This window comes from Nocardioides sp. Leaf374 (genome assembly GCF_916862475.1).
Lineage (GTDB): Bacteria > Actinomycetota > Actinomycetes > Propionibacteriales > Nocardioidaceae > Nocardioides > Nocardioides kribbensis.
Genome location: NZ_CAKASO010000001.1, coordinates 1 through 53396, shown reverse-complemented (window position 1 = coordinate 53396; position 53396 = coordinate 1). Strand labels below are relative to the sequence as shown.

Annotated in this window: 62 protein-coding genes, 1 tRNA gene and 1 other RNA gene (1 of these 64 running past the window's edge); 20 read left to right on the top strand and 44 right to left on the bottom strand. The window is 73.9% G+C overall.

All coding sequences use genetic code 11. The features are described 5' to 3' along the window. The 6 genes in view from LPA27_RS00320 to LPA27_RS00295 are tightly spaced (at most 50 nt apart) and all read right to left on the bottom strand, a layout consistent with a single transcriptional unit that may run on beyond the window. Positions 1–9 carry the beginning of a GroES family chaperonin gene (locus LPA27_RS00320; protein WP_228941186.1) on the bottom strand. The gene continues 291 nt to the left of window position 1, outside the view, so the window shows 9 of its 300 coding nt (coding positions 1–9); the start codon lies at positions 7–9; its stop codon lies beyond the left edge, outside the window. A 50-nt stretch (positions 10–59) separates the two neighbouring features. Next, positions 60–317, bottom strand: coding sequence for a DUF3618 domain-containing protein (locus tag LPA27_RS00315; RefSeq protein ID WP_056863675.1), 258 nt, complete (start codon positions 315–317; stop codon positions 60–62). 9 nt (positions 318–326) lie between these two features. Next, positions 327–1085: an energy-coupling factor ABC transporter ATP-binding protein gene (locus LPA27_RS00310; RefSeq protein WP_056863674.1), complete on the bottom strand. Its 759-nt coding sequence runs from the start codon at positions 1083–1085 to the stop codon at positions 327–329. 28 nt (positions 1086–1113) lie between these two features. After that, on the bottom strand, positions 1114–1782 hold the full coding sequence (cbiQ, locus tag LPA27_RS00305; protein WP_228941085.1) for a cobalt ECF transporter T component CbiQ: 669 nt from the start codon (positions 1780–1782) through the stop codon (positions 1114–1116). A gap of 1 nt (position 1783) precedes the next feature. Further along, complete coding sequence (locus LPA27_RS00300; RefSeq protein ID WP_228941084.1) at positions 1784–2176, bottom strand: PDGLE domain-containing protein; 393 nt, start codon at positions 2174–2176, stop codon at positions 1784–1786. Next, a complete protein-coding gene (locus LPA27_RS00295) occupies positions 2173–2871 on the bottom strand; it encodes an energy-coupling factor ABC transporter permease (RefSeq protein WP_056863672.1) in 699 nt (232 codons plus the stop codon). Before LPA27_RS00295 ends, LPA27_RS00300 begins: the two co-directional genes overlap by 4 nt. Before the next feature lie 151 nt (positions 2872–3022). Here LPA27_RS00295 and bcp point away from each other — a divergent pair, with 151 nt between their 5' ends. Continuing rightward, positions 3023–3511 carry a thioredoxin-dependent thiol peroxidase gene (gene bcp, locus LPA27_RS00290; protein ID WP_056863671.1) on the top strand — a complete coding sequence of 163 codons (489 nt, stop codon included), beginning with the start codon at positions 3023–3025 and terminating at the stop codon, positions 3509–3511. Between the two features lie 31 nt (positions 3512–3542). Next, a tRNA-Leu gene (locus tag LPA27_RS00285) sits at positions 3543–3615 on the top strand. A gap of 24 nt (positions 3616–3639) precedes the next feature. Here LPA27_RS00285 and LPA27_RS00280 read toward each other — a convergent pair. From LPA27_RS00280 to LPA27_RS00260, 5 genes are read right to left on the bottom strand one after another with little or no spacing between them, the layout of a single operon-like run. Continuing rightward, a complete protein-coding gene (locus tag LPA27_RS00280; RefSeq protein WP_056863670.1) occupies positions 3640–4215 on the bottom strand; it encodes a 1-acyl-sn-glycerol-3-phosphate acyltransferase in 576 nt (191 codons plus the stop codon). Beyond that, complete coding sequence (locus LPA27_RS00275) at positions 4212–4850, bottom strand: non-canonical purine NTP pyrophosphatase (protein WP_056863669.1); 639 nt, start codon at positions 4848–4850, stop codon at positions 4212–4214. The genes LPA27_RS00280 and LPA27_RS00275 overlap by 4 nt, the downstream gene beginning before the upstream one ends. Beyond that, entirely contained in the window at positions 4847–5569 is a 723-nt protein-coding gene (gene rph / locus LPA27_RS00270; protein WP_056863668.1) for a ribonuclease PH, read from the bottom strand. The genes LPA27_RS00275 and rph overlap by 4 nt, the downstream gene beginning before the upstream one ends. 21 nt (positions 5570–5590) lie before the next feature. Continuing rightward, positions 5591–6391, bottom strand: a complete 801-nt coding sequence (locus LPA27_RS00265) for an ABC transporter permease (protein WP_228941083.1) — start codon at positions 6389–6391, stop codon at positions 5591–5593. Beyond that, positions 6388–7314: an ABC transporter ATP-binding protein gene (locus LPA27_RS00260; RefSeq protein WP_228941082.1), complete on the bottom strand. Its 927-nt coding sequence runs from the start codon at positions 7312–7314 to the stop codon at positions 6388–6390. The genes LPA27_RS00265 and LPA27_RS00260 overlap by 4 nt, the downstream gene beginning before the upstream one ends. Before the next feature lie 127 nt (positions 7315–7441). Here LPA27_RS00260 and LPA27_RS00255 point away from each other — a divergent pair, with 127 nt between their 5' ends. Beyond that, positions 7442–8614 (top strand): sensor histidine kinase, encoded by a 1173-nt coding sequence (locus LPA27_RS00255; RefSeq protein ID WP_056863665.1) that lies wholly within the window; start codon positions 7442–7444, stop codon positions 8612–8614. Next, entirely contained in the window at positions 8602–9279 is a 678-nt protein-coding gene (locus LPA27_RS00250) for a response regulator (RefSeq protein ID WP_267477167.1), read from the top strand. Before LPA27_RS00255 ends, LPA27_RS00250 begins: the two co-directional genes overlap by 13 nt. A gap of 18 nt (positions 9280–9297) precedes the next feature. Here LPA27_RS00250 and LPA27_RS00245 read toward each other — a convergent pair whose 3' ends face one another. Genes LPA27_RS00245 through clpS form a run of 9 tightly spaced genes read right to left on the bottom strand, consistent with a single transcriptional unit; the run spans position 9298 to position 15416 of the window. Then, entirely contained in the window at positions 9298–10065 is a 768-nt protein-coding gene (locus LPA27_RS00245; RefSeq protein ID WP_056864536.1) for an MBL fold metallo-hydrolase, read from the bottom strand. A 5-nt stretch (positions 10066–10070) separates the two neighbouring features. Further along, positions 10071–10889, bottom strand: a complete 819-nt coding sequence (gene murI / locus LPA27_RS00240; RefSeq protein WP_156697833.1) for a glutamate racemase — start codon at positions 10887–10889, stop codon at positions 10071–10073. A 49-nt stretch (positions 10890–10938) separates the two neighbouring features. Further along, positions 10939–11886 carry a PLP-dependent cysteine synthase family protein gene (locus tag LPA27_RS00235; RefSeq protein WP_056863662.1) on the bottom strand — a complete coding sequence of 316 codons (948 nt, stop codon included), beginning with the start codon at positions 11884–11886 and terminating at the stop codon, positions 10939–10941. A 22-nt stretch (positions 11887–11908) separates the two neighbouring features. Further along, positions 11909–12463: an NYN domain-containing protein gene (locus tag LPA27_RS00230; RefSeq protein WP_056863661.1), complete on the bottom strand. Its 555-nt coding sequence runs from the start codon at positions 12461–12463 to the stop codon at positions 11909–11911. 19 nt (positions 12464–12482) lie between these two features. Continuing rightward, positions 12483–12755, bottom strand: coding sequence for a MoaD/ThiS family protein (locus tag LPA27_RS00225; protein WP_056863660.1), 273 nt, complete (start codon positions 12753–12755; stop codon positions 12483–12485). 44 nt (positions 12756–12799) lie between these two features. Beyond that, the gene (locus LPA27_RS00220) at positions 12800–13249 is read right to left on the bottom strand and encodes a Mov34/MPN/PAD-1 family protein (protein ID WP_228941081.1); all 450 of its coding nucleotides are present in this window, start codon (positions 13247–13249) and stop codon (positions 12800–12802) included. A gap of 22 nt (positions 13250–13271) precedes the next feature. Beyond that, the gene (locus LPA27_RS00215) at positions 13272–14531 is read right to left on the bottom strand and encodes a hypothetical protein (RefSeq protein ID WP_228941080.1); all 1260 of its coding nucleotides are present in this window, start codon (positions 14529–14531) and stop codon (positions 13272–13274) included. A gap of 7 nt (positions 14532–14538) precedes the next feature. After that, the gene (locus tag LPA27_RS00210) at positions 14539–15123 is read right to left on the bottom strand and encodes a DUF2017 domain-containing protein (protein WP_056863657.1); all 585 of its coding nucleotides are present in this window, start codon (positions 15121–15123) and stop codon (positions 14539–14541) included. Next, complete coding sequence (gene clpS / locus LPA27_RS00205) at positions 15120–15416, bottom strand: ATP-dependent Clp protease adapter ClpS (RefSeq protein ID WP_082502739.1); 297 nt, start codon at positions 15414–15416, stop codon at positions 15120–15122. The genes LPA27_RS00210 and clpS overlap by 4 nt, the downstream gene beginning before the upstream one ends. A 34-nt stretch (positions 15417–15450) precedes the next feature. Between clpS and LPA27_RS00200 the strand changes: the two genes are divergently transcribed. The 3 genes from LPA27_RS00200 to LPA27_RS00190 are packed head-to-tail and all read left to right on the top strand — an operon-like array spanning position 15451 to position 18100. After that, positions 15451–16755 carry a nicotinate phosphoribosyltransferase gene (locus LPA27_RS00200; RefSeq protein WP_267477166.1) on the top strand — a complete coding sequence of 435 codons (1305 nt, stop codon included), beginning with the start codon at positions 15451–15453 and terminating at the stop codon, positions 16753–16755. 9 nt (positions 16756–16764) lie between these two features. Further along, positions 16765–17319, top strand: a complete 555-nt coding sequence (locus tag LPA27_RS00195) for an isochorismatase family protein (RefSeq protein WP_228941079.1) — start codon at positions 16765–16767, stop codon at positions 17317–17319. After that, complete coding sequence (locus LPA27_RS00190) at positions 17312–18100, top strand: enoyl-CoA hydratase-related protein (RefSeq protein WP_228941078.1); 789 nt, start codon at positions 17312–17314, stop codon at positions 18098–18100. Before LPA27_RS00195 ends, LPA27_RS00190 begins: the two co-directional genes overlap by 8 nt. 39 nt (positions 18101–18139) lie before the next feature. Here the strand turns inward: LPA27_RS00190 and LPA27_RS00185 are convergent, their stop codons facing one another. Continuing rightward, positions 18140–19999 carry a bifunctional metallophosphatase/5'-nucleotidase gene (locus tag LPA27_RS00185; RefSeq protein ID WP_228941077.1) on the bottom strand — a complete coding sequence of 620 codons (1860 nt, stop codon included), beginning with the start codon at positions 19997–19999 and terminating at the stop codon, positions 18140–18142. A gap of 129 nt (positions 20000–20128) precedes the next feature. After that, positions 20129–20662 carry a DUF1697 domain-containing protein gene (locus tag LPA27_RS00180; RefSeq protein WP_416383220.1) on the bottom strand — a complete coding sequence of 178 codons (534 nt, stop codon included), beginning with the start codon at positions 20660–20662 and terminating at the stop codon, positions 20129–20131. Between the two features lie 72 nt (positions 20663–20734). Here LPA27_RS00180 and LPA27_RS00175 point away from each other — a divergent pair, with 72 nt between their 5' ends. The 5 genes from LPA27_RS00175 to LPA27_RS00155 all read left to right on the top strand — a co-directional run bounded on the left by LPA27_RS00175 (position 20735) and on the right by LPA27_RS00155 (position 24981). Beyond that, complete coding sequence (locus LPA27_RS00175) at positions 20735–21538, top strand: basic amino acid ABC transporter substrate-binding protein (RefSeq protein ID WP_056863652.1); 804 nt, start codon at positions 20735–20737, stop codon at positions 21536–21538. A 41-nt stretch (positions 21539–21579) separates the two neighbouring features. Then, the gene (locus LPA27_RS00170; protein ID WP_056903547.1) at positions 21580–22374 is read left to right on the top strand and encodes an amino acid ABC transporter permease; all 795 of its coding nucleotides are present in this window, start codon (positions 21580–21582) and stop codon (positions 22372–22374) included. Next, positions 22374–23126 carry an amino acid ABC transporter ATP-binding protein gene (locus LPA27_RS00165; RefSeq protein WP_056903546.1) on the top strand — a complete coding sequence of 251 codons (753 nt, stop codon included), beginning with the start codon at positions 22374–22376 and terminating at the stop codon, positions 23124–23126. The genes LPA27_RS00170 and LPA27_RS00165 overlap by 1 nt, the downstream gene beginning before the upstream one ends. Before the next feature lie 134 nt (positions 23127–23260). Beyond that, a complete protein-coding gene (locus LPA27_RS00160) occupies positions 23261–23734 on the top strand; it encodes a MarR family winged helix-turn-helix transcriptional regulator (protein WP_056864533.1) in 474 nt (157 codons plus the stop codon). 38 nt (positions 23735–23772) lie between these two features. Beyond that, the gene (locus LPA27_RS00155) at positions 23773–24981 is read left to right on the top strand and encodes an MFS transporter (RefSeq protein ID WP_082502737.1); all 1209 of its coding nucleotides are present in this window, start codon (positions 23773–23775) and stop codon (positions 24979–24981) included. Positions 24982–25087: 106 nt separating this feature from the next. On the opposite strand, the gene LPA27_RS00150 is transcribed toward LPA27_RS00155, so the two are convergent. Next, positions 25088–25756, bottom strand: coding sequence for a hypothetical protein (locus LPA27_RS00150; protein WP_228941075.1), 669 nt, complete (start codon positions 25754–25756; stop codon positions 25088–25090). A 130-nt stretch (positions 25757–25886) separates the two neighbouring features. Beyond that, entirely contained in the window at positions 25887–27116 is a 1230-nt protein-coding gene (hppD, locus tag LPA27_RS00145) for a 4-hydroxyphenylpyruvate dioxygenase (RefSeq protein ID WP_056863647.1), read from the bottom strand. An 82-nt stretch (positions 27117–27198) separates the two neighbouring features. Between hppD and LPA27_RS00140 the strand changes: the two genes are divergently transcribed. Then, complete coding sequence (locus LPA27_RS00140) at positions 27199–27687, top strand: Lrp/AsnC family transcriptional regulator (protein ID WP_228941074.1); 489 nt, start codon at positions 27199–27201, stop codon at positions 27685–27687. Here LPA27_RS00140 and LPA27_RS00135 read toward each other — a convergent pair. The 5 genes from LPA27_RS00135 to LPA27_RS00115 all read right to left on the bottom strand — a co-directional run bounded on the left by LPA27_RS00135 (position 27684) and on the right by LPA27_RS00115 (position 31611). Next, positions 27684–28346: an IclR family transcriptional regulator gene (locus tag LPA27_RS00135; RefSeq protein ID WP_228941073.1), complete on the bottom strand. Its 663-nt coding sequence runs from the start codon at positions 28344–28346 to the stop codon at positions 27684–27686. The two genes, LPA27_RS00140 and LPA27_RS00135, sit on opposite strands and share 4 nt — an antisense overlap. 37 nt (positions 28347–28383) lie before the next feature. Further along, on the bottom strand, positions 28384–30081 hold the full coding sequence (locus LPA27_RS00130) for a DEAD/DEAH box helicase (RefSeq protein WP_228941183.1): 1698 nt from the start codon (positions 30079–30081) through the stop codon (positions 28384–28386). Between the two features lie 110 nt (positions 30082–30191). Continuing rightward, positions 30192–30461 carry a DUF3039 domain-containing protein gene (locus LPA27_RS00125; protein WP_056863643.1) on the bottom strand — a complete coding sequence of 90 codons (270 nt, stop codon included), beginning with the start codon at positions 30459–30461 and terminating at the stop codon, positions 30192–30194. 25 nt (positions 30462–30486) lie between these two features. Continuing rightward, positions 30487–31041, bottom strand: a complete 555-nt coding sequence (locus LPA27_RS00120) for a YqgE/AlgH family protein (protein ID WP_056903540.1) — start codon at positions 31039–31041, stop codon at positions 30487–30489. 33 nt (positions 31042–31074) lie between these two features. Beyond that, entirely contained in the window at positions 31075–31611 is a 537-nt protein-coding gene (locus LPA27_RS00115) for a hypothetical protein (protein WP_228941072.1), read from the bottom strand. A 166-nt stretch (positions 31612–31777) separates the two neighbouring features. On the opposite strand from LPA27_RS00115, the gene LPA27_RS00110 reads away from it, so the two are divergent. Then, positions 31778–32482: a TetR/AcrR family transcriptional regulator gene (locus LPA27_RS00110; protein WP_056863640.1), complete on the top strand. Its 705-nt coding sequence runs from the start codon at positions 31778–31780 to the stop codon at positions 32480–32482. 30 nt (positions 32483–32512) lie between these two features. On the opposite strand, the gene LPA27_RS00105 is transcribed toward LPA27_RS00110, so the two are convergent. From LPA27_RS00105 to LPA27_RS00080, 6 genes are all read right to left on the bottom strand, one after another. Then, positions 32513–33553, bottom strand: coding sequence for a DUF3048 domain-containing protein (locus tag LPA27_RS00105; RefSeq protein ID WP_056903539.1), 1041 nt, complete (start codon positions 33551–33553; stop codon positions 32513–32515). A gap of 164 nt (positions 33554–33717) precedes the next feature. Continuing rightward, positions 33718–34479, bottom strand: a complete 762-nt coding sequence (locus LPA27_RS00100; protein WP_056863638.1) for an SDR family NAD(P)-dependent oxidoreductase — start codon at positions 34477–34479, stop codon at positions 33718–33720. Positions 34480–34569: 90 nt separating this feature from the next. Next, positions 34570–34986, bottom strand: coding sequence for an HIT family protein (locus LPA27_RS00095; RefSeq protein WP_056863637.1), 417 nt, complete (start codon positions 34984–34986; stop codon positions 34570–34572). Beyond that, positions 34983–36386: a M15 family metallopeptidase gene (locus LPA27_RS00090; RefSeq protein WP_228941071.1), complete on the bottom strand. Its 1404-nt coding sequence runs from the start codon at positions 36384–36386 to the stop codon at positions 34983–34985. Before LPA27_RS00090 ends, LPA27_RS00095 begins: the two co-directional genes overlap by 4 nt. An 88-nt stretch (positions 36387–36474) precedes the next feature. Then, positions 36475–37665, bottom strand: coding sequence for a glycerophosphodiester phosphodiesterase (locus tag LPA27_RS00085; RefSeq protein ID WP_228941070.1), 1191 nt, complete (start codon positions 37663–37665; stop codon positions 36475–36477). 85 nt (positions 37666–37750) lie between these two features. Then, entirely contained in the window at positions 37751–38284 is a 534-nt protein-coding gene (locus LPA27_RS00080; protein ID WP_056863634.1) for a hypothetical protein, read from the bottom strand. A gap of 166 nt (positions 38285–38450) precedes the next feature. Between LPA27_RS00080 and LPA27_RS00075 the strand changes: the two genes are divergently transcribed. Genes LPA27_RS00075 through LPA27_RS00065 form a run of 3 tightly spaced genes read left to right on the top strand, consistent with a single transcriptional unit; the run spans position 38451 to position 40080 of the window. Further along, a complete protein-coding gene (locus tag LPA27_RS00075) occupies positions 38451–38873 on the top strand; it encodes a YbaB/EbfC family nucleoid-associated protein (protein ID WP_082502733.1) in 423 nt (140 codons plus the stop codon). After that, on the top strand, positions 38870–39175 hold the full coding sequence (locus LPA27_RS00070) for a type VII secretion target (RefSeq protein ID WP_228941069.1): 306 nt from the start codon (positions 38870–38872) through the stop codon (positions 39173–39175). The genes LPA27_RS00075 and LPA27_RS00070 overlap by 4 nt, the downstream gene beginning before the upstream one ends. Then, a complete protein-coding gene (locus LPA27_RS00065; protein WP_228941068.1) occupies positions 39175–40080 on the top strand; it encodes a WXG100 family type VII secretion target in 906 nt (301 codons plus the stop codon). Before LPA27_RS00070 ends, LPA27_RS00065 begins: the two co-directional genes overlap by 1 nt. Here the strand turns inward: LPA27_RS00065 and LPA27_RS00060 are convergent. The 4 genes from LPA27_RS00060 to LPA27_RS00045 are packed head-to-tail and all read right to left on the bottom strand — an operon-like array spanning position 40067 to position 44851. After that, positions 40067–41791, bottom strand: coding sequence for an ABC transporter permease subunit (locus LPA27_RS00060; protein WP_228941067.1), 1725 nt, complete (start codon positions 41789–41791; stop codon positions 40067–40069). The two genes, LPA27_RS00065 and LPA27_RS00060, sit on opposite strands and share 14 nt — an antisense overlap. After that, on the bottom strand, positions 41788–43308 hold the full coding sequence (locus LPA27_RS00055; RefSeq protein WP_228941066.1) for an ABC transporter substrate-binding protein: 1521 nt from the start codon (positions 43306–43308) through the stop codon (positions 41788–41790). Before LPA27_RS00055 ends, LPA27_RS00060 begins: the two co-directional genes overlap by 4 nt. Next, on the bottom strand, positions 43305–44123 hold the full coding sequence (locus LPA27_RS00050; RefSeq protein WP_228941065.1) for an ABC transporter ATP-binding protein: 819 nt from the start codon (positions 44121–44123) through the stop codon (positions 43305–43307). Before LPA27_RS00050 ends, LPA27_RS00055 begins: the two co-directional genes overlap by 4 nt. After that, the gene (locus LPA27_RS00045; RefSeq protein WP_228941064.1) at positions 44120–44851 is read right to left on the bottom strand and encodes an ATP-binding cassette domain-containing protein; all 732 of its coding nucleotides are present in this window, start codon (positions 44849–44851) and stop codon (positions 44120–44122) included. The genes LPA27_RS00050 and LPA27_RS00045 overlap by 4 nt, the downstream gene beginning before the upstream one ends. A 112-nt stretch (positions 44852–44963) precedes the next feature. On the opposite strand from LPA27_RS00045, the gene LPA27_RS00040 reads away from it, so the two are divergent. Continuing rightward, on the top strand, positions 44964–46211 hold the full coding sequence (locus LPA27_RS00040; RefSeq protein WP_228941063.1) for an acyl-CoA dehydrogenase family protein: 1248 nt from the start codon (positions 44964–44966) through the stop codon (positions 46209–46211). 39 nt (positions 46212–46250) lie between these two features. Here the strand turns inward: LPA27_RS00040 and LPA27_RS00035 are convergent, their stop codons facing one another. Continuing rightward, positions 46251–47897 carry an AMP-binding protein gene (locus LPA27_RS00035; protein WP_228941062.1) on the bottom strand — a complete coding sequence of 549 codons (1647 nt, stop codon included), beginning with the start codon at positions 47895–47897 and terminating at the stop codon, positions 46251–46253. A 16-nt stretch (positions 47898–47913) separates the two neighbouring features. Further along, entirely contained in the window at positions 47914–48873 is a 960-nt protein-coding gene (locus LPA27_RS00030) for a cyclase family protein (protein WP_056863625.1), read from the bottom strand. A gap of 145 nt (positions 48874–49018) precedes the next feature. Here LPA27_RS00030 and LPA27_RS00025 point away from each other — a divergent pair, with 145 nt between their 5' ends. After that, entirely contained in the window at positions 49019–49975 is a 957-nt protein-coding gene (locus tag LPA27_RS00025) for a TetR family transcriptional regulator (protein WP_228941061.1), read from the top strand. Here the strand turns inward: LPA27_RS00025 and LPA27_RS00020 are convergent. After that, positions 49966–51066: a DNA glycosylase AlkZ-like family protein gene (locus tag LPA27_RS00020; protein ID WP_228941060.1), complete on the bottom strand. Its 1101-nt coding sequence runs from the start codon at positions 51064–51066 to the stop codon at positions 49966–49968. The two genes, LPA27_RS00025 and LPA27_RS00020, sit on opposite strands and share 10 nt — an antisense overlap. A 120-nt stretch (positions 51067–51186) precedes the next feature. Between LPA27_RS00020 and LPA27_RS00015 the strand changes: the two genes are divergently transcribed. Next, the gene (locus tag LPA27_RS00015) at positions 51187–52062 is read left to right on the top strand and encodes an AraC family transcriptional regulator (RefSeq protein ID WP_228941059.1); all 876 of its coding nucleotides are present in this window, start codon (positions 51187–51189) and stop codon (positions 52060–52062) included. A 105-nt stretch (positions 52063–52167) separates the two neighbouring features. Here LPA27_RS00015 and ssrA read toward each other — a convergent pair. Further along, positions 52168–52538: a transfer-messenger RNA gene (ssrA, locus tag LPA27_RS00010) on the bottom strand. 77 nt (positions 52539–52615) lie between these two features. Beyond that, the gene (locus LPA27_RS00005; RefSeq protein ID WP_056863623.1) at positions 52616–53164 is read right to left on the bottom strand and encodes a hypothetical protein; all 549 of its coding nucleotides are present in this window, start codon (positions 53162–53164) and stop codon (positions 52616–52618) included. Positions 53165–53396: the final 232 nt, after the last annotated feature.

The window sequence follows — 53396 nt, the reverse complement described above, 5'->3', positions numbered from 1 at the left end:
GTGCAGCATCTTGATCGGCAGCTTGTCCGACACGGGCTCGGCCTGTCCGGGGGGCGGCGTCAGCGCACGACGCGGCGCACGACGACGAGCGTCACCACGACGCCGACGACCACACCGACGGTCTTGAGGATGTTGTCGGTGCGCGGCTCACCGGAGTCGACGTCGACGTAGTGGGCCTTCAGCGAGTAGGCCTGGCGCCCCGCGATGGTCTTGGGGCTGGCCCGGTGCAGCAGCTGGTCGATGGTGCCGGCCAGACGCTCGCGGGTCTCCTCGATCTCACGCTCGAGGGCGCTGGGCTGCTTGGGCTCGTTGGTCACCCGCCCACGCTACCAACCCGCGCCGCGGCCGAGGCTGCGCGGGTCGAAGCCGAAGGGCAGCTCGAGGCGGTGGCGGCGCATCAGGTCGTCGTCGGTCAGCACGTCGTAGGTCGCGCCGTCGGCCACGACCGTGCCGTCGTGGAGCACCACCGACCGCGGGCAGAGCTCCAGGGCGTAGGGCAGGTCGTGGGTCACCATGAGCACGGTGACGTCGAGCGAGCGCAGGATGTCGGCGAGCTCGCGTCGCGAGGCGGGGTCGAGGTTGGAGGAGGGCTCGTCGAGCACGAGCACCTCCGGCTCCATGACCAGCACGGTCGCGACCGCGACGCGGCGACGCTGGCCGAAGGACAGGTGGTGCGGCGGCCGGTCGGCGTAGTCGGCCATGCCGACCTGCTCGAGCGCGGCCATGACGCGACGGTCGAGCTCGGCGCCCCTGACCCCGAGGTTGGCGGGCCCGAAGCCGACGTCGGCACGCACCGAGCCCATGAAGAGCTGGTCGTCGGGGTCCTGGAACACGATGCCCACGCGTCGCCTGACCTCGGCGAGGTTCTCCTTGGTCACCGGCAGCCCGCTGACGCTCACGCTGCCGGCCCCGGCGGTGTGGATGCCGTTGAGGTGGAGCACGAGGGTGGTCTTGCCGGCGCCGTTGGGGCCCAGCAGCGCGACGCGCTCGCCGCGGTGCACGTGCAGGTCGACGCCGTAGAGGGCCTGGTGGCCGTCGGGGTAGGCGTAGGCGAGGCCGCGGACGTCGAGCACGGGCGTGGTCATGGGCACATCATCGCGCCGGCGCCCGCGCTCATCGCGACATGGTGCCGGTGTAGCCCCGCGAGAGCATCGCGAGGTGCACCCGCTCGCCGCGCTCGTAGGAGCGGATGAAGAGCGACCCCATGGAGCGCGCGAGCACCGGCCAGTGCCGCGGGTTGCGCGCGGAGAAGCCCCGCGACTCCCGGGCGACCTTCATCCGCTGCAGCTCGGTGGTGACGACCTCGAGGTAGCGGATCATGAAGCCCATGATCTGCACCAGCAGGCTGGGCAGGCGCAGGCGCTCCAGGCCGCGCAGCAGGGCCTGCGGCTCGGTGGTGGCGGCCAGCGTCAGGCTGGCCAGCACCCCGAGGGTGCCCTTGGCCAGCAGCGCCCAGGCGGCCAGCAGCCCCGGGCCGCTGACCGAGACCCCGAGCACCTCGATCCGCTCGCCGTGGGCCACGAAGGGCAGCAGCAGCGCGAAGAGCACGAAGGGCACCTCGACCACCATGCGCTTGAGCAGGTACGTCGGGGGCACCCGCGAGAGCGCGACGACCCCGAGCAGCACGACCAGGAAGCCGGCGTAGGCCGCGAACCACTCGCGCGGCGTGGCCACCACGACCACCATGAACGCCACGAGCGCGACGATCTTCAGGTGGGCCGGGGCCCGGTGGACCGCGGAGTGGCCGTGGAAGTGCAGCGTGTGGCCGTGACCGGCGCCCACGTCAGTGGTCCTGGTCGACGGGCTGGTCGACGGGCTGGTCGACGGGCTGGTCGACGGGCTGGTCGACGGGCTGGTCGACCGGCTGGTCGGCGGGCTCGCCCCTGCGGCGCACCAGCAGGGTCAGCCCCCCGGCCAGCGCGAGCACCACGAGCACGCCCACGACGCCGGCCACTCCTCCGGAGAGCCGCTCGTCGGAGATGAAGCTGCTGCCGTAGCCGGCGAAGGGTCCCTCGCCGGCCGCGTGGTCGGTCTCGGTGTCGGCGAAGCCCTGGTCCTGGGAGACCTTGGTCAGCCCGTCGGGCGCGCTGGCGGCGTAGAAGCTCACGACGCCCGCGAGCAGCAGCGAGACGACGAGCACCCCGAGGAGCACCATGCGGGTGCCGGGGCGCCTCATGCCGCGCTCGCCGTCGGGGAGGTGCGGACCTCGAGGGTGCGCTGGGCCAGGACCCGGCGTGCGCCGTGGACGAGGTCGGGGCGCACGGCGATGATCGAGCCGACCGCGAGGAAGGTGATGACCCCCTCGCCGACGCCGATGAGCAGGTGCACCCCCAGCATCGCGGTGGTGAGGTTGTCGAGCGGGAGCGGCGCGACCCCGCCCACGGCGTAGAGGCCGACGAAGACCAGCGCCGCGACCGGCACCGACACGAAGGCCCCGATCCCGGCGGCCAGCGGCACCATCGACACCCGCTTGGGCAGCACCGTCTGGAGCAGCCGGAAGACGCCCCAGCCGACGGCGCAGGTCACGACGCCCATCAGCACGATGTTGGTGCCCAGAGCCGTGATGCCGCCGTCGGCGAAGAGCAGGGCCTGCACGACGAAGACCACGCTGGTGCAGAGCACCCCGGTCCACGGCCCCACGAGCACCGCGGCGATCGCACCGCCCATGAGGTGGCCGGTCGTGCCCGCCGCGACGGGGAAGTTGAGCATCTGGGTGGCGAAGACGAACGCCGCGACGAGGCCGGCCAGCGGCGCCGTGCGGTCGTCGAGCTCGCGGCGCGCACCGCGCAGGGCCAGGCCGACGGCGGCGGCGGCCACCACGCCGGTGCCGACCGACGTCGGTGCGTCGAGGAATCCGTCGGGCACGTGCATGCGGGTCTCCTGCGGTCGGGCGTGGCGAGGGGCGGCCGGGCGTGGTCGGTTACGGTTCGACACCGACGAGTGCCACGGATGGGTCGTTGCCCTCGTGACGTTATTGCACACCGTGTGCGACAACACTACCCGACCGGACAGGACCAGCCCGATGAGCGAGACCGCAGCCCCCACCCGCCTCTCCCCCGGCGACCCGGCCCCCGACCTGACCCTGGGCGACGACACCGGCGCCACGGTCTCGCTGGCCGACCTGCGCGGACGCAAGGTCATCGTGTACTTCTACCCCGCGGCGATGACCCCGGGCTGCACCAAGCAGGCCTGCGACTTCACCGACTCGCTGGAGTCGCTGCGCGCCTCCGGCTACGAGGTGCTCGGCGTCTCCCCCGACAAGCCGGCCAAGCTGGCCAGCTTCCGCGAGCGCGACGGCCTGGGCATCACCCTGCTCTCCGACCCCGACAAGAGCGCTATGGCGGCGTGGGGCACCTTCGGGGAGAAGAAGATGTACGGCAAGGTCGTCCAGGGCGTCATCCGCTCCACGTTCGTCGTCGACGAGCAGGGCACGATCGAGCTCGCGCAGTACAACGTCAAGGCCACCGGCCACGTCGCCAAGCTGCGCCGCGACCTGGGCCTCGACGCCTGAGCCCGGGTCGGGCACGGGATACTGGGGCCCGGCGCCCGTAGCCCAACGGCAGAGGCAACAGGTTTAGGTCCTGTCCAGTGAGAGTTCGAATCTCTCCGGGCGCACTCCCGGTCCGGGGACCGGGCGGCTCAGCCCTCCTCGCGCAGCCGGGGCGGGGTGAACTGGTCGGGGTGGAATCCGCGCTTGTCGGCGTAGAACTCCCGCACCCGGTCCATGTCGGCCACCACGTCGCCGGTCGTGGGGAAGGTCGGACCCCAGCCGACGGTGCGGCTCGGGGCGTCGAGGAAGGCCAGGGTGATCGGCAGCCCGGTCTGCTGGGAGATCCGGTAGAAGCCCGACTTCCACAGCTCGCCGCGGCTGCGCGTGCCCTCGGCGGCGATCCCCAGCAGGAAGGTCTCGTCGACGGCGGCGTCGGCGACCAGGGCCCGGATGGTGCCGCCGGGGTCGCGCCGGTCGAGGGCCACCGCGCCGGTCGCCCGCAGCAGCGGGGCCAGCGGGCCCTTGAAGAACTCCTTCTTCACCAGCAGCCGGATCTGCACGTCGCTGTCCCACGCCAGCAGCATGGTCAGCACCCAGTCCCAGTTGGAGGTGTGGGGGGCGCCGACCAGCACCCCCTTGGTCGGCACGGTGCCGACGGTGCGCCAGCGCGCGAGGCGCAGGAGCAGTCGGGCGAGGTTCCTGCGGACGAAGAAGTGCCGGCTCATCGCACGACCGTAGCGGCGAGGACCGGTCCGAGCGCGCGCAGCGCGTGGCCGCGGTGGGAGATGGCGTCCTTCTCCTCGCGGCTCAGCTCGGCGGTGCTGCGGCCGGGCTGATCGTCGGCCTCGAAGAGGCCGTCGTAGCCGAAGCCGCCCTCGCCCCTGACCTCGCGCAGCACACGGCCGGTCATCTCGCCGTGCACGACCTCCTCTCCGCCGGGGTGGCACAGCGCCACGGCGCAGGCGAAGCGGGCCGCGCGACGCTCGTCGGGCACGTCGCAGAGCTGGGCGAGCAGCAGCGCGTTGTTGCGCGCGTCGACCTCCTCGCGGGCGACGCCGTCGCGCGGGCCCGACCACCGGGCGCTGAGGACACCCGGCATGCCGTTGAGCGCGTCGACGCAGAGCCCGGAGTCGTCGGCGACCGACGGCAGGCCCGTGGCGGCCAGGCCGGCGCGCGCCTTGAGCAGGGCGTTGCCCTGGAAGGTGGGCTGGTCCTCGACCGGCTCGTCGTAGTCGACCCCGAGGGCGGGCAGGTCGTCGAGCCCGACCACCTCCACGCCGGGCACGTGCTCGCGCAGGATGCGCTCCATCTCCTCGATCTTCTTGCGGTTGCGCGAGGCGAGGAAGATCCGGGTGCTCACGAGCCGAGCGCCTCCTGCTGCAGGCGGGTCAGGTCGGCGCAGCCCTTCTCGGCCAGGCCCAGCAGCGCGTCGAGCTCACGGCGGTCGAAGGGCGCACCCTCCGCGGTGCCCTGCACCTCCACGAAGCTGCCCGTGCCGGTCATCACGACGTTCATGTCGGTCTCGGCGCGCACGTCCTCGACGTAGGGCAGGTCGAGGCGGGGCACGCCGTCGATGATCCCGACGCTGACCGCCGCGACCGAGCCGGTGAGCGGGGCGCCCTTGAGCGCCCCGGTCTGGCGCAGGTGGGCGACCGCGTCGACCAGGGCGACGTAGGCACCCGTGATGGCGGCCGTGCGGGTGCCGCCGTCGGCCTGCAGCACGTCGCAGTCGAGCTGGATGGTGTTCTCGCCGAGTGCGTCGTAGTCGATGACGGCGCGCAGCGAGCGGCCGATGAGCCGGCTGATCTCGTGGGTGCGCCCGCCGATGCGGCCCTTGACCGACTCGCGGTCGGAGCGGGTGTTGGTGGCCGCGGGGAGCATGGCGTACTCCGCGGTGACCCAGCCCTTGCCCGAGCCCTTGCGCCAGCGCGGCACCCCCTCGGAGGCCGACGCGGCGCAGAGCACCTTCGTGCGGCCGAACTCCACCAGCACCGACCCGGCGGCGTGGTCGAGCCAGTGGCGGGTGATCGTGATCGGGCGGAGCTCGTCGTCGGCGCGGCCGTCCTCGCGTGCAGTCATGACCGCGACCCTAACGGCGCCTCACTTCATCTCGGCGCGCAGCAGGCGCAGGATGCCGAAGGCCAGCGGCACGACCAGCCAGATGATGCTGGCCGTGGCCAGCTGCGCCCACTCCTCGCCCGAGGGCCGGAAGTCGCCGGTGAAGAGCGGGGTCTGGGCGGTGTTGAGCTCGATCCAGGGCGTGAGGTCCTGGAACCAGCCGACGAAGGCGCCGATGATGCCCACGACCGTGGGGATGATGAGGGAGTAGACGAAGTAGCCGACGATCGCCGCCGGGGTGTTCATCAGCAGCATCGCCAGCGCGAAGCCGATCAGCACGCCGATGAGGTTGGCGAGCACGAAGTTCTGCACCTGGCTGTACTCCAGCGACCAGGACACCTCGAAGCCTCGCAGCGAGGCCAGCACCGCCCCGACCGCGGCGATCACGGCGGCGAGCACCAGCACGCCCAGGGAGATGATCAGCCCGGCGCTCAGCTTGGCCGCGACGATCCGGGGCCGTCGGGGCTCGAGGGTGAAGGTCACCAGGCCGGTGCGCTGGCCGAACTCACCGGTGACCAGCAGGATCGGGATGATCGGCAGGAAGAACCCCAGCGTGCCGCCCATGGCGAGCAGGAAGTCGCTGAAGTCCTGGAAGCCCTCGTCGAAGAGCAGGGCGATGACCAGCATGACCACGACGCACAGCCCGACGACGCTGAGGCTGTAGGCGCGACCGGCGCGGGTGTCGAAGCTCTTGCGCAGCTCCACCGAGACCAGGCGCCCGAAGGGCACCGCGGGGGTCTGCGAGACGTCGAGGGTGGGGAGCGGGGCGGAGGTGGCGCTCATGCCAGGTGTCCTTCCGTGGCGGGGGCGGGCGCGACGGCGTCACGCTGGGTGTCGGAGGTGAGCTGGAGGAAGAGGTCCTCCAGGCCGGCGGAGCCGGTGCGCAGGTCGGTGAGCACGACGCCGGCCTCCAGGGCGGCGCGGCCGACCTCGACGGCCTCGCACTCCGCGCGCAGGCCGTCGCCGGCGGGCGTGACCTCGACCCGGCGCGCGACGAGGGCGTCGGCCAGGGCCCGGTTGTCGAGCGAGGTGACGAGGGTGGAGGCGTGCTCGCCGGCCAGCAGGGTCTTCTTGTCGCCCTGGGCCACGATCCTGCCGCGCCCGATGAGGATCATCTCGTCGGCGATGATCTCGACCTCGTGCAGCAGGTGGCTGGAGAGCAGCACGGTGCCGCCGCGCTCGGCGTAGCCCTTGAGCAGGCCGCGCATCCAGCGGATGCCGGCGGGGTCGAGGCCGTTGGCGGGCTCGTCGAGGATCAGCACCGACGGGTCGCCGAGCAGCGCGTGGGCGATGCCGAGGCGCTGCTTCATGCCGAGGGAGTAGTTGCGCAGCCGGCGACCGGCCTCCTTGTCGTCGAGGGAGACCAGGGCGAGCATCTCGTCGACGCGCGAGGCGGGCAGGCCCATGGTGCGCGCGCCGAGGGTGAGGATCTCGCGCCCGGTGCGGCCCGCGTGCTGGGCCGAGGCGTCGAGCAGCACCCCGACGTGGCGGCCGGGGTTGGGGATGTCGCGGTAGAGGTGGCCGCCGATGGTGACGCGCCCGTGGGTGGGCGGGGTGAGGCCGACCATGACCCGCATGGTGGTGGTCTTGCCCGCGCCGTTGGGCCCGAGGAAGCCGGTGACCCGGCCGGGCTGGCAGGTGAAGCTGACGTCGTCGACGGCGGTGAACGCGCCGTACGTCCTGGTGAGTCCTTCGACTGAGATCATGCGACCACCCTGCCCGCTCCCCCGCGGGCGCACACCGGACCCCGGGCTGCGGCGGGGTGACCAAAGTAGGGGGTCGGCACGACCCGGGGCGCTGCCCGGCGGGGCCGGGACGCCCTAGCCTGGGGTCGTGCAGCGACCGACCCCGGAGGACTACCAGCCGCCGTTGTCGTGGTGGCGCCACGGGTGGCGGCTGCTGCTGTGCGCGGTCATCAGCGCGGTCGTGTGGCCCCAGTTCGCCCCCGAGCAGCTCGACGTGATGCCAGTGCTGTTCTGGCTCGACCTGGGCGTCGGCCTGGCGTCCTACGTCGTGGTCCTGGGGCGCCGGCGGTGGCCGGTGACGGTCGCGGTGGCGACCAACGCGATGACGCTGGTCTCCGGCGTGGCCGCCGGACCGGCCACCCTCGCCGCGGTCTCGATGGCCACCCGTCGGCGGCTGCTGCCGATCGTCGCGACCTCGCTGGTCGCCGTGGTGGCCTCGATGCTCTACACCGAGCTCGAGCCCTCGGTGGTCGACGACCCGTTCTGGATCTCGCTGACCGCCACGGTCATCGCCGTCGCGGCCAGCATGGGCTGGGGCATGTACATCGGCTCGCGCCGCGAGCTGCTGTGGACCCTGCGCCACCGCGCCGAGCGCGCCGAGGCCGAGCAGGAGCTGCGCGTGGGCCAGGCCCGCGGCCAGGAGCGCTCGCGCATCGCCCGCGAGATGCACGACGTGCTGGCCCACCGGATCTCGCAGATCTCGCTGCACGCCGGCGCCCTGACCTACCGCGACGACCTCACCGCCGCCGACATGCGCGCCAGCGCCGAGGTCATCCAGACCACGGCCCACCAGGCCCTCACCGACCTGCGGACCGTGCTGGGCGTGCTGCGCGACGACGAGGGCAACGCCCTCGACGCCCCCCAGCCCACCTACGCCGACCTGCGCGCCCTGGTGGCCGACGCCGAGGCGGCCGGCCTGCGCGTGGAGTACGCCGACGACGTGCGCGCCGCCGACGGGGCCGGCGGGGTGCCCGACGCGCTCGGCCGGGCGCTCTACCGCATCGTGCAGGAGGGCATCACCAACGCCCGCAAGCACGCCCCCGGCGCGACGCTGCTGATCAGCCTCAGCGGCTCGCCCGACGACGGGATCGCCGTGGAGCTGCGCAACCGCCTCGGCTTCGCCGCCGCGGCCGCGCCGCCCGGGGCGGGCCTGGGCCTGGTCGGGCTCTCGGAGCGGGCCGCGCTGCGCGGTGGGCGCCTGGAGCACCGCCGCGACGCCGACGCCTTCGTGCTGCGGGGGTGGCTGCCGTGGGCGGCCTGACCCGCGACGCCGCCGTGGTGCGGGTGCTGGTGGTCGACGACGACCCCCTGGTGCGCTCGGCGCTGGTGCTGATGCTGGGCGGCCAGGACGACCTCGAGGTCGTCGGCGAGGCCGTCGACGGCCGCGAGGCGCTGGCCCGCGTGGCCGACCTCTCCCCCGACGTCGTGCTCATGGACATCCGCATGCCGCGCCTCAACGGCCTCGACGCCACGCGCGAGCTGCACCGCGCCCCCCACCCGCCGCGGGTCATCGTGCTCACCACCTTCGACGCCGACGAGCACGTCGTGGGGGCGCTGGGCGCCGGCGCCGACGGCTTCCTGCTCAAGGACACCCCGCCGGCGCAGATCGTCGCCGCCGTACGCCGCGTCGCGGCCGGCGACCCGATGCTCTCCCCGTCGGTGACCCGCACGCTCATCGACCGGCTGCGCGAGCAGGCGCCCGACGACCGGGCGGCCGCGGCCTCGCGCCGCCTGGGCGCCCTCACCGAGCGCGAGCTCGAGGTGGCGCTGTGCGTGGGCCGGGGTCACAGCAACGCCGAGATCGCGGCGGCCCTCCACCTGTCGGTGCCGACGGTCAAGGCCCACGTCTCGCGGCTCTTCGACAAGCTCGGCGCCACCAACCGGGTGCAGATCGCCATCTGCGTGCACGACGCCGGCCTGCTCTAGGACCGGCGCGGTCCCGCCTCAGATCTCGTACGTCGTGCCCGCGGCCGCCAGCTCCACGGGCCCCTCGTAGACCGCGACGGCCTCGGCGAGCATGTCGGCGGGGTCGAACCACGGCGGCACGTGGGTGAGCACGAGGCGGCGGGCGCGGCTGCGCGTGGCCACCTCGCCGCAGTCGGTGCCGGTGAGGTGCAGCGAGGCGGGGTTGTCGTCGCAGGAGCGGAATGACGCCTCGGCCAGCAGCAGGTCGGCGTCGACACTGATCTCGTCGAGCCCCGCGCAGGGGCCGGTGTCGCCGCTGTAGGCCAGGGTGGCGCCGGGCACGCTGACCCGCAGGCCGAAGGCCTCGACCGGGTGGTCCACCGGCACCGCGCGCACCGTGAAGGGGCCCACCTGCACGACCGGCTCCCAGGTGCGGAAGTCGAACTCCTCGTGCATGCCGGGGTCGACGGGCAGGTCGTAGGCCCGGGCCATCCGGTCGGCGGTGTCGGAGGGACCCCACACGGGGATCCGCGGCTGGGGGCCGGTGGGGTGGTACTTGCGCATCACGTAGTAGCCCGACAGGTCCAGGCAGTGGTCGGCGTGCAGGTGGCTGAGCAGCACCGCGTCGACGGCGAGCGGGTCGGCGTAGCGGTGCAGGGCCCCGAGCGCACCGCTGCCGAGGTCCAGCAGCACGCGCCAGGTGCGCGCGCCGGTGCCGTCGTCGTGCTCGGCCTCGAGCAGGTAGCAGCTGGCCGGCGAGTCGGGGCCGGGGTAGGAGCCCGAGCACCCCACGACGGTGAGCCGCATCGCGCTCACGCCAGCCCTCCGGCGAACTGGCTGGCGGCGTGCATCTCCGGGCCCAGGAAGCGCCGCCCGATCGTCTCGAACTCCGTGGGCGAGCCGGTGGTGAGGAATCGGTGGGAGGGCTCCCCGCCGGCGCGGGCCAGGCCGGTGCGCAGCAGCATCTTGTAGACGTCCTTGCCGCACTCCTCGGCGCTGCTGACGAGGGTGACCTGGTCGCCCATGACGTAGGAGATGACGCCGGTGAGCAGGGGGTAGTGGGTGCAGCCGAGGATGAGGGTGTCGACGCCGGCGGAGGTGAGCGGGTCGAGGTACTCGTGGGCCACCGCCAGCAGCTCCTCGCCCCCGGTGACCCCGGCCTCGACGAAGTCGACGAAGCGCGGGCAGGCCCGGGTGGTGAGCTCGACGTGGGGCGCGGCGGCGAAGGCGTCGTCGTAGGCCTGGGACTCCGCGGTCGCGCGGGTGCAGATCACCCCGATGCGGCCGGTGCGGCTGGCGGCGACGGCGCGGCGGGTGGCGGGCAGGATGACCTCGACCACCGGCACGTCGTAGCGCTCGCGCGCGTCGCGCAGCATCGCGGCGCTGGCGGAGTTGCAGGCGATGACGAGCGCCTTGACGCCCTGGGCCACGAGGTGGTCGAGGCACTCCAGGGCGTACTCGCGCACCTCGCCGATGGGCTTGGGGCCGTAGGGCTGGCGTGCGGTGTCGCCGACGTAGAGCACCGACTCGTGGGGCAGCTGGTCGATGACCGAGCGGGCCACGGTCAGCCCGCCGAACCCGGAGTCGAAGATCCCGACGGGGGCGTCCGGGTCGGGGGCGAGGGGCGGCACGTCGTGAAGGTTATGTCCTGCGCGCACGCATCGCACGACCCGGCTCGCCCTAGGCCCAGAGCTGGCCCTCGAGCTTGTCCTCGGCCTCGTCGATCGTGCCCTCGTAGGCGCCGGTGGAGAGGTACTTCCAGCCGCCGTCGCAGACGATGAAGGCGATGTCGGCGCTCTCGCCGGCCTTGACCGCCTTGGCGGCCTGACCCAGCGCGGCGTGGAGGATCGCGCCGGTGGAGATGCCGGCGAAGATGCCCTCGAGCTCGAGCAGCTCGCGCACCCGGCGCACGGCGTCGCGCGGGCCCACCGAGAAGCGGGAGTCGATGAGGTCGGCGTCGTAGAGCTCGGGCACGAAGCCCTCGTCGAGGTTGCGCAGGCCGTAGACCAGCTCGCCGTAGCGGGGCTCCGCGGCGACGATGCGCACGTCGGGCTTGGCGCGGCGGAAGAAGCGGCTGGTGCCCATGAGCGTGCCGGTGGTGCCCAGCCCGGCCACGAAGTGGGTGATCGAGGGCAGGTCGGCCAGCAGCTCGGGGCCGGTGCCCTCCTCGTGGGCGAGGGCGTTGGCGGCGTTGCCGTACTGGTAGAGCATGACCCAGTCGGGGTGCTCCTCGGCGACGCGCTTGGCCACCCGCACGGCCTCGTTGGAGCCGCCGGCGGCCGGGGAGGAGATGATCTCCGCGCCCCACATGCGCAGCAGCTGGCGGCGCTCCTCGGAGGTGTTCTCCGGCATCACGCACACGATGCGGTAGCCCTTGAGCTTGGCCGCCATGGCCAGCGAGATGCCGGTGTTGCCCGAGGTCGGCTCGAGGATGGTGCAGCCGGGGCGCAGCGTGCCGTCCTTCTCCGCCTCCTCGATCATCTTCAGCGCCGGGCGGTCCTTGACCGAGCCGGTGGGGTTGCGGTCCTCGAGCTTGGCCCACAGCCGGACGTCGGCGCTCGGCGAGAGCCGCGGCAGCCCGACGAGCGGGGTGCCGCCGACGGAGGCGAGCAGGTTGTCGTAGCGCATGGTGGCTCCAGGCCCGCGGCGGCTACCGCAGGAAGGTCTCGGGGTCGAAGGCGTCCAGGTCGATGATGCGGACCCGGGGCAGGGGGACGTTGAAGGCGGCCACGTCGTCCTCGAGGTCGTAGAGCTCGACGTCGAGGGCGCTGAGGTGGGTGGAGGTGTACTCCCGCAGCGCCATGAGCCCGACGCGGCGGTGGCCGGTGAGCAGCCGCTGGACGTGGGGCGCGAAGTCGCTGTCGTGGCTGACCAGCATCACGTCGGCGTCGCGCGAGAGCAGCGCGTCCAGCGTGCGCTGGATGCCGATGTCGACGACCTTCTCGTCGGCGCGGCCGGCCAGCGGCACCGGGCGGTAGTCGAGGGCCAGCAGGGCCTGCACGAAGCTGGCCGGCAGGTGGCCGTTGCTGGCGTTGAGGAAGAACAGGCCGGTGACCGGCTGGCCCCACTGCTCCTCGGCGAAGGCGGTCACGCGCTCCCAGCGCGGCCGCTCCTCGGGCGTGGGCCGACGCCCCAGGAGGGAGTTGCCGAGCGTGGCGTCGATGTTCTCGCCGTCGACGAGGACGTAGGTGCGACGCTCGGTCATCGGCTCCACGCTCCGCGCGTCAGCCGCCGGCGACGGCCGGCAGCACGACGACCTGGTCGCCGTCGCTGAGGGGCGCCTCGAGGCCGCCGATGAAGCGGACGTCCTCGTCGTTGATGTAGACGTTGACGAAGCGGCGCAGGTCGCCGTCGTCGATGAGGCGGTCCTTGATGCCGGGGTGGTGGGCCTCGAGGTCGTCGATCAGCGCGGTCAGGCTGGCTCCCTCACCGTGGACGGCCTTCTCGCCGCCGGTGTAGGTGCGCAGGATGGTCGGGATGCGGACCTCGATGGCCATGGGTGGTGACTCCTCGGTGGTGGGGTGCGGTGCAGCGGGTCGGGCTAGGTGGTGCTGGGCAGGGTGTCGACGACCGCGACCTCTTCCTCGGTCACCTCGCCGTCGACGATCCTGTAGGACCTGAACTCCACGGGACCGTCGTTATTCCCGTCGTCGGTGAAGCAGTCCCGGGTGCTGACCAGCACGTAGTGGGCGTTCGGCTCGCTGGCCAGGCCCACGTCGGTGCGGCTGGGGTAGGCCTCGGTCGCGGTGTGGGAGTGGTAGACGACCACCGGCTCCTCGTCGCGCGCGTCCATCTCCTTGTAGAGCTGGAAGAGGTCGGTGGAGTCGAACTCGTAGAACGTCGGGCTCCCCGCGGCGTTGACCATCTCGACCAGCCGCTCGGGGCGGTCGCTGCCCTCGGGGCCGGCGACGACGCCGCACGCCTCGTCGGGGTGGTCGCGCTTGGCGTGGGCCACGATGGCGTCGTAGGTCGCCCGGTCGATGGTCAGCACGCGCCCAGCCTAGGGCCCCGGGTCAGGGCCCGGCCTCCAGGCCCAGCACCTCGTACGCCGGGGCACCGTCGACGGTGCCGGTCACCAGCACCAGCCCGTCGGCCAGGACCCGGTCGAGGCGGCCCGGCACCTGCTCGCCGGCGATGCGCCCGGCCCGGTCGAGCAGCCAGACGCCGTCGGCGCCCTGCACGGCCACGTGGCCGCGGGTGGTGCCCAGCACCCGCGGCGAGGCGTCGGTCAGCACCGTCGCGGGCAGGGGCGCGGTCACCGGCCGGTCCTCGCCGGAGGCCAGCGTGGCCAGCTCGACCGCCCCGCTCTCGTGGTCGGCCTCCACCCAGGCCAGCAGCGCGTCGCCGCCGACCCCGGAGCCCGCGGCGACACCGGTCTGGAGCTGCTCCACGCGCTCGGTCGCGGCGTCGACGAGCACGGCGCCGGCCCGGCCGGGCACGGTGAGGGCGTAGACGTCGTCGGTGCCGCCGGCGAAGTAGCCCGGCTGCGGGGAGCGCCAGGTCTCCTCCCCCGTCGCGTCGTCGAGCAGCACGACCGTCTGGGCGCCGGACGCGGTCGAGGGCACCGAGGCCACGACCACGCCGCCGGTGGCCGCGGCGCCGGCCACGCCGTCGACCCGCCAGCGCACCTCGCCGGTGCCCAGGTCGAGGCCGAGGGTGCTCACGTCGTCGGGGCGGCCGGTCGGGTCGTCGACGCGCCCGGGCGGCGCCACCCGCACCACGACGACGTCCGACCCGACGCCGGCGGTGCGCGCCGCCAGCCCGGCCGGCGGCGACCAGCGCCACCGGTAGGACCCGTCGCCCTGCGACAGCGCCACGAGACCGCGTCGGCGCCCCTCGGCGTACGGCACGATCACGGGGAGGCCGGCGTCGCGGCCGAGGCGGGCGTCGGAGAGGTCGAGGTCGAGGGCGACGCGGTCGGCCCCGTCACCCACCACCAGCGGCTGCGCGCCGGTGCGCTCCCAGCGGGTCTCCCCGGTGGCTCGGTCCACGACCTGCAGCGCGGGGCCCGACCCGTCGGCGGCGTCGCCGCGCACCAGGATCGAGCGCTCCCCCACCCCGGCCGGCACGGCCGCCCCCAGGCTGGAGTCGAGGGTGGTCCACTGCGGCTCGCCGACGACCACGGTGGGCGCGGCGACGGCCTCGGCGACGGCGGGCGACGTGGGCTGCGCGGTCGACGCGACCTCCTCGACCCCGGAGCACCCGGTGGCCAGCACGGCCAGCACGACCAGCCCGGCGGCGACGCCCGACCCGGGCCGCGTGCGGGACCTCACCGTCGGGTCACCGCGACAGCGCCCCGACGAGGGTCTCCTGCAGGTAGCCGACCCAGTCGTAGATGTCGTGGGCCTGCGAGCGCGGGTCGTCGTCGGGCAGCGAGGCCCAGTAGTCCTCGTCGTCGTCCTCGATCCCCAGCCGGGTGGCCAGGGCCAGGCGCAGGTCGGTGAAGGAGCGCATCCAGGTCTCGGCGGTCGGCTCGTCGAGCTCGACGTCGATCATCAGGCCGTCCTCGCTGAGCTCGGGCGGCAGCCCGGCCTCCTCGAGACCGTCGATGATCGCGACCGCGGCGGCCGCCTTGCCGTCGCGCAGGCCGCCCTCGGTGAACCGGCGGAACTCCGCGGCCGCCTCGGGGTCCTCGCGGTAGGCGGTGGGGAAGAGCCGCGCCAGCACCGGGTCCTCGGGCTCGGTCTCCGGGCCGGAGAAGTCCATCATCGCCTCGAAGGGGTCCTGGTCCTCGCGGGGCACCGCGGCCTCGTTGCGCAGCAGCTCCACGAGCTGGGAGGCCAGGGAGCGCAGCAGGTCGGCCTCGAAGCCGGTGAAGGTGGCGATGACGCGGCGGCTGCGGCGGTGGCGGGCGAAGCCGCTCATTCCTGCTTCTCCATCGTGGCCCACAGGCCGTACTCGTGCATGGCCTGCACGTCGCGCTCCATCTCCTCGCGGCTGCCCGAGGAGACCGCCGACTTGCCGTCCTCGTGCACCTCCATCATCAGCTTCTCGGCCTTCTTCCTCGAGTAGCCGAAGTGCTTCTGGAACACGTAGGAGACGTAGGACATGAGGTTGACCGGGTCGTTCCACACGATCGTCACCCACGGGGTCGCGGGGAGGACCATCTCGTCGGGGGTGAGGGTCGGCTCGACCTCGACAGGGCTGGGCGCGGACACGTCTCCATGCTCGCACACGCCTACGCTGGCCCCCGTGACCCGCTCCTCGACGGCGCTGATGACCGACCACTACGAGCTGACCATGCTCCAGGCGGCCCTCGCCTCGGGCACGGCGCACCGGCGGGCGGTCTTCGAGCTCTTCCCGCGACGCCTCCCCGAGGGCCGGCGCTACGGCGTCGTCGCCGGCGTCGGGCGGGCCCTCGACGCGCTCGAGGACTTCCGCTTCGACGACGACGTGCTGGGCGCCCTCGACGGCGTCGTCGACGAGCCGACGCGGGCCTGGCTGGCCGGCTACCGCTTCACCGGCGACGCCTGGGGCTACGCCGAGGGCGAGGTCTACCTCCCCCACTCCCCCCTGATGGTGGTGGAGGCCTCCTTCGCCGAGGCGGTGCTGCTCGAGACGCTGCTGCTGTCGATCTACAACCACGACTCCGCGATCGCCTCCGCCGCCTCGCGGATGACGCTGGCCGCCCGGGGCCGGCCCTGCATCGAGATGGGCTCGCGCCGCACCCACGAGGAGGCAGCGGTCGCCGCGGCCCGAGCCGCCCACGTCGCCGGCTTCGCCGCCACCTCCAACCTCGCCGCCCGCCAGCGCTACGGCGTGCCCTCCACCGGCACCAGCGCCCACAGCTTCACGCTGCTGCACGACTCCGAGCGCGACGCCTTCCGCGCCCAGGTCGACTCCCTCGGCGTCGGCACCACCCTGCTCGTCGACACCTACGACGTGGCCGAGGCCGTGCGCCTCGGGGTCGAGGTCGCCGGCCCGGGGCTCGGCGCGGTGCGCCTCGACTCCGGCGACCTGGGCGTGCTGGCCCACCGGGTGCGCGCGCAGCTCGACGACCTCGGCGCCCACGACACCCGCATCGTGGTGACCTCCGACCTCGACGAGTACGCCATCGCCTCGCTGGCCTCCGCCCCCGTCGACGGCTACGGCGTCGGCACGCAGCTGGTCACCGGCAGCGGTCACCCCACCTGCGGCTTCGTCTACAAGTTGGTGGCCCGCGAGGGCGCGTCGGGCGAGCTGGAGCCGGTGGCCAAGCGCTCCCCCGACAAGGCCTCGGTGGGCGGTCGCAAGTGGGCGCTGCGTCGTCGTACGCCGGGCGGCGTGGCCGAGGCCGAGGTCGTCGGCATCGGCGCGCCGCCCACCGACGACGGCGACGACCGCGCGCTGCTCGTGCCGCTGGTGCGCGACGGCGAGGTGGTGGGCCGCGAGCCGCTCGAGGCCGCCCGCCAGCGGCACGAGCGCTCGCGGGCCGAGCTGCCGGAGGCCGCGCAGTCGATGACCCGCGGCGAGGCCGTGATCCCGACCCTGGTCCAGGACACCGCCGCCAGCGCCTAGGCTCGCACCATGACGCGTGCACTGATCGTCGTCGACGTCCAGAACGACTTCTGCGAGGGCGGCTCGCTGGCCGTGGCCGGCGGCGCGCGGGTCGCGGCCGACGTGACCGCGCTGCTGCGCGGCGACCACGGCTACGACCACGTCGTGGCCACGCAGGACCACCACGTCGACCCCGGCGCCCACTGGTCCAGCGACCCCGACTACGTCGACTCCTGGCCGGTGCACTGCGAGGTCGGCACGGCCGGTGTCGAGCTCCACCCCGACCTCGACCCGGCCCCGCTCGAGGAGCTCTTCCGCAAGGGCGAGCACGTCGCGGCCTACTCCGGCTTCGAGGGCCGCTCCGCGACCGGCGCCTCGCTGGCCGACTGGCTGCGCGAGCGCGGGGTGGACCGCGTCGACCTGTGCGGGATCGCCACCGACCACTGCGTGCGCGCCACCGCCCTCGACGCGGTGGCCGAGGGCTTCGCCACCCGCGTGCTCACCGACCTGGTCGTCGGGGTCGCCCCCGCCACCACCGAGGCCGCGCTCGCGGCCCTGCGCGAGGCCGGTGTCGAGGTTGCCTGAGCAGACCTCCGAGCAGGACCTGCTCGTCGACCTCGCCGACGGGGTGCTGCGGCTGACCATGAACCGGCCCCGCGTCTACAACGCCCTCTCCCCCGCCCTGGTCGAGGCGCTCACCGCCGAGATCGAGGGGGCCACGGCCCGCGACGACGTGCGCGTCGTGGTCGTCACGGGCGCGGGGGCGGCGTTCTCCACCGGCGCCGAGCTCGCCGGCGAGGACCCGATCGCGGGCTTCGACATCACCTCCATGGATCGCGCCAACCGTCTCGTGCGCGCCGTCGTCGGCCTCGACAAGCCAGTGCTCGCCGCGGTCAACGGCGTGGCCGCCGGCGTCGGCTGCTCCCTCGCCCTGGCCGCCGACCTGGTCGTCGCCTCCTCGCAGGCCTCCTTCCTGCTGGCCTTCGCCCGCATCGGCTTCATGCCCGACGGCGGCACCTCGGCCTCCGTCGCCGCCTCCGTCGGACGGGCCCGGGCCATGCGGATGGCCCTGCTCGCCGACCCCCTCAGCGCCCAGGAGGCCTCCGACGCCGGGCTGGTCAGCCACCTCGCCCCGGCCGAGGAGTTCCCCGCTCTCGTCGACGCCCTCGCCGCACGACTGGCCGCCGGCCCGCCGCTGGCGATGGCCGCGACCAAGAAGGCGGTCAACGCCGCCACCCTCACCGAGCTCGACGCCGCCCTCGAGCGCGAGCGCCTGGGCCAGTCGACCCTGATGCGCACCGCCGACGCCGCCGAGGGCATGCGCGCCTTCACCGAGAAGCGTCGCCCCGCCTTCCGCGGCGAGTGACGCGGGAGGCGGGGCGCGCGAGCTGCGGGGTGGCCCGGCTCAGTCGGTGATGGTCACCGGCTGGTCGCCGGAGACCAGGCGCCAGTCGACGGAGGCGAAGAGGGCGGGGTCGATCGTCTCGTTGGCGATCACCCAGTCGATGAGCAGCTGGCGGATCTCCTGCTGGCCGTTGACGACGACGGGCGCGGTGGAGACGGCGGGGAAGCCGCCGCCCCCGGACTGGCGGTAGTTGTTGACCGCGAGCACGAACTCCTGGGCGTCGGCGACGGGGACCCCGCCGTGGGCGAGGTCGCGGATGCGCGAGCCCGGCGCCGCGGCGACGTCGATGTCGTAGGTCAGCGGCTGGTCGAGGCCGAACACGGAGTCGACGTTGTAGTCGGGGGTGCCGCCCGGCGCCGTCGCGGTGACGGCGTTGGTCAGCTCGGCGATGCTCGCGGTGGTGTCGCCGGGGGTCAGCTGCTTGAAGTAGCGGGCGGAGAACTCGAGGTACTCGCGCAGCTGGGCCCCGGTGATCCGCACCCCGAGCAGCGTGTTGTCGAAGACGTAGAGCCCGGCGACGTCGCGCACGGTGATCTCGCCGGCCGGGAAGACCGCCGAGCGGCTGAAGGGCGCGGCGATCGAGAGCACCGGCAGCGCCGCGTCGGCGCCGGTGAGCCCCCGCTTGACCGCGTCGGCCTGGACGTACTGGACGAAGTCGATGATCGGCACGTCCTCGACGACGCCGCGCGCCGCGGGCAGCCGCTCCACCGAGGTGCCGATGACGGAGTTGACGTAGTCGCGCACGGTCTGGTGGGCCTCGGCCACGGCCGCCACGACCTCCTCGTCGGCGTCGACGGTGTTGGAGTTCAGTGTCTGCGACCGGGCCCCGAGCAGCTTCCACCGCTTGGCGCGACCGTCGCGGTCGCGCACCAGCCGCAGCTCGAGGTCCATCACCGCGACCCGCATGCCCCAGTAGAGCGGCTCGCACAGCAGCACCTGCTGGCCGGTGCGCTCGTTCTCGACGTAGCGCTGGGCGATCTCCTTGTGGGCGTGGCCGACGAGGATCGCGTCGATGCCGGGCACCTGCTGGGCCAGCAGCGAGGAGGCGTTCTCCGGGTAGGGCAGCGCGTCGCCGTAGGAGGAGGACGTGTCGGCGCCGGAGTGGGCCGAGACGATCACGACGTCGCAGCCCTTGCGCCGCATCTCGGGCACGAACTTCCTGGCCTGCTCGACCAGGCCGGGGAACTCCATGCGCCCCTCCACGTTGGCCTTGTCCCAGATCGCGACGCCGGGGTTGGTGAGGCCGAGGATGCCGACGCGGAGGCGGCGACCGGTGCCGGTGGCGACGGTCTTGATGACGTAGGGCGCGAAGACCGGGCGCTGGGTGGCCGGGTCGACGACGTTGGCCCCCAGCAGCGGGAAGTCGAGCTGGCTCTCGAAGGTGCGCAGCGTGTCGATGCCGTAGTTGAACTCGTGGTTGCCCAGGGCGGCGGCGTCGTAGCCGACGAGGTTCATCGCCGCGGCCATCGGGTGGACCACGTCGCTCGAGATCTTCTCGATGCGCGCGAAGTAGTAGGCCAGCGGCGTGCCCTGCAGGGTGTCGCCGGCGTCGAGGGTGATCACGGGACCCTGGCCGCGCCGCTTCTCGCGCACCGCCTCGATGAGGGTGCGGGCCTTGGCCAGCCCGATGTCGTCGCCCGCGGCGTTGGTGAACTCCGCGTCCTTGAAGTAGTCCCAGTTGAGGACGTTGCCGTGCAGGTCGGTCGTGCCGAGCACGGTGAGACGGACGTGGTCGTCGCCGCGCGGCTTGGCGGCGAGGCCGGGGGCGGCGTCGGCCGGGGTGGCGACGTAGCCGGCGGCGGCGAGGGCGGCGGCACCGGTCAGGACGGTGCGGCGCGAGGCGGGCAGGGCGTGCGACATCGAGGGGGTCCTCCCGAGACGTGGGCGCGCGGCGGGATGACCGCGCGGGACGGTTCTACCCGAGCGCACCGACACCGGTCGAGCCCTGCGACCGAGTCGTCACCCGACCGACACCCGGCCGTCCCCGCCTCAGCCGCACCACCGCTCGCGCACCGTGCGCAGCACGCGCACGTTGCGGTTGGTGGCGACACCGAGGTGGCGCTCGACGACGTCGTTGCCCAGCCGTGCGGTGTGCACGTCCACGGGCAGCAGCAGGTGCACCGCCCGGCCGGTCACGTGGGCGGACTCCCCCGCGCGCCCCGACGCCTCCACGCGGCGCACGGCCTCGGGGTCGGGATCGGCCTTGAGCAGCGACACCGTGTGGACCCCCGCGTGCCCGGCGCCGATCCGGTCGGCGTCGGCGACCACGGCGCGCAGCTCCTCGACCGAGAGGACGACCGTGGGCACCTCGAAGCCCCGGTCGGCCAGGAAGGCCTCCTCGAGCGCCGTCTCGACCTCGTGGCGCGAGGCGGCCTCGAGGCTCAGCCGCACGTTGCCGGTGCCGAGGTGGCTGACCACGTCGCGCCCGCCGCCGGCGGCCACGGCGGCGAGCACGTCGTCCTTCGGGAACCTGCGCCGGGCGCCGAGGTTGATGGCGCGCAGGAAGGCGATCCAGGTGGTCACGGGTCCCATCCTGGCCCTCTCGCCGTGGTCCCGTTGCCTCCCTGTGACCTTGGATCGTTAACGTGTCGGCCCATGACCCCGCGATCCAGCAAGCGCGTCCTGTCCACCCTGGCCCTCGCCGGCGCCCTCGGCCTCACCGCCACGGCCTGCGCGACCGAGACCACCACCACCGAGAGCGGCGCCAACGTCGTCTCCGAGGGCGAGCTGACGGTCTGCACGTCGCTGCCCTACGAGCCCTTCGAGTTCAAGCAGGGCGGCGAGGTCGTCGGCTTCGACATGGACATGATGACCAAGGTCGCCGAGGCCAACGACCTGGAGATGAGCGTCGAGGTCACCGGCTTCGAGGGCATCCAGTCGGGCCAGGCCCTCAACTCCGGCACGTGCGACGTCGCCGCCGCCGGCATGACGATCACCCCGGAGCGCGAGGAGGCCATCGACTTCTCCGACCCCTACTTCGACGCCACCCAGGCCCTCCTCACCACCGACGAGTCGATCGACTCCCTCGAGGCCCTCGACGGCATGACCCTGGCGGTCATGAGCGGCACGACCGGCGAGCTCTACGCCGAGGACAACGCCCCCGAGGGCGTCGAGATCAAGTCCTTCGAGGACCTCGGCCTGCAGACCACGGCGCTCAAGACCGGCCAGGTCGACGCCGTGATCCAGGACAACGGCCCGCTGCTCGACTACGCCAAGAACAACGAGGGCTCCTTCGTCACCGCCGAGTTCGACACCGGCGAGGCCTACGGCTTCGCGGTCCAGAAGGGCGGCAACGACGAGCTGCTGGAGACCATCAACACCGTCATCGCCGACTCCCGCGAGGACGGCTCCTACGACGAGATCTACGAGAAGTGGTTCGGTCAGGCTCCGCAGAGCTGATGTGGCCCGCACCCGCACCACCGACCCCAGGAGCCTGACCGATGGCGATGTCCCCCCGTAAGCGAGCGCAGGTCAGCCGGATGGTGCAGTACGCCATCCTCGTCGTGGCGCTCGTCGCCCTGGCGCTGGTGGCCGACTGGGGCGAGCTCCAGGACTCCTTCTTCCGCACCGAGCTGGTCAGGCAGCAGTTCCCCGACGTCCTCACGATCGCGCTGAAGAACACGATCCTCTACACCATCGGCGCGTTCGTCTTCGGTCTCGCACTGGGCCTGGTGCTGGCGCTCATGCGGCTGTCGTCGGTCGCGCCCTACCGGTGGATCGCCACCATCGTGGTGGAGTTCTTCCGCGGGGTGCCGGCCCTGATCGTCTTCATCGCGTTCTACTACGGCCTGCCGCTGGCCTTCCCCGGGCGCACGGTGCCCGGCGGCACCTTCGGCACGGTGACCGTCGCGCTGGGCCTGGTGGGCGCGGCCTACATGGCCGAGACCATCCGCGCCGGCATCCAGGCGGTGCCCAAGGGACAGATGGAGGCCGCGCGGTCGCTGGGCATGTCGCACTCGCGCGCCATGGTCACGATCATCGTGCCGCAGGCCTTCCGCATCATCCTGCCGCCGCTGACCAACGAGCTGATCCTGCTCACCAAGGACTCCTCGCTGGTCTACGTGCTCGGGCTCAGCGTGTCGGGCTACGAGCTCACCAAGTTCGGTCGGGAGGGCCTCAACGACGAGTCCAACCTGACGCCGCTCTTCCTGGCGGCCCTGTGCTACCTGATCATCACCGTCCCGCTGTCCATCGTCGTGCGACGCATGGAAGCCCGATCCGAGAGGGCCCGCTGATGACCGAGCGCACCCGTGAGTCCGGGGCGGCGATCGACGTCCTGCAGCTGCACAAGTACTTCGGCGACAACGAGGTGCTCCAGGGCATCGACTTCCACGTCGGCAACGGCCAGGTCGTCTGCGTCATCGGGCCCTCGGGCTCGGGCAAGTCGACGCTCCTGCGCTGCGTCAACCTGCTGGAGACGCCCACCTCGGGCAGGATCTTCATCGAGGACACCGAGATCACCGACCCCGACGTCGACGTCGACGCGGTGCGCAGCCGCATCGGCATGGTCTTCCAGCAGTTCAACCTCTTCCCGCACATGACCGTGCTGAAGAACCTCACCGTCGCCCAGCAGAAGGTGAAGGGGCGCGGCAAGGACGAGGCGGTCGAGTGCGCCCGCCGCAACCTGGCCAAGGTGGGGCTGGCCGAGCGCGAGGACGCCTACCCCGCGCACCTCTCCGGCGGTCAGCAGCAGCGCATCGCCATCGCGCGGGCGCTGTCGATGGACCCTGACATGATGCTCTTCGACGAGCCGACCTCCGCGCTCGACCCCGAGCTGGTCGGCGACGTCCTGGGCGTCATGAAGGACCTCGCCTCCGAGGGCATGACCATGATGGTCGTGACCCACGAGATGGGCTTCGCCCGCGAGGTCGGCGACAAGCTGGTCTTCATGGACGGCGGCGTGATCGTCGAGGAGGGCGACCCCGTCGCCGTGCTCGGCGACCCCCAGCACGAGCGCACGCAGTCGTTCCTCTCCAAGGTGCTCTGAGCCCGGCAGCCACCGCACCGCACCACGTACGCCGGACGGCGCCGGTCCCCCGCGGGGGGTCGGCGCCGTTCGGCGTACGTGAGCCGGCACACGTCTGCTGGATTGCATAGCCTTCCTATGCAACAGTGGAGGACGTGGACGACGAGACCGCTGCACCAGCCCCCGGCACCGGGACACGCGAGCGGGAGAACGACGAGCTGCGCGCGCTGAGCAACGACCTCGTCGTCCACGCCGCTCGCCTGGTGCGCGCCGTGCGCCGCCAGCACCCCTTCCCCGCGGGGATCCGGGTGCTCTCGCTGCTCGACGAGCACGGCGCCACGGGCGTCAGCGCCCTCGCCGCCCTCGACCGCTGCTCGCAGCCCACGATGTCCAACGCCGTGAGCCAGCTCGTCGAGCGCGGCTGGGTCGGCAAGCAGCCCTCCCCCGACGACGGCCGGTCCACCCTGGTGGCCCTGTCCGAGGCCGGCCGCCAGGAGCTGCGCCGCACCCGCGACCTCAACGCCTCCGTCGTGGCCGAGCGCGTCGCCGCCGGCCCTCACACCACCGAGGACCTCGCCACGGCCGTCGCCGTCCTGCGCGACCTCCTCGACACCGAGAAGGGAATCTGAACGTGACCACCTCGCACGCACCAGCGCAGGGGACCTCCATGCTGCGTCAGCCCCGGGCCGTCTGGGCCGTGGCCTTCGCCTGCGTCATCGCCTTCATGGGCATCGGCCTGGTCGACCCGATCCTCAAGGACATCGCCGCCCAGCTGCAGGCGACGCCGAGCCAGGTCTCGCTGATGTTCACCAGCTACATGGCGATCATGGGCGTGGCGATGCTGGTCACCGGCGTGGTCAGCAGCCGTATCGGACCCAAGCGCACGCTGCTCGCGGGCCTCGCCCTCATCATCGTCTTCGCCGGCCTCGCCGGAGCCTCCGACACCGTGGGCCAGATCGTCGGCTTCCGCGCGGGCTGGGGCCTGGGCAACGCCCTCTTCGTGGCCACCGCGCTCTCCACGATCGTCTCGGCCGCGGCCGGCTCGACCGCGCAGGCGATCATCCTCTTCGAGGCCGCCCTGGGCATCGGGATCGCCTCCGGCCCCCTCGTGGGCGGGCTGCTCGGCGAGCAGTCGTGGCGCGCGCCGTTCTTCGGCGTCTCGGTGCTCATGCTCCTGGCCCTGGTCGCGACGGCCGTGCTGCTGCCGGCCACGCCCCCGACCGGACGCCGCACCTCGCTGGCCGACCCCTTCCGCGCGCTGCGCCACCGCCCCCTGCTGCTGCTCGGCGTCACCGCGATCTTCTACAACATCGGCTTCTTCACCATCCTGGCCGCGGGCCCCTTCGCCCTGCCGGAGGCCGGCATCCTCGAGATCGGCTGGATCTTCTTCGCCTGGGGCCTGCTGCTGGCCTTCACCTCGGTCTTCGTGGCCCCGCTCGTGCAGCGTGCGATCGGCACCGTGCCCGCGATCATCGCCATGCTGGCGCTCTTCGCGCTCGACCTGGCCATGATGGCCGTCTTCACCACCCACGTGCCGGTGGTCGTCGCGGGCATCGTCGCCTCGGGCGCCTTCATCGGCATCAACAACACCCTCATCACCGAGGCGGTCATGGGCGCGGCCCCGGTGGAGCGGCCCGTCGCGTCGGCGGCGTACTCGTTCCTGCGCTTCTGCGGCGGCGCCGTGGGCCCGTTCGTGGCGCTCAAGCTCGGCGAGAGCGTCGACGAGCACGCGCCCTTCGTCTTCGGCGCCGCCGCGGTGCTGGTCGGTGTGGTCGTGCTGGCGGCCGGGCGCCACGTGGTCGCGGGGCGCACGCCGCACGCCGAGGTGGGCAGCCGCGCGGAGGCCGAGGCCGTCCTGGTGGGCGACGTCGACTGACCCGGGGTCCTGACCCCACGACGTCTGGACGAAGCAGCGCCCGGAGCCCGAGGGCTCCGGGCGCCTGCTCCCCCACGGAAGGCCGTCCAGCGGGTCCGGCGGTGGCTCAGCCCCGGGGCAGGGCCACCGTGATCGTGGCGACACCGACCAGGAAGTTGCCGGGGATGGCCTTCTTCCCGCTCAGGCCGTAGGTGGAGTTGAGCAGCTTGGCCGCCACCGGCGAGACGAGCACCTTCGTGCCCTGCAGCGTCGCGGTGGAGTCGGTGGTCTTGAGCGGGTTGAGGGTGCGTCCGTCGAGCTGGAAGAGGAAGGCGCTGCTCACCGCGGTCCGCCCGTTGACCGCGACGTCGCCGTAGACGCGCGAGACGCCCGGGTCGACGTTGAGGTTCGACAGCCGCACCGTGGTGCCACCGGCGCTGAGGGTCAGCCCGGAGCCCTCGTGCTGGACCTGGCCGATCACGTAGGGCGAGACCTCGCCGGGCTCGAAGACCGTCACGTTGCCGCCGGTGATGGGGAAGACCAGCGATCCCTTGACCAGCTTGGCCGTGCCGACCACGCCGGGCGTCACGCCGAGGGAGGACAGCGCGTCGGTGAAGCCCTTGTCGAGCTTGACCGCGGTCGTCTTGCCCCGCAGCGCGTCGATCGAGGCGACCGCCGCGGGGGCGCTGCCGGCGCCGCCACCGTCGTCGTCGCCGCAGGCGGCCAGGGGCAGGGTGAGCAGGGCGAGGCCTGCGAGCGCGGCGACGCGGCGGCGCGAGGGGGCGAGGAGCGGCATGGAGCGTCCTAGGGAGGCGCGGAGGGAGGAGCTGACGTCAGGCGGTTCGGTGACCTGGCTCACCCGGATTGGTCCCGCCCCGCCGCGGTCTGGTCCACCACGGGCCCCGCGCGGTCGTCGTCGGGCGCGCTCAGAGGTTGCCGCGGCGGTCCTGCTCGCGCTCGATGGCCTCGAAGAGCGCCTTGAAGTTGCCCTTCCCGAAGCCCAGCGACCCGTGGCGCTCGATGAGCTCGAAGAACACCGTGGGGCGGTCGCCGACGGGCTGGGTGAAGATCTGGAGCAGGTAGCCGTCCTCGTCGCGGTCGACGAGGATGCCGCGCGCCTTCAGCTCCTCGATCGGCACCCGCACCTCGCCGATGCGCGCGCGCAGCTCGGGGTCGTCGTAGTAGGAGTCGGGGGTGGCGAGGAACTGCACACCGCGGGCGCGCATGACGTCGACGCTGCGCAGGATGTCGCCGGTGGCCAGCGCGAGGTGCTGGCAGCCCGGGCCGGCGTAGAAGTCGAGGTACTCGTCGATCTGCGAGCGCTTCTTGGCCACGGCCGGCTCGTTGAGCGGGAACTTCACGCGGTGGTTCCCGCTCGCCACGACCTTGCTCATCAGCGCGGAGTAGTCGGTGGCGATGTCGTCGCCGACGAACTCCGCCATGTCGGTGAAGCCCATGACCCGGTGGTAGAAGTCGACCCACTCGTCCATCCGGCCGAGCTCGACGTTGCCCACGCAGTGGTCGACGGCCTGGAAGAGGCGGGCCGGGTCGCCGGCGCGCCGCTCCACCGTGCCCGTGCGGGCCACGTAGCCGGGCAGGTAGGGGCCGTCGTAGCGGCTGCGGTCGACGAGGGTGTGGCGCGTCTCGCCGTACGTCGCGATCGCTGCGGTCCGCACGGTGCCGTGCTCGTCGCTCTCGTCGTGGGGCTCCACCAGCACCGTGGCCCCGCAGGAGCGGGCGTGCGCGACGCAGCGGTCCACGTCGGGCACCTCCAGGGCCAGGTCGACCACGCCGTCGCCGTGGCGGCGGTGGTGGTCGGCCAGCGGGCTGGCGGGGTCGACGGCACCGGTGAGCACGAAGCGCGCGCTGCCCGAGCGCAGCACGAAGGAGACCGCCTCGCGGTGGCCGGTCTCGGGGCCGCGGTAGGCGACCAGCTCCATGCCCATCGCCAGCTGGTACCACCCGGCGGCCATGGTGGCGTTGCCGACCACGAACCCCACGGCGTCGAGGGCGTTGACCGGGAAGGGGTCGCGGCTCGGGTCGTGCTCGACCAGGCCCACCAGCTGCTGGAGCTGCTCGAGGGTGAGGTCGGCACGCAGCTCCTCGGGGGTGAGGGCACGGTGCGCAGCGGTCGTGGTCTCGGGGGTGGCGGTCATGGCCTCAGGATGGTGAGGGGCGGTCAGGATGTGCAACAGTTCTCCGGATCACTGGACAACCTGCACGGTCGAGGAGGCGCACGTGGACGATCTCGACCGCAGGGTGCTCGAGCTCTTCGCCGAGCAGCCCCGCCTCGGCGTGCTGGAGGCCTCCCGACGCCTCGGGGTGGCCCGCGGCACCGTGCAGGCCAGGCTCGACCGCCTCGCCGCCCGCGGTGTCGTCACCGGGTGGGGCCCCGACCTGTCGCCCGAGGCGCTCGGCTGGCCGGTCACGGCGTTCCTGACCCTGGAGATCCGTCAGGACTTCTCCCCCGACGGCGGCGCCCACGACGTGGTGGGCGAGCACCTCGCCGGCATCCCCCAGGTGCTCGAGGTGCACACCACCACCGGCTCCGGCGACCTGCTCGCGCGGGTCGTGGCCCGCTCCAACGCCGACCTGCAGCACGTCATCGACCGGGCGCTGGCCCACCCCGCGATCCTGCGGTCCTCGACCACGATCGCCCTGGCCACGCCGGTGCCCCACCGGGTGCTGCCCCTCGCCCGCCTGGCGGCGGGCCGGCCCTCGGGCTAGACCTCGTCGGGCGGCGGGGGCGCGGGGGCGAGGGCGGCCGCGACCTCCCGGGCGGCGCGCATGACGTGCTCGGCGACCGTGCGCTCGTCGACGTCGCCCATGCTGACGATGCCGACGCTGCCCTCGAGGCCGTCGACGTCGATGGGGGCGGCCAGGCCCTGGGCGCCGGTCTGGAGCTCACCGAGCGTCACGACGTAGGGCGGGCGCGGCCCCTGGGCCCGGCCGGCGAGGATCGCCTTGCCCGCCGCGCCCTGGAGGAGGGGGTGGCGCGTGCCGACCCGGTAGGAGACGTGGAAGTCGGTCCACGAGGGCTCCACCACCGCGACGGCGAGCGCCTCGTTGCCCTCGGCCACGGTCAGGTGGGCGGTGTGGCCCACGGCCTCGGCCAGGGTGCGCAGCACCGGCCCGGCGACGTCGCGCAGCACGGGGTGGACGGCCGAGGCGATGTGGAGCACGCCGAGCCCGACGTGGAGCCGGCCCCGTGCGTCGCGCCGGACCATCGAGTGCTGCTCCAGGGTGCTGACCAGCCGGTAGACGACCGTGCGGTTGACCTCGAGGGCCGCCGCGAGCTCGGTGACCGTGAGCCCGCCCGCCGAGGCGGCCAGCACGTCGAGGACGCGCAGGCCCCGGTCCAGGGTCTGGGACGTCTCGGCCGACATGGGGCGAGTCTAGGGCGGTCCCCGCCCGGGGTCGGTCTCAGCCCGACTTGCGCGCCGCCCAGTCGCGGATGCGGTCGATGCGGGCCCGCAGCTGCTCGGCGTTGGCGATGGCCGCCGCCGGGCCGCCGCACTCCTTGCGCAGCGCGGCGTGGGTGATCCCGTGGGCCTGGCCGGTGCGGTGGTGCCACGCGGCCACGAGCCCGTTGAGCTCGCGCCGCAGCACCGCCAGCTGCTCGTGGGTGCTGACCTGGGTCACCGAGTCGGCCGGACGCGCCTGCGCCGCGCTCGGGGGCGCCGCCGCCTTCTGCTTGCGCGCCCGGTCGCTCTGGCGCTGCTGGAGCAGCTCGCGCATCTGGGAGGGCTCGAGCAGGCCGGGGATGCCGAGGAAGTCCATCTCCTCCTCCGAGCCGACGTGCACCTCGCCCTCGTGGCCGAACTCGCCGCCGTCGTAGAGCACCCGGTCGAAGCGCGCCTCGGAGCCGAGCGCCTCGAAGGGCAGCTTGTCCTCCTCCGCGGAGGCCGACTCCCCCTGCTGCGCCTCGGCGAGCAGGTCGTTCTCGGCGGCGAAGATGTCGTCCTCGTCGGTGACCGTGCGCCCGAGCACGTGGTCGCGCTCGACCTCCATCTCCGAGGCGAAGCCGAGCAGGCGCGGCACCGACGGCACGAAGACCGACGCCACCTCGCCGCGGGTGCGCGCGCGCACGAAGCGGCCCACGGCCTGGGCGAAGAACAGCGGCGTGGAGGTGGTCGTGGCGTAGACCCCGACGGCCAGGCGCGGCACGTCGACGCCCTCGGAGACCATGCGCACCGCGACCATCCAGCGCGAGTCGTCCTCGGCGAAGGCGGTGATCTTCTTCGAGGCCGCCTTCTCGTCGGAGAGGACCACGGTGGCCGACTGCCCGGTGATCTGGCGCAGGGTCTTGGCGTAGGAGCGCGCGGAGTCCTGGTCGGTGGCGATGACCAGGCCGCCGGCGTCGGGCACGTGACGGCGCACCTCGGTCAGCCGGCTGTCGGCGGCGGCCAGCACCGAGGGGATCCAGGAGCCGCCGGGGTCCAGCGCGGTGCGCAGGGCCTGGTTGGTGAGGTCCTTGGTCAGCGGCTCCCCGAGGCGTGCGGCCACCTCGTCGCCGGCGCGGGTGCGCCAGGTCATCTCCCCGGAGTAGGCCAGGAAGAGCACGGGGCGCACGACGTGGTCGGCCAGCGCGTGGGCGTAGCCGTAGGTGTAGTCGGCCACCGACCGCGGGATGCCGTCGCCGCCCGGCGCGTAGGTGACGAACGGGATCGGGTTGACGTCGGAGCGGAAGGGCGTGCCGGTGAGGGCCAGCCTGCGCGCGGCGGGCTCGAAGGCCTCGCGCACGCCCTCGCCCCACGACAACGCGTCACCGGCGTGGTGCACCTCGTCGAGGATCACCAGCGTCTTGAAGCGCTCGGTGCGGATCCGCATGGCCAGCGGGTTGACCGCGACGCCGGCGTAGGTGACCGCGATGCCGACGTAGTCCTCCGACGTGCGGCCCTTGCCGGCCGAGTAGGCCGGGTCGAGCGGGATGCCGGCCCGCGCGGCAGCCTCGGCCCACTGGAGCTTGAGGTGCTCGGTGGGGGCGACCACGGTGATGCGGTCGATCATCCGGCGCCCCAGCAGCTCGGCGGCCACCGACAGCGCGAAGGTCGTCTTGCCCGCGCCGGGCGTCGCCACGGCGAGGAAGTCGCGGGAGGGCCCGTCGAAGTACTTCTCCATCGCCGCCTGCTGCCAGGCGCGCAGCGACGGGGCCGTGCCCCAGGCGGCGCGCTGCGGGAAGGCGGGGCTGAGCGCGGGGACGAGGTGGGGTGCGGGCTCGGAGCCGCCCGTCACGCGTCGTCGCCCGCGTCGTCCTTCATGTTCTCCCAGGCGTCCTTGCACTCGGGGCACACGGGGTACTTCTCCGGCGCGCGGCTCGGCACCCAGACCTTGCCGCACAGGGCGACGACCGGGGTGCCCATGACCATCGCCTCGGTCAGCTTGTCCTTCTCGACGTAGTGGGAGAAGCGCTCGTGGTCACCGTCGTCGGTCGGGACGGTGCGCTGGTCCTCGCGGACCTTCTCGTCGACCGCGGTGCCGGTTCCGAATCCGAAGCTCACCCGCCCAGTGTAGGCGAGCCGGACCTCAGTTGAGCTCGGGGTCGGCGGGCCGGGTGGCGTGCCAGGCCAGCTCCCCCGGCTGGCGCCGCACGACGTCGCGGCGCAGGTCGGTGACGTCGTCGCGGAAGACGTCGTCGGCGGTGCCGGGCACCACCAGCCAGTCGCCCCCGGCGATCTCGCCCTCGAGCTGTCCGGCGCCCCATCCGGCGTACCCCGCGAAGACCCGTACGCCGAGCAGCGCGTCGGCCACCTGCTCCACGGGCGTGCCGAGGTCGACCAGCCCGAGCCGGTCCACGACCGGGCGGAAGCCCGCGGGCGGCTCCCCCGGCCCCAGCAGCGCGAGCGCGATCGCCCCGTCGGCGGAGACCGGACCGCCCTGGAAGAGCACGTCGGGCTCGACGACCAGGCGGTCCCAGCCCTCCAGCACCTGCTCGACGCTCACCGGGGTGGGCCGGTTGAGCACGACGCCGACCGCGCCCTCGGCGTCGGCGTCGAGCAGCAGCACGACGGTGTCGGCGAAGTGGGGGTCGAGCAGGCCCGGCCCCGCCACCAGCAGCATGCCCGCACCGACCTCGCTCATGGAGCAATCATGGCACCGGGGCGGTGGGTGCGATCAGGCCGCGAGGGCGGCGCGCAGGCGCCCGAGCAGGCTGGCGGACCGGTGGGCCACCGGGGGCTCGAGGCTCGCGCCCGGCTGCCAGCCGGCGCGCGCACGCGCCTCGATGCGGGACCCGGCGCGGGCCGCGGCGGCGGTGGCGTGGGTGCCGGCCTGCCCGGCCATCACGGCCAGCAGGTGGTGCTCCTTGGCCGACGCCTTGCGCAGCGCGGCGGCCATCACCTCGTCGCGGGGCTCGGCGCGGTAGTGGTCGAGCACGGCGCGCACCCCGGGCATCTCGTCGGCCGTGCCGCGCCAGGCGGCGACGACGGCGTCCTCGAGCGCCATCGGCTGGTGCACCAGCTCGCGCTCGATGCGGCCCGACAGGCGGGTGTGCCAGCGCAGCTGGAGGGCGCCGAGCAGGTCGAGCTCGTCGTAGAAGGCGCTCGTGGCGCCCTCGACGTCGAGCGGGAGCAGGCCGTCGACACGGGCGTCGGCGGCGGCGATCACGGCGCGGAGGATCTCCCCGCGGTTGCGGTGGCTGTTCCAGGTCATGGTCACTCCTCGGTCGTTCACGGTTCACGTACCGTGAGTACGTACCGATGGTAGGTCGGCATACCGGCGGTATCCAAGCACCACAGGGGTGACCTGACCCCGATCCGGCGTGATCCCGCCCACCCGGCGCGGCCGGCCCGTGGCGGCGGCCACATAGGGTGGGCCCATGGCGAAGTCCTCGGTCTCCAAGCTGGTCCCCAAGGTGCCCGCGGTGCCGGGCGTCAGCCGTCGCCAGCAGTACTCCGCGTCGACCAAGCGGGCCCTCGTCGACGTGGCCGAGCAGATGTTCACCGAGCACGGCTACGCCTCCACCTCGCTGGACTCGATCGTGGCCGGGGCCGACGTCACCAAGGGCGCCCTCTACCACCACTTCAGCGGCAAGCAGGCCCTCTTCGAGGCCGTCTTCGAGCGGGTGGAGTCCGACGCGGCGCGTGCGATCCAGAAGGTGCTGCGGGGCAAGAAGGACCCCTGGGAGAAGGCCCGGGCCGGGCTGCGCACGTTCCTCGAGGTGGTCCAGGAGCCGGGCTACCGCCGCATCGTGGTGCAGGAGGGCCCGGCCGTGCTGGGCTACGAGCGCTACCGCGAGCAGGAGGAGCGCTCCACCTACGCCAACGTCCTGGAGATCATGCGCTCGGTCCTGGGCGCCGGGCCGTGGGAGCTCGAGGACGAGATGCTGCAGACCTTCTCCCGCATCTTCTTCGGCGCCATGGCCTCGGCCGGGGAGTCCGTGGCCGGCTCCGACGACCCGATCGCGGCCGCCGCCCGGGTCGAGGCCGCGATCGGCTTCATGATCGCCGGCTTCCAGGCCCTCGCCGACGCCGGCGTGATGCTGCCGACCGGCCCGCTGGGGCCGATCGCCACCACCGACTGACCCCGACCGGACCGGCGGTCCCGGGCCGGGCTACTTGGCGAAGGTGACCGAGCCGCCGTCGGTGGGCACCAGCTCGATCCAGGTGCGTCCGGCCGGCACGCTCAGCGCGCCCGCCCTCGTCGACAGCTCGAGGGGCTGGTCGAGTCCCGGCTTCGTCCAGGTGCCCCGCACCAGCGTGCCGCCGTGGAAGAGCATCGCCTCGCCCTTGCCCTCGAGGGTCGTCTCGGGCACGGGATTGCCGGCCGGGTCGAGGTAGCCCGCGTCGCCGACCGGCACGCGCAGCACGAGCACGGTGTCGGCGGGGAACTCGTCGCCCTGCGCGGCGAAGGTGTCGGTGTTGGTGTAGCCGCCGTCGGCGTACGTCCAGCTCGTGGTGTGGCTGCCGGAGAAGCTCGCGGCCAGCGACCGCGCCGGCTGGCCCGCGGGCAGGTCGGACTCCTCGCCCCAGGGCAGGTAGTCGCTGGGCCGCTCCGCGGCGCCGTCGGTCAGCGTCGTGGTCGCCGCGAGGTCGGTGAAGAGGTTGTAGGGCGCGCTGCGCGAGGAGTCGCGGAAGAACCCCTTGGAGCCCTCGGCGAAGAAGGTGATCCCGGCCTGCTTGATCCGCCCGATGGTGACCGCGGCGGCACCGCTGGTCACCACGGCGGCGTCGGCGGGGGCCACGATCCCGATGTCGCTGGCCCGCATCGAGCGCACCGGACCCACCGTGCCGGGGATCTCGGAGTAGAAGAAGGCGGCCAGGCGGGTCATCCCGCCCTCCACCAGCTCCTCGACCACCAGGTCGGCCTCGCCCAGGCCCAGCTGCGGGGCCGCGGAGGAGGTGTTGTCCATCTTCAGCACCATGACGGGGTGGCGCTGGGCCGCCGACTCCCCCTTGCCCACCGGCAGGCCGGTCAGCGGCCAGGTCGCCTCGAGCCGCTCCCCCGCGGCGACGTCCTGGGCCTCGGCGCCGCCCCCGGAGCCGTCGGAGGACTCCTCGCCCCCGCCGCACCCGGCGAGCACCAGGGTGGCGGCGGCGAGCAGGGCGGTGGCGCGCGCGGCGCGGCGGCGGGTCGGGACGGGACGGATGAGCACGTCGGGCTCCGATCGGTGGGAGGTCGGGAGGACGGAAGGAACGGAAAGGCTACTGAGTCGATCGACAAAACCAGCGACCGCCCCCAGTGTGCGACCCGGACGCGCTCCGTGGACGGAGGCGCGCGGGCCGCAGCACCGACGGCGGTCGGCTGAGCGGTGCGGGGTCAGCCGCGGGAGATGGTGGCCCCACCGTCGACGTAGAGGGTCTGGCCGGTGATGTAGGAGGCCTCGTCGCTGGCCAGGAAGGTCACCGCGGCGGCGATGTCCTCGGGGTGGCCGACGCGCTTCACGGGGTTGGCCTCGCCGCTGAGGCGGCGGAACTCCTCGACGTCCATCTTCAGCCGCGCCGCGGTCTGGTCGGTCATGTCGGTGGCGATGAAGCCCGGCGCGACCGCGTTGACGTTGACGCCGAAGGCGCCCAGCTCGAGGGCGAGGGTCTTGGTGAAGCCCTGCAGGCCCATCTTGGCCGCGGAGTAGTTGGCCTGGCCGCGGTTGCCCAGCGCCGAGGTGCTGGAGGTGTTGACGATCTTGCCGTAGCGCTGCTCCACGAAGTGCTTCTGCGCGGCCTGGCTCATCAGGAAGGCACCCTTGAGGTGCACGCCCATGACGAGGTCCCAGTCGAGCTCGGTCATCTTGAACAGCAGGTTGTCGCGGGTCACGCCGGCGTTGTTGACCAGGATGTGCAGGCCGCCGAGCTCCTCGACCACGCGGGCCACGGCCGCCTCGACCGAGGCCTTGTCGCTGACGTCGCAGCCGATGCCGACCGCCTGGGTGCCCAGGGTGGCCGCCGACTCCGCGGCGGCGGACTCGTCGAGGTCCACGATCGCGACCGCGGCCCCCTCCTGAGCGAAGCGCTGGGCGGTGCCGAGCCCAATGCCGCGAGCGGCTCCGGTGATCACGGCCACGCGTCCGTCGAAACGACCCATGCTGCTGTCCTCCTCAGTGGCCGCGGGCGCGGCCGGTGGTGTACGTCGAGACGCCGGTCACCCTAGGTCACCGGCCCGGGGGCGGTGACGTCAGTCCAGCGCCGACCGCAGCCGCGCGGCGTACGACGCACGCTCGCCGTCGTCGTAGCGCTGCCGCGGCCAGAAGAAGCCCCGCAGGCCGTCGCCCTTGGTGCGCGGCACGACGTGCAGGTGCAGGTGGGGCACCGACTGGCTGACGGTGTTGTTGACCGAGACCCAGCTGCCCTGCGCGCCCAGCGCCTCGACCACCGCGGTGCACAGCCGCTGGGCCGCGGCCAGGAACGGGTCGCGCAGCTCGCCGGGCAGGTCGGGCAGGGTCACGACGTGGGTGCGCGGCACCAGCAGCACGTGGCCGCGGAAGACCGGTCGCTGGTCGAGGAAGGCGACGAGGTCGTCGGTCTCCAGCACGAGGTCGGCCGGGGTCTCCCCCGCCACGATCGCGCAGAAGACGCAGCCGGCCCCGCTCACTCGCACACGACCCCGGCGCAGCGCGGGTCGAGCACGACACGGCCGGCGCCCGCGCTGGCGTCGAAGTGGTGGGCGTCCTGCACGCCATAGGTCCAGCGCAGGCCGTGGGCCCGCATGGCGCTGACCACGGCGTGGGCCGAGGAGCGCCACGCCACCCTCGGGTGCGAGCGGGAGGGCCACCAGGTGTTGGGCACCGTGCCCTGCTGGGAGCGGTAGGGGTTCTCCCACGGGTTGACGTCGAGGGAGCGGCCGTAGGAGTGCGGGGAGCGCACGCCCGGGCGCCCGACGACGTCGCGGCAGTTGAAGGCCGAGGTGTTGTCGGCGGCCATCGAGGCGTAGTCGTCGGCGCCACCGAGGCGCTTCGACCAGCCGAAGCGGTCCACGCGGTACATCGCGCGGATCGGCAGCTGCTCGCGGTACATCTGGCCCAGCGCGCCCGCCATCTGGCCGACGGCGCCGGTGGCGGCCACCAGCTCACCGCGGTACCGGTAGCCGTCGAAGCCCCAGTAGTTGATGCGCAGCAGCCGCAGGCCGGAGCGGCCCACGGGGCAGCCGGCGTGCCAGCTGCGGCCGGTCATCTGCTTCCAGACCCCGTCGGGGATGGCGGTGACGACCGGGCGGGCGCCCTCGCCGGTGGCGCGGGGCTGGCGGGGCAGGGAGATGCGGGGCCGCGGGGCGCCGGCGGGCAGCGCGACCGGGGCGCCCGGCGGGCGGTTGTCGACCAGGTGCGTGCCGCTGACCGAGCGCTCGAGCCAGGCCTTGGCGGGGGCGAGGGCGCGGTAGACGGTGTCGACGCGGGGGCGCACCGTCAGCGAGGCGCGGCCCTGGTCGTCGGTGCGCACCCGGACCGGGCCGCTCCACGCCTTCGCGCCTCGCGGCTTGCTCTGCACCGTGACGCGCCCCGCCACCGGCGTGCCGCTGCCGGTCGTCCACCGCACCGCGAGGTCCACCGACCGCTCGTCGACGACCCTCCCGGGTCCACCCAGGCGCAGGTCGGAGCCGCGCTTGCGCAGCGGCAGCACCGTGGTGGCCTCGGCCGCCGGGTGGGTCGCGTCGCCGGCGAAGACCGCGCGGACGACGTTGTCCTTCGGCGCGCGGGCGAGCACGACGTCGACGACCACCGCGCCGGCCTCGTCGCTCAGGGCGCGGGCGACCTCGGCCCACTCCCCTCCCCGGCGCCGCTCCACGACGACCTCCGCCCCGGCGACCGGGGCGCCGGCGTCGTCGCGCAGGGTCGCCGTGAGCGGCGTGGCGGTGTCGGCGTAGCGCGCGGGCGCCTCGAGGGTCAGCCCCAGCGCCCGGGCCGCGGTGGCGGGCAGGGCCGCCAGGGCCGCGCCCGCGAGGGCGGCGCAGACGAGCAGGACGAGCAGGCGCAGAGGGGTCTGCAGGGGGGACGGCATGGCGCTCAGTGTGCCGATCCCCCGCGCCGTTGGGCAGCCCCCACGCGGGCGAGGCACGCGCGGGGCCCGCCCCGGTCCCGGCCGCCGGCTACCGCCCGGCGACCCAGGTGTCGCGCGCGTAGACCGCGGAGTCGGGGTGGTCGGCGAAGACCCCGTCGACCCCGGCGTCGAGGAAGGCCTGCACCTCGGCGAAGACGTCGCCCTTGGCGTCCGGGTCGGTGCCGGTGCGGAAGTCGGTGGCCATGAACTGGTTCTCGTCGCGCACGGTGAACACCACGACCCGCAGGCCCGCCGCGTGGGCGTCGTCGACGACGTCGCTGGGCCCGGTCAGCGCCCCGGAGGCGTCGCGCGGCAGCACCACGTCCTTGTTGGGGCCCAGCCAGTCGGCGTAGCGCGCCACCTTCGCGAGCCCCGCCGGCGTCACGAGGTCGGCGTACGTCGTGTCCTTGCCGGCCGCGACGAGGTCGTAGGGCGCGCCGGTGGCGTCGACCAGCTGCTCGACGGGCGCCTCGGTGAGGCGGTCGATCTGCTTGAGGTTGGTGGTCTCGAAGGACTGGATGAGCACCTTGCTGCGCTTCTCGTCCAGGCCGAAGCGCTTCAGCTCACGCAGCATCGGCTCCTCCAGGGACAGCCCGATGGAGTCGAAGTACGTGGGGTGCTTGGTCTCCGGCGCGACGCCGATCCTGCGGCCGGTCTCCCGGGAGGCCGTGCGAGCCAGGCGCAGCACCTCGGTGAAGGTCGGCACCCGGAAGCGGCCGTCGTAGCGGGTGTTGTCGGGGCGCACCTGCGGCAGCCGCTCCACGGCACGCAGCGTGCGCAGCTCGCGCAGCGTGAAGTCCTCGGTGAACCACCCGCTGACCTCGCGGCCGTCGATGGTCTTGGTGGTGCGGCGGTCCGCGAACTCGGGGTGCTCGGCGACGTCGGTGGTGCCGCTGATCTCGTTCTCGTGGCGGGCCACGAGCACGCCGTCCTTGGTCGGGACCAGGTCGGGCTCGATGTAGTCGGCGCCGAGCTGGATGGCCAGGCGGTAGGAGGCCAGCGTGTGCTCGGGGCGGTAGCCCGAGGCGCCGCGGTGGCCGACGACGACCGGGGTGCGCAGCTGGGTGACGGGCCGCTCGGCGGCAGCGGACTGGGCGGCGCGCTCCTGCTCGAGCGCGCCGGCACCGCCGGCGGGGCGGGCCTCGGCGGGGGCGAGGAGGCCGGGCCCGACCAGGAGGGCCAGGGCGGTGAGTCCGGCGACGGGCAGCAGGGTGCGGGGGGAGGTCTTCCGAGAGGTCATGGGCGCACCGTAGGACGACGCCGGTGGCCGGTCGGGGAGGCGGCCGTGAACGGCGGGCGACGCGCAGCGGTCCAGCGCGGGACCCTCAGCGCACACCGGGGGCGTAGATCACCTCGGGTCGCTCGATGCACAGGCGGGTCTCGTCGTCGGCGGCGAGCTCCGGGTGCGCGGCCAGGGCGGGCTGCAGCTGGGCGGCCAGCACGTCCATGCGGGGCACGAACGGGGTGGAGACGCCGATATCGGCCTGGCCCGGCCGCCGTACGTCGAGGAACCAGCGCCCGGTGTTGCCGGGCGCCGACGACGACACGAAGCGGTGGATCCGCACCGTCGTCGGCGGAGCGAGCGGAGCCTCGCGCCGCTGCCACAGCGCCCGTTGGTGGAAGGTCCCGGTGGCCTGGTCGATCCAGACCCGCGAGGTCCACACGATCCCGATGCCCAGCAGGAGCGCGAGCGAGAGGAGTCCGAGCAGGGGCACGACCACCACGGTCAGCGCGGTCCAGTCCATGGTGCCCCGCACCACGCGCAGCAGGTTCCACCCGAAGCCCGCGACGACGAGCGCGGCGACGGCGGTCATCAGCAGCCGCCACAGGATCGAGGGCCGCATCGTCTGGTCGCTCATGGTGCCTCCGAGGGGGTGACCGCCCGCGACGGCGGGGAGGGGCGGCAGGGTCGGGTCGTGACTGCTCCCCGACCCTAGCCGCTGCTCGGCAGCGGTGTTTCGCGGTGTGCGCCCGGGGGCACGGTGGCGTCGACGCCACCCCCACGCCGGACGAGAGGAACCCGCCATGCTGACCGGAGAATCCGAGGCGAGAGCCCGCATCGAGCGCGCCGCCGCCCAGGCAGAGGACAACTTGCGACGGGCCCAGCGGATGAACGGCGAGCTGGCCGAGGTGAGGTCGGTGGGCCACTCCCGCGACGGCGGGGCCGAGGTCACCGTCAGCGCCTCGGGCGTGCTGGTCGACCTGCACGTCACCGCGAAGCTCGCGCAGCGCCCCGCCGAGGAGATCCGCGCCGCCATCCTGCAGGCCAACGCCGAGGCCTGCTCGCAGGCCCAGCAGCAGGTGCGCGAGGTCTCCGGTCGTTGGCTGGGTGAGCGCAGCGAGTCGGCCGCGGAGATGGACCGGCACTTCGGCTCGATGCTCGACCAGGCCGCGACCCCGCCGGAGGACGGGCCGCGGGGCTCGGCGGGCAGTGGGGTGCTGCGATGAGCATCGACGTCACCCTGGGTGAGATGCGGGCCCACGCCTCGCACCTCGACGACATCGCGGAGACCGCCACCGAGGGTGTCGACGCCGGCCGCGCCGTCTCCATCCACGGCGACGCGTTCGGCCTGCTCTGCGCCTTCATCGGCGAGGCGCTGGAGCCGGTGCAGACGGTGGGCGTCGACTCGGCCAAGGCGGCGGTCGCCGGCGTGTCCGGCACCGCCGACGCCGTCCGCGGCCTGGCCGACATCTTCGGCTGGACCGACGACGTCGTGAACGACCTCTTCAACGTCTTCAAGGGGCAGTGATGACCGATCCGCTCGTGGCCCCCGAGGTCGACTCGACGGCGTGGTACACCGGCGCCGGGCCGGTGGAGAGCCTGGCGGCCAGCGGGGTGGCGCTCTCGGAGGGCGACTGGGTCGAGGGCGCGGTCAACGGCGTCTTCGGCGGCCTCGAGACGCTCGCCGACATGACCGACCCCTTCGGCGCCGTCGTCGGCATGATCGGCGGCTTCATCATGGAGCACGTCGCCCCCTTCCCCGAGTGGCTGGACCAGCTCGCCGGCAACCCCGACGAGATCCGCTCCTTCGCCACCACGTGGATGAACGTCGCCGACCACCTCGACAGCAACGCCGACGACTTCCTCGCCACCGTCCGTCGCGACGCCGGTCGGTGGGAGGGCCTCGCCGTCGACGCCTACACCGCCGCCGCGGACGCGCTCGAGGACATCCTCAAGGCCTTCGCCACCGCGATCCGCGGGGTGGGCGGCGCCACCGAGCTCGCCGGCGGCATCGTCGCCGGCGTGCGCGCCCTCGTGCGCGACGCCATCGTCGAGGTGGTCAGCTGGATCCTCGGGGCGATCTGGAAGTTCACCACCCCGTACCTCCCCAAGGGCCTGCAGGAGCTGGCCTCCACGGTCGTGGAGTGGGTCGCGAAGGTCCGGCGCTTCCTCGACGACCTGGTGTCGACCGTCAGCCAGCTCGGCACCCGCATGAACGACCTCATCGCCTCGATGGGCGACGGCGGCGCCAAGGTGTCGGAGGTGCTGGGGCGGTGGGGTCAGCTGTCGGTCGTCGAGCCCGGGTTCGACATGGACCGACTGGTGAGCTCGGTGTCACCCGGGGGCGGCGGCCTCAGCAGCCGGATCCCGACCCTCGCGAAGGTCACCTACGACGGTCTGACGGAGTCCACTAAGTACGTCAGCGACGAGTGAGGCCCCGGCTCGCGGAGGCCACGGACACCGCGAGCACGGCGACGAGCACGAGGGCCAGGGTGGGCGCGGCGACGACCCACCAGGCCCGTTCGGCGTAGCCGGCGCCCTCGGCGAGCAGCAGGCCCCACTCCGGCGAGGGCTGGCCCGGGCCGAGGCCGAGGAAGCCGAGCGAGGCCAGCGCCAGGGTCACCCCCGGCACGCGCAGCGCGGCGTGCCGCACGACGGGGCCGACGGCCCCCGGCAGCAGGTGGCACCAGGTGCGTCGCAGGGGCCCGACGCCCAGCACGGGGAGCACGGCGACGTGCGGTCGGCCGCGGGCCTCGGTCACGAGGGCCGAGGTGTGCGCGGCCAGGGGCGCCCAGCCCACGGCCGCCACCGCGACCGCCGCGCCGAGCGTCGACGGCCCGGCGAGGGCGGCCACGAGCAGCCCGGCCACGACGGGCGGGGCGGCGTTGGCGACCTCGACCGGGCCGGCCGAGAGTCGGGGCGCCAGCCCGACGACGAGGCCCACCACGAGGCACACCGCCACCACGGCGAGGGCGGTGCCGACCGTGGTGAGCGCCCCGTGGGCCAGGCGGGCGAGCAGGTCGCGTCCGCTGGCGTCGGCGCCGAGCCACAGCCCCGGCCGCGGCGCCTCGAGACGCCCGTGGGACGAGGCGTAGGGATCGCCCGGCAGCCCGGCGAGCACCATCGCCAGCAGCAGCCCCCCGGCCAGGAGCGGTACGCCGAGGGCGCGCCGGCCGGCCCGCGGGGCGGGCGCGGCGCTCGGCACGCTGGCCAGCCGCAGGGCCGGTCCGAGCAGCGCGCGCCGCAGCAGCGCCACGACGAGGCCGACCGCGACGGCCACGACGACCAGCAGCAGCACGCCGGCCTGGAGCGCCGGCACGTCCTGCGCGCTGGCCGCGCCCAGCACCGCCCGGCCCAGCCCCGGCACGGCGAAGACCTCCTCCACCGCGACCGCACCACCGAGCAGCCCGACCACGACGAGGCCGACCTGGCCCACGACCGACGGCAGCGCACGGCGTAGCACGGCGAGGGCCAGCCGGGCCCGGGAGCGCCCGACCAGCAGCCAGGTGTGCACCCACGGCTCCCCCACCACCGCGCCCACCGCGTCGGCCAGCAGGCGGCCGACCAGTCCCCCGCCGGGCAGCCCCAGCGCGAGCGCCGGCAGCACGAGGTGCTCGGGGCCCTGCCAGCCGTAGGGCGGCAGCCAGCCCAGCCACACCGCGCCCACCAGCAGCAGCACGGCGCTGAGCACGAACTCCGGGAGCGCGGTGAGCGCCACCGCGCCGACGCCGGGGCCCGCCCCGCGGTCGCCGCGCAGCCCGCCGACCAGCGCGGGCACCGCCACGACGGCCGCGACGACCAGCGCCACCACGAGCGCGGCGAGCATGAGCGTCAGCGAGACGCCGGCCGCCGACAGCAGCCCGGGGCCGACCGGGCGCCCGGAGATCCACGACGTGCCGAGGTCGCCGCGCGCCAGGCCCGCCACCCAGTCGCCCAGCACCGCGAGCGGTCCACGGTCGAGGCCGAGCTCGGCGCGCACCGCGGCCAGCGCCGCGGGCGTCGCCTCGAGCTCGGCGTACCTGGCGCGCAGGACGGTGTACTCCGCCGAGCGTCCCGAGAGCCAGGGCAGCACACCCACGAGCACGAGCACGCCCAGCCCGGCGCCCAGGCGCGAGGCGGTGACCAGGGCCGCCGCGCGCGTCATCCGACGGAGGTCGAGGCGTCCACCAGGGCGCGCTCGCGGGGGTCGCGCAGGGCGTCCTCGACGCGCTCCGACTCGCCCTGGACCACTCGCTCGTGCAGCAGCGGCACGACGGCGTCGGCGCCGAGCACCAGGGCTTCGACGGCCATCGTGGCGGCCTGCCGCGCGGGGCCGACCGGCAGCGCCGCGGCCTCCTCGAGGGCGGCGTCGACGTCCTCGTCGCAGAGCTGGGCGATGTTGAAGGAGCCCTCGCAGGCGAAGTCGCTGTAGAGGTAGGCCACCGGGTCGCCCGAGTCGAGCACGGTGGCACGGGAGAGGATGAAGGCGTCGAAGGCGCCGTCGAGGGCGTCGGCCTCGATGAACTGGTACTCCCGCACGTCCTGCTCGACCTCGAAGCCCACCGCCTCCAGCTCCTGCTCGAGCAGCACGGCCACCTCGGGCAGCTCGGCGCGGTCGGTGAAGGTGCCGAGGCTGATCTCCACCCCGTCGACCGGCGCCGGCTCGGGCCGCTCGCCCAGCAGCGCGGCGTAGGCGTCGTCGCGCAGGTCGGCGGCCCACGGGATCGCGGGGCCGAGCAGACCCTCGGCCTCGTCGGCGCGGCCCTCGTAGACGTCGGCGACGAGCCGGGCCCGGTCGATGGCCGTGCGGGCCGCGGCCCGCACGGCCGGGTCGGCGAAGGGGCCCTCGGAGGTGTTGAGGTAGAGCGTGTTGGTGCGCGGCATCGGCACCTCGTGGATGAGCGCGGGGTCGATCTGCGGCAGCTGGCCCACCGGCACGGCCTCCACCACGTCGGCCTCCCCGGTGCGCAGCGCCGCGGCGCGCGCGGTGCCGTCGGGCACGTAGGAGACGTCGAGGCCCGCGGCCTGCGCCGGCTCGCCCCAGTAGTCCTCGAAGCGCTCCAGCGTCGCGCCCGCCGTGCCGGCCACCTCGGTCAGCTCGTAGGGCCCGGTGCCGGTGCCCACGGGCGACACCGTCCCGTCCGGGGCGTACGCCGAGGCCGCCAGCACCGCCAGCTGCGGGCTCGACAGCCGCTGCGGCACCAGCGGGTCGGGCTCGCCGGTGGTCACCACCAGGGTGTCGCCGTCGGCCTCGGCGGTGAGGGTGACCCCGTCGAGGATCCGCGGCGGCGGGCTGGCCTCGGCCGCGGCGGTGAGCGAGGCGGCCGCCTGCTCGGCGGTCAGCTCCGTGCCGTCGTGGAAGGTGACCCCGTCGCGCACCGCGAAGCGCCAGGTCAGGTCGTCGGCCTGCTCCCAGGAGGTGGCCAGGCCCGGGAGGGCGCCGCCCTCGTCGTCGAGGGTCACCAGCGTCTCGGCGGTGCTCCAGCGCGAGAGCTTGAAGGCGTCGTCGGACAGCGGGCTCAGCCCCGAGCGCGGCGGCTGCAGCATGGCCAGGCGGATCCGGTCGTCGCCGCCCCCGCCGCCCCCGGCGTCCTGGGCGCCCGGGGCTCCACCGCAGGCGGTGACGGAGGCCAGCAGCACCGCTGCGGCGACGAGGTGGGAGGGACGGGGCGTGCGGATCATGCGGGGCTCTCTTCTCGGGTGGCTTCTCGGGTGGCTTCTCGGGTGGCTTCTCGGGTGGTGGGTGAGGACAGGTCGCGGGCGCCGACGAGGGCGCGGGTGGCGGGGTGGGTGGGCCGGGCGAGGAGGTGCGTGGTGGGGCCCTCCTCGACGACGCGGCCGGCGTCGAGCACGACGACGCGCTCGCAGGTCCGCTCGACGGCCTCGAGGTCGTGGCAGACCAGCAGCAGCCCGATCCCGTCGAGGCCGGCGATCACGTCGAGCACGTGGTCGCGCAGGCCGTGGTCGAGGCCGCTGACCGGCTCGTCGGCCAGCAGCAGGCGTGCCCCGCAGGCCAGGGCGCGGGCCACGGCGACCCGCTGGGCCTGGCCGCCGCTGAGCTCGCCGGGGCGTCGGTGCCAGAGCTCCTCGTCGAGGCCGACGCGGGCCAGGGCGGCCCGGGCGGTGCCCACCGGGTCGCCGGGCACGCCCAAGCGGCGCGCCGGCTCGGCGACCAGGCGCTCCACGCGGTGGCGGGGGTCGAGGGAGGCGGCCGGGTGCTGGGGCACGTACTGCACCGCGCGGCGGTACCACCGCAGCGAACGCACCGACCCCGGTCGCACGGCGCGACCGTCGAGGGCGACCTCGCCGCGTCCGGGGGCCAGCAGCGCCAGCGCGACCTGGAGCAGGGTGGTCTTGCCCGCGCCGGAGCGACCGACCAGGCCCACCCGCTCCCCCGGAGCGAGCCGGAGGGTGACGTCGTCGAGCGCCGGCGTGCTCGCGCCGCGGTGGTGGCCCGGGTGGTGGTGGGTGACCCCGCGCAGCTCCAGGCCGCTCACGCCACGCGCCCCTCGGCCAGGGCCACCGAGCGCGAGCAGAGCCGCGCGGCGACCTCGCGGTCGTGGGTGACCAGCAGCAGGGCGGCGCCGCTGCCCTCGCAGTGGCGCTCGAGCAGGTCGACGACGCGGGCCCGGGCCACCGCGTCGAGGGCGGTGGTGGGCTCGTCGGCCACCAGCAGCCGGGGGGCGCAGACCAGCGCGAGCACGGTGCAGACCCGCTGGAGCTGCCCGCCGGAGAGCGCGGCGGGGTGGCGCCCGAGCAGCGCCGCGGGGTCGGCCAGGTCGGCCTGGCCCATCAGGTCGAGCACGAGGTCCCTTGCGGCCCCGCGGGTGAGGCCGCGGCGGGCCCGGGCGGCCTCGACGAGCTGCACCCCGACGCGCACCAGCGGGTTGAGCGCGGTCGCCGAGGCCTGGTGCACCGCGGCCAGGCCCGCGCGCTCGCGGCGGGTGCGGCCGAGGCGGCGGCGCAGGTCGACCGGGCGGCCCTCGAGCACCAGCCGCCCGGAGGCGGCGTACGCGGGGCCGAGGGTGCCGAGCACGGCGGCCGCGGTGAGGCTCTTGCCGGAGCCCGACGGGCCGACCAGCGCGACCCGCTCCCCCGCCGCCACGGCGAGGTCGACGCCCGCCACGAGCCTGCGCGTCGCGACGCGCACGTCGAGTCCCTCCAGCTCCAGCACGTCGCCCCCCGGCCCCTCGGCGCCAGCAGGCGCAATGATTATCGTTCTCATTAAGCCTGCCAGACCACTCCCCCGCCCGTCACATCGGGCCTTGCGCCACCCCGGGGCGGGTGGCATGGTGAAGCAGCCCCGAGCGATCGCTCGGCCCACGTTCAGGAGCCTCGTGTCCGATCACCCCGATCTCGTCCTGCCCGCCCCCTCGGCCCGCGCCGTCGAGCTGCACGACCGGATGGTCGCGTTCATGCGCGACCACGTGCTGCCCGCCGAGACCACCTACGCCGAGCAGGCCTTCGCCGGCGGCCCCGACGACCACCGCGTGCCGGCGGTCATCGAGGACCTCAAGCGCACCGCCCGCGAGCAGGGGCTGTGGAACCTCTTCCTCCCCCACGAGTCCGGGCTCACCCAGCTGGAGTACGCCCCGATCGCGGAGCTGTCCGGCTGGAGCAACGACCTCGGCCCCGAGGCCATCAACTGCCAGGCGCCCGACACCGGCAACATGGAGCTGCTGCACCTGCTCGGCACCGAGGCCCAGCAGGAGCGCTGGCTGCGCCCGCTGCTCGACGGCGAGATCCGCTCGGCCTTCGCGATGACCGAGCCCGACGTCGCCAGCAGCGACGCCACCAACATCGCCACCCGCATCGAGCGCGACGGCGACGAGTACGTCGTCAACGGCCGCAAGTGGTGGACCTCGGGGGCCATGGACCCCCGCTGCGCACTCTTCGTGGTCATGGGCAAGACCGACCCCGAGGCCGTCCGGCACCGCCAGCAGACCATGGTGATCGTGCCGCGCGAGACCGCCGGGGTCACCGTGGTGCGCGACCTGCCCGTCTTCGGGCACCACGACCAGCACGGCCACGCCGTCGTCACCTTCGAGGACGTCCGGGTGCCGGTCGCCAATGTCGTGGGCGAGGAGGGGGGCGGCTTCGCCGCCGCCCAGGCCCGGCTCGGCCCCGGCCGGATCCACCACTGCATGCGCGCCCTCGGTGCCGCCGAGCGCGCGCTGGCGCTGCTCGTCGCCCGCGCCCAGCAGCGCGTCGCCTTCGGCTCGCCGCTGGCCGACCAGGGCGTGGTGCGTCAGCAGATCGCCGAGTCGCGCCTGGAGATCGACCAGGCCCGCCTGCTGTGCCACCGCGCCTGCCACGTCATCGACACCCAGGGCAACAAGGCGGCCGCCTCCCTGGTCGCGATGGCCAAGGTCGCGGTGCCCCGCGCCGCCACCGCCGTCATCGACCGGGCCATCCAGGTGCACGGCGGGGCCGGCGTCACCGACGTCACGCCGCTCGCCGCGATGTACGGCTGGCACCGCGCCATGCGCCTCTTCGACGGTCCCGACGAGGTCCACCTGCGCTCGATCGCCAAGGCCGAGCTGGGCCGCGAGCCCGTCCTGCCGCCGGGCTCCACCCGGGTCTGAGCCGGCTGCGGGGCCGGCGGCGGGGCCGGCCGACGCCGGCTAGCCCCGCAGCTCGCGGCGCAGGATCTTGCCGGTGACGGTCTTGGGCAGCTCGTCGATGACGACGACCTGGCGGGGGTACTTGTAGGCCGCCATGCGCTCCTTGCAGTGCGCGATGAGCTCCTCGGGGGTGGCGCTCGCGCCGGCCTTGAGGCTGACGAAGGCCTTGACGGTCTCGCCCCGCACCTCGTCGGGCACCCCGACGACGGCGGCCTCGCGCACGGCGTCGTGCTCGGCGAGGACGTCCTCGACCTCGCGCGGCCAGACCTTGTAGCCGGAGGCGTTGATCATGTCCTTCTTGCGGTCGACGATGAAGATCCAGCCCTCGGGGTCCATGAACCCCACGTCGCCGGACCGCAGCGCCCCGCCGGGCAGGTTGGCCGCGGTCTCCTCGGGCTTGCCCCAGTAGCCGGCCACGACCTGGGGCCCGTCGGCCACGATCTCGCCGACCTCGCCCAGCGGCAGGTCCTCGCCGTCCTCTCCCACGATCCGCACGACCGTGCTCGGCACGGGCACGCCGACCGAGAGCGCCCCGGAGGTCGGGTCGACCGGCGAGGGGGCGCCGAAGGGCGTGAGCGTCATCGGGCTGGTGGTCTCGGTGAGGCCGTAGGCGTTGTGCACCTGGAGCCCGGTGCGGGCCTTGAAGGCCCTCTCCGCGGTCGGCGAGATGGCCGCGCCGCCGGAGTAGACCGAGGTGAAGGAGGCGAAGTGGTCCTCGGTGAAGTCCGGGGAGTTGAAGAGCGCGTTGAAGGCCGTGATCGCCCCGATCGTGTACGTCGGCCGGTGCTCCAGCAGCGCGTCGAGCACGACCTGCGGCTCGAAGCGGTAGGCCAGCACCAGCGGCAGGGGCGCGGCGAAGCTGATCGCGATGTGGCCGATCAGCCCGGTGATGTGGAAGAGCGGGGCGATGCCGAAGACCGAGCCGCCGCGGGCGAAGCGCGCCCGGTCGCGGTAGACGCGCGCGGTGAAGACGACGTTGCGGTGGGTGTTCATCGCCCCCTTCGGCACCCCGGTCGTGCCCGAGGTGTAGGTCAGGAAGGCCACGTCGTCGGGCGCCAGTTCCACCGGCGGGGGCCGCTGGCCCCGGCGGGCCTCGAGGAACTCCACGAGGTCGTCGGTGCCGGCGTGGCGCTGGCGGGTGACACCGGCGAAGAGCCGCGGGTCGTGACGGGTCTGGTAGTCGAGCTCGCTGGTGGTGAGCACCAGCTCGACCGAGGATCCCGGCACGACGTCGCGCGCCACCTCGTCGTAGAGCGTCTCGAGCGCGACGAGCACCCGCGCCCCGGAGTCCTGGAGCAGGTAGGTCAGCTCCCGGGCCCGGCTCATCGGGTTGATCGAGACCATGACCCCGCCGGCCTTCCAGGTCGCCAGCAGGCACACCACGAACTGCGGCACGTTCTGCAGGTAGACCGCGAGCCGGTCGCCGCGCTCGAAGCCGCTGTCGAGCAGCGCCACGGCGAGCGCGTCGCTCTGGGCGTCGAGCTCCTCGCGGGTCAGCACGCCGTCGAAGTACCGCACGGCGTCACCGGTCGGGTCGGCGGCGAGACCGGCGCGGAACATGGCCAGGCCGTCGGTGTGCTCGGGCTCGAGGTCGGCGGGCTCGCCGGCATAGAGCCCGAGCCACGGGCGCTCGTCGTAGACGCTCATCGGGTCCGCGCGCCCCTCACTTGACGACGATCGGGTTGACCGGGGCACCGCTGCCCCGGGCGACCTTGAGCGGGGCGGCGGCGTAGAAGAACTCGTAGCGGCCGTCCTCGGCGCAGTCGGCCGCGAGCGCCTCGAGGTCGGCGATCTCGGTGAGCGTGACGCCGAGGTTGCGCATCAGGGCGTTGTGCAGCACGAGGGCGACGCCGTTGTTGGGGTCGAAGGTGACCTCGTTGGCGATGGTGTCGGTGACGAGGTTGGGGATCTCCATGTCGGCGAACCACTGCACGAGCTCGGGGCTGTAGACCAGGCCCGGCTCGCAGAAGCCCTCGTAGAACTTGTCGCCGAGCTCGAAGAAGAGCTGGAGGTAGTTGGTGCGGATGATGAGGATGTCGCGCTTGCGCAGTTCGACGCCCTGCGCCTCGGCGCAGGCGAGGAGGTCCTCGTGGGTGTAGGTCTCGGCCGCGGCCAGCGTCTCCTTGCCGCGGAAGCGGGCCATGTCGAGCAGCACCGCGCGACCGACCACGCCCCGCTCGGCGATGGGCTGGATGCTGGCCTTGTCGAGGCCGCCGATGGTGGTGCGTGCGTCGTAGCCGTTCCAGAGCTGCCCGCCGTACCAGACGTGGCCCAGGGCGTCGTACTGCGTGGAGCCCTGGAGGAAGGCGTTGATCTTGTCGTCGGCGTAGTGCAGACCGCCGGGGAAGGCGGGCCCGTCGTCGCCGTCCCAGTTCGACTCGTCGAGGATCTGGGTGCGCTCGGCCGGGGTGCGGCCGGGCCACACCGGGTCGCCCTTCGGGTCGCCGATGAGGCGCTGGAGGGTGAAGACCTTGCCCGAGCTGATCAGCCCGGCGGCCGCGACGACCTGCTCGGGGCCGAGGTAGTTCAGCCCGCCGACCTCGTCGTCGGGACCCCACTTGCCCCAGTTGGTGGGCGAGTCCTTGAGGAGCTCGTCGAGCGGGGGCACGGTGGAGTCGGTCATCTGTCCTCCTGGACGCACGGGTCGAGCGAGCGAACGCACACTCGGGTTTCACTATGACGCGCCTCACAGTGCAAGACCGTTGGACCGCTGTCAAGGGTCGAGCAGGCCCTGGCGACGCGCCTCGGCGCGGCGGAGGAATTCAGGGATGCTGAAACGTGCGACTTGTGTCAGGATCGTCGCCGCGCCCGACCGCCACGCGGTCCGGACCCGAGAGGAGCCAGCGATCACCGACCCCACCCCCGACCACCGCTCCGCCCTCGGCCTGGCCGTGAGGGCGCTGCGGCACCGCCGCGGCCTGACGCTGCGTCAGCTCGCCGACGTGCTCGGTGTCAGCTCGGCCACGCTGAGCGCGATCGAGAACGGCAAGACCGGGGTCTCCAGCGAGCGTGTCGCCCACCTGGCCGAGGCCCTCGAGGTGCCGGTCGACCACCTCTTCGGCGCCACCGGCGACGGCCCGGCGGGCGCCGCGCCCCCGCGATCGGCGCCCTCGGTCGAGGACTGGCGCCACCTGCCGCCGCTCGAGCTCGACGCCGCGCTGGCGGGGGCGCTGTCGTCCTTCCTGGAGTTCGGCTACCACGGCGCGACCATGCGCACGATCGCCGAGCGGGCCGGGCTCTCGGTGCCCGGCCTGTACCACTACTACGCCAGCAAGCAGGAGATGCTGGTCGCGCTCCTCGACCTCACCATGCACGACCTCCAGGCCCGCACCGCCGCTGCCCTGGCCGAGGGGCACGACCCCGTCAGCCGCTTCACCCACCTCGTGGAGTGCCTCGCGCTCTACCACACCCACCGCCGCGAGCTGGCCTTCGTCGGGGCCTCGGAGATGCGCAGCCTGGAGCCCGGCGCGCGCGAGCGGGTGGCCGCCCTGCGCCGCGCCGAGCAGGCGCTGGTCGACGTCGAGGTCGAGGCCGGGGTGCGCGCCGGCGTCTTCGCCACGACCCGCCCCCACGAGGCCGCCCGCGCGGTCGTCACGATGTGCACGGCCCTGGCGCAGTGGTTCCGCCGCGACGGCGCCGCCACCGCCGAGCAGGTCGCCGAGCAGTACGTCGACTTCGCCCTCGGACTCGTCCGCCACAACCCCTCGCGCGCGGCTCAGCGCTGAGCCGGCTCCAGCCCCAGCCACGCCGCGAGGCGCTCGACCTCCGTCTCGACCCGCCCTCGCAGGTCGGCGTCGAAGGGCACGTCCTCGTGCACGGCGTCGACGTGCAGGACTCCCCCACGACGGTCGGCGGTGGCGTCGACCTTCCCCACGAGGCGCTCCCCGTCGAGCACCGGCAGCGCCCAGTAGCCCCAGCGCCGTGAGGCGGCCGGCTTGTACATCTCCAGCACGTAGTCGAAGGCGAAGAGGTCGGTGAGGCGACGGCGGTCCTTGACCACCGCGTCCAGCGGCGAGAGCAGCACCGTGCGCCCGGCCAGGGGCTCGTCGGCGCGCGCCAGGGCGGCGGGGTCGACCCGCCAGCGACCGCGCAGGCCCTCGACCACGGCCGGCTCCCCCGGCGGGGCGCCGAGGGCGGCGGCCCCCGAGCGCTGCCGGTCGAGGCCCAGCGAGACGAGGGTGCGGCGCGCGCGCTCGGACCAGGCCTGCTCCAGCGGCACCGGCGCCTGGTCGAGGTAGACGCGCTCGGCGAGGTCCCACAGCGCCTCCCTGCCCTCGCGACCGGCCGCGGCGACCTCGCCGCGCTGCACCAGGAGGTCGAGCAGGCGGCGCAGCGAGCGGTCGTCGTTCCACCCGCTCGAGGTCCACCGCACCGCGAACCGCGTGGTCAGCGCGCTCGTCGGCAGCGGGCCGTCGGTGCGCAGCCGGTCGAGCACCTCACGGCGGCTCTCGTCGTTGGCCTCGACCCACCCGGCGAGCCGCTCCTGCCAGGGCCGCAGCTCCCCCGGCCCGGGCCAGGCCGCCATCTCGGCGCGCCACAGGGCGACGTCCTCGGCCGGCACGGCGAAGCCACGCAGGTCGACCACCCGCTGCTGGGCCAGCAGGTCCTCGAGCTCGCGGGGGTCGTAGTCGTCGCCGATCCGGCTCCAGAGCACGAGGTCGGCGCTCGGCGCGACCACCGCCGTGGGATCGAGCTGGAGGCGGGTCAGGTGGCGCAGCGTCGCGAGCACGTCGTCGGGCCGCGGGCGACCGAGCAGCTGGGCCCGCAGCGTGATCCGCCGGGCCTGCTCCTGCGAGAGCCGGTGCACCTGCGCCATGCGGCGACCCTAGGCCCCCACCGGCGGCCGGGGCCACGGCCGGGCCGACCGGATCGGTCCGCGATGATCGGGCGCGAGGGGTGCCCGGCCAGCGAGGCTGGTGAGCGGAAGGAGGGACCCGTGATCGCCGTACTCAACCTCACCGTCGACGCCGTCGAGGCCCAGCTCGCCGACGACCCCTCGCTGGCCGTCGACGTCGCCGCGCTCGCCGCCCGCGGCGGCACCAGCGAGCACCACCTGCGCCGGATGTTCGCGTCGCTGGCGGGCATGCCCCTGTCGGACTACGTGCGGCGCCGACGCATGTCGCTGGCCGCGGCCGACCTGGTCGGCACCGACGACGACCTGCTCACCATCGCGGTCCGCCACGGCTACGGCTCGACCGAGGCCTTCGGGCGGGCGTTCCGCGCGGTGCACGGCGACGGTCCGGGCGACGTACGACGCCACGGGGGTCCCACACGCACACAACCACGGCTCAGGTTCCACCTGAGCGTCGAAGGGAGCGTCCCCATGGACACCCGCATCGTCACCCTGCCCGCCCTGCACCTGGTGGGCCACGCCGCGCGCGTGCCGTTGGTCCACGAGGGGGTCAACCAGGCCATCGCCGACCACGTCGCCTCCATCCCCGCAGGGTCCTTGGAGGGCCTGAGGCGCCTCAACGACGTCGAGCCGCGGGGCGTGCTGTCGGTCAGCGACGACCTCGACCCCGACCGCGCCGAGGGCACCGGGCTCACCTACCTCCAGGGCGTCGCCACCACGTCGGCTCCCCCGGCGGGCCTCGACGTCCTCGAGGTGGCGGCCGGCACCTGGGCGGTCTTCCGCACCGAGGGCCCGCACCCCGCCGCGCTGCAGGACACGTGGGCCGCCACCGCCACCTCGTGGTTCCCCTCCCAGCCGTGGCGCCTGCGCCCCGGCCCCGAGATCGTGGCGGTGCAGGCCTACGACGCCGCGGCCGGCACCGCGACGTGCGACCTGTGGCTGCCGGTCGAGCCCGCCTAGGGGCTGGTCGGACCCCGGTGGCAGAAGCAGCAGAGCCCCCTCGGCGGTGCCGAGGGGGCTCTGCGTCAAGAGGGCTGGACCGCGGTGAGGCTGCGGACCGGTAGGTGGTGGAGCTGGCGGGAATCGAACCCGCGTCCTCGAGCGTCGAACCAGGTCTTCTCCGGGTGCAGTCTGCGATGTCGCTTTTCTCGGCCCCGGCGCTCGCGCAGACGCGTCGCCGACAGGCCCAGTCAGGATTGAGTCCCGATCAACCCCCCTGACAGGAGTTGAGCAGCAAGTCTCCTAGATGACGCCAGGGTCCGGGACGGAGACGGATGCCCGGTCTGACGCTTCGATCACCGCTCAGGCGGCGAGAGCGAAGGAACTGCGCTTAGCGTTGGCAGTTATTGGTTTCCAGCGATCGTTTACGAGATGACGCTGGCTCCTCGACCCGCTTCCCCTGGGACTAACGTCCCAAGTCGAAACCGATCAGCCCCTCTTGAGTTGTGGTGCTCGTCCATCCTAGCGCGCCCGCGCCGCCGGTTGTTCCCGGCGACGTCGGGCGTGGGGCCACTCAGCCGCCCGTGCCCTCGAGCAGGTAGTCGCGCACCGGGGTCGCGAGGTCCTCGTCGCCCTCGAGCTCGGTCTCGTTGCCCCCGCTGGAGACGACCGCGGCCTGCTCCTCGCCGTCGTCGCAGGAGCCCTCGAGCAGGCCCACCCGGGCGTCGTTGACCGAGAACACCAGCGCGATCGCCGGGTCGGTGTCCTGGATGCAGACCTCCTGGTCGGTCTTCTCGAAGCGGCCGACCGACACGCCCTCGGGAAAGTCGGCCTGGGCGTTGAAGTCCTCCGCGGAGTCGTAGCCGCCCTCGGGGGCCTGCTGCTCGAAGAGCACGGTGATGAGGTCGACGTAGTCCTGGCCGGTCGCCTCGGCGCCGGAGTCGTCGCCGGAGTCCTCCGCGGGCTCCGAGGCGTCCTCGGAGGAGGACTCCGAGGTGGAGGCGCTGGCGTCGCCCTCCGGCTCGGCGGAGTCGTCGGACCCGCCGCAGGCGGTCAGCGACAGCGCCATGACGGCGGCGGGGACGAGGGCGAGCGTGCGGCGCACGGCGGAGCGGGAGGTCATGGTGTCCTTCGGATCGGGTGAGGACGCAGTACGACGCCCCACGCCCACTGTCCCACCCGCTGTCCCCGGTGGTGGAGGAGGGAGCCCCAGCGCCCCCGGTGGTGGAGGAGGGAGCGCCAGCGACCGTCTCGAAACCACGGCCCCGCACGGTGGTTGAGGAGGGAGCGCCAGCGACCGTCTCGAAACCACGGCCCCGCACGGTGGTTGAGGAGGGAGCGCCAGCGACCGTCTC

Excerpts from the sequence above, each read along its gene's own strand:
- LPA27_RS00225 (WP_056863660.1), bottom strand. The coding sequence starts at position 12,755 with ATGGCCATCGAGGTCCGCATCCCGACCATCCTGCGCACCTACACCGGC.
- rph (WP_056863668.1), bottom strand. The coding sequence starts at position 5,569 with ATGACTGCACGCGAGGACGGCCGCGCCGACGACGAGCTCCGCCCGATC.
- LPA27_RS00025 (WP_228941061.1), top strand. The coding sequence starts at position 49,019 with ATGCTGAAACGTGCGACTTGTGTCAGGATCGTCGCCGCGCCCGACCGC.
- hppD (WP_056863647.1), bottom strand. The coding sequence starts at position 27,116 with ATGACCGCCACCCCCGAGACCACGACCGCTGCGCACCGTGCCCTCACC.
- LPA27_RS00020 (WP_228941060.1), bottom strand. The coding sequence starts at position 51,066 with ATGGCGCAGGTGCACCGGCTCTCGCAGGAGCAGGCCCGGCGGATCACG.
- LPA27_RS00310 (WP_056863674.1), bottom strand. The coding sequence starts at position 1,085 with ATGACCACGCCCGTGCTCGACGTCCGCGGCCTCGCCTACGCCTACCCC.
- LPA27_RS00280 (WP_056863670.1), bottom strand. The coding sequence starts at position 4,215 with ATGAGCCGGCACTTCTTCGTCCGCAGGAACCTCGCCCGACTGCTCCTG.
- LPA27_RS00195 (WP_228941079.1), top strand. The coding sequence starts at position 16,765 with ATGACGCGTGCACTGATCGTCGTCGACGTCCAGAACGACTTCTGCGAG.
- LPA27_RS00100 (WP_056863638.1), bottom strand. The coding sequence starts at position 34,479 with ATGGGTCGTTTCGACGGACGCGTGGCCGTGATCACCGGAGCCGCTCGC.
- LPA27_RS00075 (WP_082502733.1), top strand. The coding sequence starts at position 38,451 with ATGCTGACCGGAGAATCCGAGGCGAGAGCCCGCATCGAGCGCGCCGCC.
- LPA27_RS00070 (WP_228941069.1), top strand. The coding sequence starts at position 38,870 with ATGAGCATCGACGTCACCCTGGGTGAGATGCGGGCCCACGCCTCGCAC.
- LPA27_RS00005 (WP_056863623.1), bottom strand. The coding sequence starts at position 53,164 with ATGACCTCCCGCTCCGCCGTGCGCCGCACGCTCGCCCTCGTCCCCGCC.
- LPA27_RS00060 (WP_228941067.1), bottom strand. The coding sequence starts at position 41,791 with ATGACGCGCGCGGCGGCCCTGGTCACCGCCTCGCGCCTGGGCGCCGGG.
- LPA27_RS00035 (WP_228941062.1), bottom strand. The coding sequence starts at position 47,897 with ATGAGCGTCTACGACGAGCGCCCGTGGCTCGGGCTCTATGCCGGCGAG.
- LPA27_RS00115 (WP_228941072.1), bottom strand. The coding sequence starts at position 31,611 with ATGACCTGGAACAGCCACCGCAACCGCGGGGAGATCCTCCGCGCCGTG.
- LPA27_RS00295 (WP_056863672.1), bottom strand. The coding sequence starts at position 2,871 with ATGCACGTGCCCGACGGATTCCTCGACGCACCGACGTCGGTCGGCACC.
- LPA27_RS00110 (WP_056863640.1), top strand. The coding sequence starts at position 31,778 with ATGGCGAAGTCCTCGGTCTCCAAGCTGGTCCCCAAGGTGCCCGCGGTG.
- LPA27_RS00260 (WP_228941082.1), bottom strand. The coding sequence starts at position 7,314 with ATGATCTCAGTCGAAGGACTCACCAGGACGTACGGCGCGTTCACCGCC.
- LPA27_RS00230 (WP_056863661.1), bottom strand. The coding sequence starts at position 12,463 with ATGACCGAGCGTCGCACCTACGTCCTCGTCGACGGCGAGAACATCGAC.
- LPA27_RS00245 (WP_056864536.1), bottom strand. The coding sequence starts at position 10,065 with ATGCGGCTCACCGTCGTGGGGTGCTCGGGCTCCTACCCCGGCCCCGAC.
- LPA27_RS00155 (WP_082502737.1), top strand. The coding sequence starts at position 23,773 with ATGCTGCGTCAGCCCCGGGCCGTCTGGGCCGTGGCCTTCGCCTGCGTC.
- LPA27_RS00185 (WP_228941077.1), bottom strand. The coding sequence starts at position 19,999 with ATGTCGCACGCCCTGCCCGCCTCGCGCCGCACCGTCCTGACCGGTGCC.
- LPA27_RS00210 (WP_056863657.1), bottom strand. The coding sequence starts at position 15,123 with ATGAGCGGCTTCGCCCGCCACCGCCGCAGCCGCCGCGTCATCGCCACC.
- LPA27_RS00235 (WP_056863662.1), bottom strand. The coding sequence starts at position 11,886 with ATGCGCTACGACAACCTGCTCGCCTCCGTCGGCGGCACCCCGCTCGTC.
- LPA27_RS00030 (WP_056863625.1), bottom strand. The coding sequence starts at position 48,873 with ATGACCGACTCCACCGTGCCCCCGCTCGACGAGCTCCTCAAGGACTCG.
- LPA27_RS00265 (WP_228941083.1), bottom strand. The coding sequence starts at position 6,391 with ATGAGCGCCACCTCCGCCCCGCTCCCCACCCTCGACGTCTCGCAGACC.
- LPA27_RS00065 (WP_228941068.1), top strand. The coding sequence starts at position 39,175 with ATGACCGATCCGCTCGTGGCCCCCGAGGTCGACTCGACGGCGTGGTAC.
- LPA27_RS00090 (WP_228941071.1), bottom strand. The coding sequence starts at position 36,386 with ATGCCGTCCCCCCTGCAGACCCCTCTGCGCCTGCTCGTCCTGCTCGTC.
- LPA27_RS00120 (WP_056903540.1), bottom strand. The coding sequence starts at position 31,041 with ATGAGCGAGGTCGGTGCGGGCATGCTGCTGGTGGCGGGGCCGGGCCTG.
- LPA27_RS00080 (WP_056863634.1), bottom strand. The coding sequence starts at position 38,284 with ATGAGCGACCAGACGATGCGGCCCTCGATCCTGTGGCGGCTGCTGATG.
- LPA27_RS00175 (WP_056863652.1), top strand. The coding sequence starts at position 20,735 with ATGACCCCGCGATCCAGCAAGCGCGTCCTGTCCACCCTGGCCCTCGCC.
- LPA27_RS00135 (WP_228941073.1), bottom strand. The coding sequence starts at position 28,346 with ATGTCGGCCGAGACGTCCCAGACCCTGGACCGGGGCCTGCGCGTCCTC.
- LPA27_RS00165 (WP_056903546.1), top strand. The coding sequence starts at position 22,374 with ATGACCGAGCGCACCCGTGAGTCCGGGGCGGCGATCGACGTCCTGCAG.
- LPA27_RS00045 (WP_228941064.1), bottom strand. The coding sequence starts at position 44,851 with ATGAGAACGATAATCATTGCGCCTGCTGGCGCCGAGGGGCCGGGGGGC.
- LPA27_RS00085 (WP_228941070.1), bottom strand. The coding sequence starts at position 37,665 with ATGACCTCTCGGAAGACCTCCCCCCGCACCCTGCTGCCCGTCGCCGGA.
- LPA27_RS00300 (WP_228941084.1), bottom strand. The coding sequence starts at position 2,176 with ATGAGGCGCCCCGGCACCCGCATGGTGCTCCTCGGGGTGCTCGTCGTC.
- LPA27_RS00055 (WP_228941066.1), bottom strand. The coding sequence starts at position 43,308 with ATGATCCGCACGCCCCGTCCCTCCCACCTCGTCGCCGCAGCGGTGCTG.
- LPA27_RS00150 (WP_228941075.1), bottom strand. The coding sequence starts at position 25,756 with ATGCCGCTCCTCGCCCCCTCGCGCCGCCGCGTCGCCGCGCTCGCAGGC.
- bcp (WP_056863671.1), top strand. The coding sequence starts at position 3,023 with ATGAGCGAGACCGCAGCCCCCACCCGCCTCTCCCCCGGCGACCCGGCC.
- LPA27_RS00170 (WP_056903547.1), top strand. The coding sequence starts at position 21,580 with ATGGCGATGTCCCCCCGTAAGCGAGCGCAGGTCAGCCGGATGGTGCAG.
- LPA27_RS00130 (WP_228941183.1), bottom strand. The coding sequence starts at position 30,081 with ATGGAGAAGTACTTCGACGGGCCCTCCCGCGACTTCCTCGCCGTGGCG.